The sequence below is a fragment of the Pseudomonas sp. 18175 genome, assembly GCF_050432925.1.
In the GTDB taxonomy this organism is placed as follows: Bacteria; Pseudomonadota; Gammaproteobacteria; order Pseudomonadales; family Pseudomonadaceae; genus Aquipseudomonas.
Map to the genome: position 1 here is coordinate 1 of NZ_JBKFTO010000012.1, position 54,729 is coordinate 54,729.

A 54,729-nucleotide genomic window follows, 5' to 3' on the forward strand; every position below is an offset into this window, starting at 1 on the left:
AAGCTGGCACGGATCGCGTTTTCACTCCTGAAAAATCAGAGTGAGTACAAGTCAAAAGCGGTTTTGGGGACTTCCCCTCAACCATAGAATCTCCCACAGGGATTGGGTTTACATAGCGATATCTGTGTCGTTTGGCTATTTGGTACGCACGGCACCCGTGTGCAGATCCGCCCAGATATGGCCGTTGGCATAACTGAGGAACTGCACATACAACGTGTCATTGCGCAGCAAATCGACAATCACGCGGTACTGAGCCACCGGGTAGGACAAGGTCAGCGTCTTGCTCTTATCGTCAAACGCTGGCTTTTTCAGGCTTTTGCTCTCGGCGTCGAAGTTGAGCACCACCTGAGCGATCGTCGCGCCTTTATTCAGCGACTTGCCCTTGAGGCGGATCATCAACGGCGAGGTCACCGGAATCGGCTGCTGATTGGACTGACGCTGGTTACCCACCACCACCGCGTACTCGGTGACTTGCAGCAGTTGCTGCTGGTCTGGGGTTTCGGCGCGCAGGGTCAGGTCATCTGGGGGCAGGAATTGGCTGTGCATGGGGGCTGCAGCCAGGGGCAAACTGAGGGTCAGCGCCAGGGCGGCGCAGGTGCGGATCAACAGGCTCATGGAAGGCTCCAGACGCAGGGCCAAGCACTCTAGCATGCCGACCCAGCCCCTGGATGTAAGGGGTTTACATGCCTTTGACGGCGTAAATCCCATTGGCATTACGCCAGTAGCCTTTGTAGTCCATGCCATAACCGAAAATGTAGCGGTCGATGCACGGCAGGCCAACGAAATCGGCTTTCAACTCAGGACGCGCCTTGCGGTCGTGGTCTTTGTCGATCAGCACGGCGGTGTGCACTTTGCGCGCGCCGGCGTGTTTGCAGAAGTCGATGATGGCGCCCAGGGTGTGACCTTCATCAAGGATATCGTCGATGATCAGCACGTCACGGTCGATGAACGACACTTCCGGCTTGGCTTTCCAGAACAGGTCGCCGCCGCTGGTTTCGTTGCGATAGCGAGTGGCGTGCAGGTAGGACGCTTCCAAAGGAAATTGCAGATGAGTCAGCAATTTACCGGCGAAGATCAGGCCACCGTTCATCACACAGAAAACCACCGGGTTGGTGTCAGCCATTTCGCGGGTGATGTGTGCGCCTACCTTGGCGATCGCTTCTTCGACTTGCGCTTCGGTGTACAGGCAATCAGCCTCACGCATGATTTGACGGATATGCTCAAGATCAGCGGACATGGCGCTCTCCAAGGGGGTGCTGTGGCAAGAAAAGCGGGCGAAGGTACGCTTCTCGTGCGCTGCGATCAAGCCTTAATGGACTAACGTACTAGATGTCTATAGGACAACACCCTCGGATAGATTAATCTAGGCCGGTTTTTTTGCCCGCCGCCGGAGCCTTTCCCATGCCCACTCGCGAGATCCGCCACCCGCTGATCCAACACAAACTCGGCCTTATGCGCCGCGCCGACATTAGCACGAAGAATTTCCGTGAGCTTGCTCAGGAAGTCGGAGCGTTGCTCACTTACGAAGCCACCAAGGATCTGCCCCTGGAAACCTACGAAATCCCAGGTTGGGCTGGTCCCGTGCAGGTCGAAAAAATCGCCGGCAAGAAGATCACCGTGGTGCCGATTTTGCGCGCCGGTATCGGCATGCTCGAAGGCGTGCTCAGCCTGATCCCGGGCGCCAAAGTCAGCGCCGTGGGCGTGGCCCGCAATGAAGAAACCTTGCAGGCCCATACCTACCTGGAAAAACTCGTCCCGGAAATCGACGAGCGCCTGGCGATGATCATCGACCCGATGCTGGCCACCGGCAGCTCGATGGTTGCCACCATCGACCTGCTGAAAAAAGCCGGCTGCAAAGACATCCGCGCCATGGTGCTGGTGGCGGCTCCCGAAGGCATCGCAGCCGTCGAGAAGGCTCACCCGGATGTGCAGATCTACACCGCATCCATCGATGAGCGCCTGAACGAACACGGCTACATCATCCCAGGCCTGGGCGATGCCGGTGACAAGATCTTCGGCACCAAGCAGAAGGACGCGTGAGCATGCAGGATGAATTCAACGACCCGCTTTGGCGCCAGATCCTGTCTGGCGCACAAATGCTCTTCGTAGCATTTGGCGCGTTGGTGTTGATGCCACTGATCACAGGTCTTGATCCAAACGTCGCCCTGTTCACCGCTGGCCTGGGCACGCTGTTGTTCCAGGTGGTGACCGGGCGGCAGGTGCCGGTGTTCCTGGCATCTAGCTTTGCTTTTATCACCCCGATCATTCTCGCCAAGCAGCAATTCGGCCTGGCGGCGACCATGGGCGGGGTGATGGCAGCCGGTTTCGTGTACACCTTCCTGGGCGCTGCCGTGAAGATCAAGGGCACCGGTTTTATCGACCGGCTGCTGCCTCCCGTGGTGATCGGCCCGGTGATCATCTCCATCGGCCTGGCCATGGCGCCGATTGCCGCGAACATGGCAATGGGCAAATCGGGTGATGGCGCCGAGCTGATCCATTACCAGACCGCAATGATGATCTCGATGCCAGCCCTGCTGACCACCTTGATCGTGGCGGTGTTCGGCAAGGGCATCTTCCGCCTGGTGCCGATCATCTCCGGCGTGCTGGTGGGCTTTGCGATGGCGTTCTACTTTGGCGTGGTCGACACGGCCAAGATCGCCGCAGCACCGTGGTTCGCCCTGCCTCACTTCACCGCGCCGGAATTCAACTGGCAGGCGATCCTGTTTATCGTCCCGGTGGCCCTGGCTCCAGCGATCGAACATATCGGCGGCGTGATTGCGGTGGGTAGCGTGACCGGTCGCGACTACCTGAAGAAGCCTGGCCTGCACCGCACTTTACTAGGTGACGGCATTGCCACCACGGCCGCCGGCCTGTTTGGCGGCCCGCCGAACACCACCTACGCCGAAGTGACGGGCGCGGTGATGCTGACCAAGAACTACAACCCGAAGATCATGACCTGGGCGGCAGTGTTTGCCATCAGCCTGGCGTTTATCGGCAAGTTCGGCGCATTGCTGCAAAGCATTCCGGTGCCGGTGATGGGCGGGATTCTGTGCCTGCTCTTCGGTTCGATTGCTGCGGTGGGGATGAACACGCTGATTCGCCACAAGATCGACCTGGGCGAAGCCCGCAACCTGGTGATTGTGTCGGTGACGTTGGTGTTCGGGATTGGCGGTGTGCTGGTCGGCACCGGCACTGGCCCGGATGACTTTGGCCTCAAGGGCATCGCCTTGTGTGCGGTGGTAGCGATTGGTTTGAACCTGCTGCTGCCGGGCAATGATGGCTGGAAGAACAAGAAGCCTGACGAACCGCTGCTTTAACTGAATGTGGGAGCGGGCTCTTGTGGCGAGGGAGCTTGCTCCCTTGCCACAGCAAGCCCCCTCCCACATTTTATTTCAGTGCCTGTTAGAGTTCGCCAAGCCCATCAATCAGCGCCTGGTTCTGCTCCGGCGTGCCAATGCTGATCCGCAGGAACTGGGCAATCCGCGCCTGCTTGAAGTGCCGCACGATCACACCCTGCTCACGCAACTTGGCCGCCAGGCCGGCAGCGTCGTGCCGTGGGTGACGGGCAAAAATAAAGTTGGCCGCCGAGGGCAACACTTCAAAGCCTTTACCTTCCAGTTGGGCCACCACCTTGTTGCGGCTGTCGATCACCAACTGGCAAGTCTTCTCGAAATACTCACGATCCTCGAACGCCGCCGCCGCGCCGACAATCGCCAAGCGATCCAACGGGTAGGAGTTGAAGCTGTTCTTGACCCGCTCCAGCGCTTCGATCAGGTCCGGGTGGCCCACGGCCAGGCCCACACGCAAACCGGCCAGTGAGCGCGATTTGGAGAGGGTCTGGGTGACCAGCAGGTTCGGGTAGCGGTCCACCAGGCTGATGGCAGTTTCGCCGCCGAAGTCGATATAGGCTTCATCGACCACCACCACCGAGTCCGGGCTGGCCTTGACCAGTTGCTCCACCGCATCCAGCGCCAACACACAGCCGGTGGGCGCGTTCGGGTTGGGGAAGATGATGCCGCCGTTGGGCTTGGCGTAGTCCGCCACGCGGATCTGGAACTGCTCGTCCAGCGGCACTGGGTCGGACTTGATGCCGTACAGGCCGCAGTACACCGGGTAGAAGCTGTAGCTGATGTCCGGGAACAGCAGCGGCAAGTCGTGCTGGAACAGGCCGTGAAAGATGTGCGCCAGGACTTCATCGGAACCGTTGCCGAGGAACACTTTGCCAGCGTCGATCCCGTAGTAATTGGCCACGGCCTGCTTGAGCAGGTCGCTGTTGGGGTCCGGGTACAGGCGCAGGTTGTCGTTCAACTCCGCCTGCATCGCGGCCAACGCCTTGGGCGATGGGCCGTAGGGGTTTTCGTTGGTGTTGAGCTTGACCAGCTTGGTCAGCTTCGGTTGTTCACCCGGCACGTAAGGCACGAGGTCCTTGACGAACGGGCTCCAGAATTTGCTCATGCCTCACTCTCCCTTAACGATGCGATATTCGGCGCTGCGCGCGTGGGCGCTCAGCGACTCACCACGGGCCAATACCGAGGCGGTCTTGCCCAACTCGGAAGCACCCTGCGGGGAGCAAAAGATGATCGACGAACGCTTCTGGAAGTCATACACCCCCAGCGGCGACGAGAACCGTGCGGTGCCGGAGGTCGGCAGCACGTGGTTGGGGCCCGCGCAGTAGTCGCCCAAGGCTTCGCTGGTGTGACGACCCATGAAGATCGCACCAGCATGGCGAATCGACGGCAGCCAGGCCTGTGGGTCGGCGACCGACAGCTCCAAGTGTTCTGGGGCGATACGGTTGGCCACTTCGATGGCCTGCTCCATGTCGCTCACCAGAATCAGTGCGCCACGGCCATTGATCGACTTCTCGATAATCTCGGCGCGGTCCATGGTCGGCAGCAGCTTGTCGATGCTGGCGGCCACTTTGTCGAGGAACTCGGCGTCCGGGCTGACCAGGATCGCCTGGGCGTCTTCGTCGTGCTCGGCCTGGGAGAACAGGTCCATGGCGATCCAGTCCGGATCGGTCTGGCCGTCGCACACCACGAGGATTTCCGAAGGACCGGCGATCATGTCGATACCGACTTGGCCAAATACATGGCGCTTGGCGGTGGCGACGTAGATGTTGCCGGGGCCAACCACTTTATCGACCTTCGGCACGCTTTCGGTACCGTAGGCAAGCGCGGCAACCGCCTGGGCGCCGCCGATGGTGAATACACGGTCGACACCGGCGATGCAGGCGGCGGCCAGCACCAGCTCGTTGATTTCACCGCGCGGGGTCGGCACGACCATGACCACTTCGGTCACGCCAGCCACTTTGGCCGGAATCGCGTTCATCAATACCGACGACGGGTACGAGGCTTTACCGCCCGGCACATAGAGACCGGCGCGGTCCAGCGGCGTGACCTTCTGGCCCAGCACGGTGCCATCGGCCTCGGTGTAGCTCCAGGAGTCTTGCTTCTGCTTCTCGTGATAGCTGCGCACTCGCGCCGCGGCGACTTCCAGGGCTTCGCGCTGGGGCGCAGTGATGCGCGTCAGGGCCAGCTCCAGGCGTTCGCGGGGCAGGATCAGGTCGGACATGGATTTGACGTCCAGGCCATCGAACTGCCGGGTGAAATCCACCAGCGCCGCGTCACCGCGTTCACGTACAGCCTTGATGATGTCGAGTACTCGCCCGTTGACCGATTCGTCGGACACGCTTTCCCAGCTCAGCAGATGATCCAGATGATGGGCGAAATCCGGGTCGGCAGCGTTGAGTCGGGCAATTGCAGTGGACGTGGTCATAGCGAGGGCCTCAATAGAAATGGCAAAAACTCAGGCGCCCTAAACTAGCAGTCGTTTCCGCTTGGGCACCTGAGAATTCTGGCTATGAGGCGGATAGACGGGCGCAGCTTTTCAGCTACGCAGGTAGGTCAACCGCGGTGTCGCGACTCCACTGCCGTGCGCAGGGTGTCGATCAACGCCTGGATACGGGCGTGCTGCATCTTCATCGAGGCCTTGTTGACGATCAGGCGGGAGCTGATGTCGGCAATGAATTCTTGCGGTTCAAGACCGTTGGCACGCAGGGTGTTGCCGGTGTCGACCACATCGATGATCTTGTCGGCCAGACCGATCAGCGGTGCCAGCTCCATGGAGCCGTAAAGCTTGATGATATCGACCTGACGGCCTTGTTCGGCGTAGTAACGCTTGGCGACATTGACGAACTTGGTGGCTACGCGCAGGCGGCCTTTAGGCTCGACATCACCAACACGGCCGGCGGTCATCAGTTTGCACAGGGCGATACGCAAGTCCAAAGGCTCGTACAGGCCCTGGCCGCCGTATTCCATCAGCACGTCTTTACCGGCGACGCCCAGGTCGGCCGCGCCATGTTCAACGTAGGTCGGCACGTCGGTAGCCCGCACGATCAGCAGGCGAACGTCGTCCTGGGTCGTGGGGATGATCAGCTTGCGGCTCTTGTCCGGATTCTCGGTCGGCACGATGCCCGCTTCAGCCAGAAGCGGCAAAGTGTCGTCAAGGATGCGGCCCTTGGACAGTGCGATGGTCAACATGGGAAACGTCAGTCCTTCATCAGGCTATTGCTGTCCGGTCGCAAACGGCGCCAGACACAGATCGAGGCCATGACAGCCTCGATTTGAAACGAATTCACAGCAAGCTTTGTAGTGAGCGGGCTTGCCCCGCGCTGGGTTGCGTAGCGACCCTAGAATCTTTGGAGCGCTGCGCACTCCAGCGCGGGGCAAGCCCGCTCACTACAAACAGCAACTAGCCCGGTACGCGGCGGATTTTAGCGCCGAGCATCTGCAGTTTTTCTTCGATGCACTCGTAACCACGGTCGATGTGGTAGATGCGGTCGATCAAGGTATCACCCTCGGCGATCAACGCCGAGATCACCAGGCTGGCCGAAGCCCGCAGATCGGTAGCCATCACTGGCGCGCCCTTGAGTTTCTCGGTGCCGGTAACAATGGCGGTGTTGCCTTCAACCTGGATCTTCGCGCCCATGCGGTGCAGTTCGTACACGTGCATGAAGCGGTTTTCGAAGATGGTCTCGATCACGGCACCGGTGCCTTCGGCAATGGCGTTCAGGGAGATGAACTGCGCTTGCATGTCGGTCGGGAACGCCGGGTACGGCGCAGTACGCACGTTCACGGCTTTAGGACGCTTGCCGTGCATGTTCAGCTCGATCCAGTCTTCGCCGGTGGTGATTTCGGCACCCGCCTCGCGCAGTTTTTCCAGGACGGCTTCCAGGATGGTCGGATCAGTGTCCTTGACCTTGACGCGGCCACCGGTCACGGCGGCGGCAACCAGGTAGGTGCCGGTCTCGATACGGTCCGGCATCACCTTGTAGGTTGCCGTGTGCAGGCGTTCAACACCGTCGATGGTAATAGTGTCGGTGCCAGCGCCGGAAACCTTGGCGCCCATGGCGTTCAGGAAGTTCGCCAGGTCGACCACTTCCGGCTCGCGCGCGGCGTTCTGCAGCACGCTGCGGCCTTTGGCCAAGGCAGCGGCCATCATGATGTTCTCGGTGCCGGTCACGCTGACGGTGTCGAAGAAGAAGTTGGCACCACGCAAGCCGCCTTCCGGCGCCTTGGCCTTGATGTAGCCGCCTTCGACGTCAATGATTGCACCCATGGCTTCAAGGCCACGGATGTGCAGGTCCACTGGACGCGAGCCAATGGCGCAGCCGCCAGGCAGTGCGACTTCGGCTTCGCCGAAACGGGCAACCATTGGGCCCAGTACCAGGATCGACGCACGCATGGTCTTCACCAGTTCGTACGGAGCGATCAGGGTCTTGATGGTGCGTGGGTCGATTTCGACGGACAGTTTCTCGTCGATCACCGGCTCAATGCCCATGCGACCGAACAGCTCGATCATGGTGGTGATGTCGTGCAGGTGCGGCAGGTTAGCCACGGTAACCGGGCCATCGCACAGCAGGGTCGCTGCCAGGATCGGCAAGGCGGAGTTTTTCGCGCCGGAGATGCGGATCTCGCCATCGAGGCGGGCACCACCGGTAATAATCAATTTATCCATAAGAATCTCGACGCCTTGGGGGCTCAGGTGCGCTCGGCCCAGGCCGCGCGGCTGAAAAATTTCATAGTAACCGCATGGATGCTGCCATCGGTGATCCACGGGTTCAAATGGGCATAGATCTGCTGCTGACGCTTGACCGGGCTCAATGCCGCCAGTTCATCGCTAATCACGTTCAGCTGGAAATTGCAGCCTTCGCCTTCAACTGCAACTTCAGTATCCGGCAGCTTTCCTTCAAGGAAGCTCTTAACTTCTAGGGCCTGCATGCTCAACCTCTATCGGCGCCCAGTGCGCACGGGTCGCACATCATACAAAAAAGCCCCGCGCCTGCGAACCCCGCATAGCAGGACTCTGACGGGGGGCTTCTTCATTAATGTGTATTAAGGATGCGCCAACAGCTCGGTCAGACCGGAAACTTCGGCAATTTCGCGCATGTCTTCGGGCAACGCACGGATGCTGACCGGTTTTTTGGCCGCTTCGGCATCCCGCATGAAGCACAGCAACAACGACAAACCCACGCTGCTGGACTTGGTCACCGCCGAACAATCCAGCACCACCTCGGGCGCAGTGCTGGACTTGATCAGCGCCTGGCCGTGCTTGCGCAAGGCCGGGCCGCTGCGGTAATCCAGCACGCCGCTGATGTACAGTTGGCCAGCGTCGCCGAGACGAACAGCCGACTCGGTCATTGCGCAGGCTTCCCGGCAGCTTTGTCGGTTTCTTCCTTGGCCTTGGCCACTTCACCGGCCCAACCATTGATGGTCTTGTCAAGGTCGTTGCCATTGCGCTGCATGGCGTCGGCGAACTGATCACGGAACAGCTTGCCGATGTTGATGCCGTTGATGATCACGTTGCGCAGTTTCCACTCGCCGTTGATCTTCTCCAGGGTGTACTGCACAGGGTAGACGGCGCCGTTGTTACCCTTGACGCTCATGTTGACGCTGGTGCGGTCACCGGACTCGTCGCCCGCCGGCGCCACGGTAATGCCCTGGTTGTTGTACTCAAGCAAGGCGTTGCCATAGAACTGGAACAGGCCCTTCTTGAAGTTTTCCTGGAAGATCTGCATCTGCGCAGGCGTTGCCTTGCGCGAATACTTGACCGTCATGATGCTGCGGGAAATGCCTTCGGCATCGACCACCGGGCCAACAATGCTGTTCAGCGCATCGTAGAACTTGGTCGGATCTTGCTTGTACTGCGCTTTGTTCGCCGTCAGGTCAGCCAACATCTTGTTGGTGGTGTCTTGTACCAGGGCGTGCGCAGAACCTGCCGCATTGGCCATCAGCGGCAACGCTGCAAGCAGCACCAGCAGACCACGTCGCAAGGTAGAGATCATGAACAGATTCCTCATTTGGCGTCTTTATTGACCGTATTGAGCAAAAATTTTCCGATCAGGTCCTCAAGCACCAGCGACGACTGCGTGTCGTGGATGGTCGAACCATCCTTGAGCAGGGCTGTTTCCCCGCCCACGCTGACACCGATGTACTTCTCGCCCAGCAGACCCGCAGTGAGGATAGATGCAGTGGAGTCGGTCGGCAGGTTATCGACCTTTTTGTCCAGCTGCATTGTCACTCGACCGGTGAAGCTGTCGCGATCCAGATCGATTGCCGTGACCTTGCCGATGGTCACACCGGCCATGGTCACTTTAGCTCTGACAGTCAAACCGGCGATATTGTCGAAGTACGCGTAAAGTTTATAAGTATCGGCGGTGGGGCTGGCCGAAAGGCCACTGACCCGCAGGGCCAGCAACAGTAAAGCCAGGATGCCAGCCAGCAAGAAAAGGCCGACACCGATTTCCACAGTGCGGTTTTGCATCAGAAATCTCCAAACATCAAGGCGGTCAAAATGAAGTCAAGGCCCAGTACCGCCAGCGAGGCGTACACAACGGTCTTGGTGGTGGCGCGACTGATCCCTTCTGAAGTGGGCTCACAGTCGTAGCCTTGGAATACGGCGATCCAGGTCACTACAAAGGCGAAGACAATGCTCTTTATGATGCCGTTGAGCACGTCGCCGCTGAAGGTCACGCTGTTTTGCATGTTGGCCCAGTAGGAGCCGTCGTAGACGCCCAGCCAGTCCACCGCCACCCACGAACCACCCCAGATACCGACCACGCTGAAGATCATCGCCAGCAGTGGCAGGGAAATGAAGCCGGCCCACAAGCGCGGGGCAACAATGTACTTGAGCGGGTCCACGCCGATCATTTCCAGGCTGGAGAGCTGCTCGGTGGACTTCATGTTGCCGATTTCGGCGGTCAAGGCCGACCCCGCACGCCCGGCAAACAGCAAGGCGGTGACCACCGGCCCCAGTTCACGCAACAGGGTCAGGGCGACCATCTGCCCCACCGCCTGCTCCGAACCGTAGCTGGAGAGGATATTGAAGCCCTGCAACGCCAGCACCATGCCGATGAATACCCCGGAGACCACGATGATCACCAGGGACATCACGCCCACAGCGTGCAGTTGCTTGATCAGCAGGCCGAAGCCGCCGCCGATGCCACCGCGACCGAGCAAGGCGTGGAAGAGGAAAATCGTAGAACGGCCCAGCACCTCGACAATGTCGATGCCCGAGCGCCCGAAAAGGCGAACCTTCTCGATGATGGATGTCTTGCGCATCAACGCTTCCCCAGCAGGTCTGAGCGGTAATCCGTTGCCGGAAAGTGAAACGGCACAGGGCCATCGGGATCGCCGGTCATGAATTGGCGAATGCGCGGGTTATCGGCGTTCATCAGTTCCTCAGGCGTACCCTGCCCCAATACCTGACCATCGCCGACTACATAGAGGTAATCGGCAATGCTCGCGGTTTCTGCAAGGTCATGGGACACCACGATGCTGGTAATACCCAGGGCGTCGTTGAGCAAGCGGATCAGCCGTACCAGGACGCCCATGGCAATCGGGTCCTGGCCGACGAAGGGCTCGTCATACATGAGGATTTGCGGGTCGAGGGCAATGGCGCGGGCCAGCGCCACGCGACGTTTCATACCGCCGGAGAGTTCGTCAGGCATCAGGTCGATGGCACCGCGAAGGCCAACGGCCTGCAATTTCAGCAACACAATGTCACGAATCATTTCATCGGACAGCTGGGTATGCACCCGCAGCGGGAAGGCGACGTTCTCGAAAACATCAAGGTCGGTGAACAGCGCACCACTCTGAAACAGCACCCCCATGTGCTTGCGTGCGTCGAACAGGTCACTGCGCGACAGGGTCGGCAGGTTCTGGCCGTTGACCCACACTTCACCGGCGCTGGGACGCAATTGCATGCCCATCAGGCGCAGCAGGGTGGTCTTGCCGCAACCGGAAGGCCCCATGATGCCCGTGACCTTGCCGCGGGGAATGCGGATATCGACGTTATTGAAGATGCTGCGCGTCCCGCGCTTGAAGGTCAGTCCCTTCAGCTCGACCGCGTAGGCGTTATCGGCACTCATCTAAACTCCTTGGGATGCAGCCTCTCACTCAGACACCACGCTTGCGACAAACGTTTGCAATGCTTGTGCAGTAGCTAGCCACATGGGCTGGGCGGACCGGACTGGCGGCGAACTATATCACTGCTGGTACAACGCGCCCAAGGCCGGAACTGCGGTTGTTCAGATCCGGGACAGGGAAATAACGTTGCCAGCTATGTTACCGACTACGGAATCTCACACGCCTGCCGAATAACTCCTGACGAACTTACGTGAGGGAATTGATCATTACCGCTATAATCGCCGACTTTTCGTCAGGCTATACGATTTCAGACATGAGCCAATCCAGCGACCTTATCCAATCCGCACAACGCACCATCCGCCTTGAGCTTGAAGCCGTAGAAGGCTTGTTGGCGCATATCGACGCAGATTTCGTACGCGCCTGCGAGATGATTCTGGCCAGCAAGGGCCGCGTTGTCGTGGTGGGCATGGGCAAGTCAGGCCACGTCGGCAACAAGATCGCCGCCACCCTGGCCAGCACCGGGACCACCGCATTTTTCGTGCACCCGGCCGAAGCCAGCCACGGTGACATGGGCATGATCACCAAGGATGACATCATCCTGGCGCTGTCCAACTCCGGCACCACCAACGAGATCGTGACCCTGCTGCCGCTGATCAAGCGCCTGGGCATCAAGATGATCAGCGTGACCGGCAACCCGGAATCGACCCTGGCCAAGGCTGCCGAGGTGAACCTCAATGTTCACGTGACCCACGAAGCCTGCCCGCTGAACCTGGCGCCGACTTCCTCCACCACCGCGGCCCTGGTCATGGGCGATGCCCTGGCCGTCGCGCTGCTGGAAGCCCGTGGGTTTACCGCGGAAGATTTCGCGTTTTCCCACCCGGGTGGCGCCCTGGGTCGTCGCTTGCTGCTTAAAGTGGAAAACGTCATGCATTCGGGCGAGGAATTGCCCCACGTCCCGCGCGGCACGCTGCTAAAGGACGCGCTGATGGAAATGACCCGCAAGGGCTTGGGCATGACCGTGATCCTGGAAGCCGACGGCACTCTGGCTGGGGTATTCACCGACGGCGACCTGCGTCGCACCCTGGACCGCACCATTGATATCCACACCGCGACCATCGACGCGGTGATGACGCCCCATGGCAAGACTGCGCGCCCTGAAATGCTGGCAGCCGAAGCATTGAAGATCATGGAAGACCACAAAATTGGCGCGCTGGTGGTGGTCGATGCCAATGACCACCCGATTGGCGCCCTGAACATGCACGACTTGCTACGTGCAGGAGTGATGTAAATGACCAGCGACCTTTTGCAACGCGGCAAAAACATCAAGCTGGCGATTTTCGACGTTGACGGCGTGCTGACCGATGGCCGCCTGTACTTCCTCGAAGATGGCAGTGAATTCAAGACGTTCAACACCCTCGACGGCCAGGGCATCAAGATGCTGATGGCGGCGGGCGTGCAAACGGCAATCATCAGCGGCAGAAAAACCCCCGTTGTGGAACGCCGCGCACAAAATCTGGGTATTCCTCACCTGTATCAAGGCCGCGAGGATAAACTGGTGGTTCTGGACGAGCTTCTTGGCCAACTCAACCTAAGCTATGAGCAGGTCGCCTATTTGGGCGATGACCTGCCCGACTTGCCGGTCATCCGTCGAGTGGGCTTGGGCATGGCCGTTGCCAATGCGGCGGCATTTGTTCGCGAGCACGCCCATGGCACTACCACCGCCCGTGGCGGCGAAGGTGCCGCCCGCGAGTTCTGCGAGTTGATCCTGCGCGCCCAAGGCAGCCTTGAAGCGGCCCACGCCGCCTACCTATAGAGCGTTTTATGCTGAGCAAAAAGATTCGCAACTTCCTGCTATTCGGGGTCATCGCCGCGCTATTCCTGGCGGTGGGCTACTGGAATATCAGCCCGGAGCGCTTTCTCGACCAGCCTGCTGCGCAGGTTGATGAGGGCACTATCGACTATTACGCCACCAACGCCAAAAGCGTGCAGTTTCTGCCCGATGGCAAGTTGCAGTACGAGATGACGTCGGACAAGGTCGAGCATTTAAAGGCCACCGAAGTCACCCTACTGACCAACCCGGACATGAACATCTATCGCGGCACCGAGTTCCCGTGGCACGTCACCAGCAAGCGTGGCGAGGTCAACCCGGACGGCACCGAAGTGGAGCTGATCGACTCCGTACGCGTTGCGCGCACTGACGATAAAAACCGCAACACCGTGATTACCACCACCCGCATGACCGTATTCCCGCAGAAGCAATATGCGCAGACCGAGCAAGACGTTAGAATCGACGGCGCTGGCGGTGTATCGACTGGCAAGGGAATGAAAGCGTATTTGAAAGAAAGCAGGATACACCTGCTATCGAACGTAAGAGGACAGTATGAGGCTCGTTAAAACTCTCCCTATTTTGCTCGGCCTGGGCGCAGTACTGGGAAGCGTGAGCGCCTGGGCTCTGCCGAACGATAGCCAGCAGCCAATCCACATCTCAGCTGACGATGCGCAGTTGGATGACAAGCAAGGCGTCGCGACTTATACCGGCGGCGTGATCATCACCCAAGGTTCGATGAAGATCACCGGTAACACGGTCACCCTGACCCGTACGCAGTCCGGCGATATCGACGTGGTGACCTCGGTGGGCAACCTGGCTTACTTCGAACAGAAACAGTCGCCTAACGATACCGGCCCGATGAAGGGCTACGGCAAGACCATCCAGTACCATGCCCAGCAGAACCGTATCGTGCTGATCGACCAGGCTAAAGTACTCAGCCCCGACGGCAACTCCACGGAAGGCGAGAAGATCACCTACGACACCGTGAAACAGATCGCTAACGCCGGTCGTGCCAATGGCAGCAAGGTCACCGCACCGCGCCCACGCATTGACATGGTTATCCAGCCGAAGAAGAAGGCCGAGTAATGGCAACCCTGAAAGCCCAGCATCTGGCCAAGGCCTATAAAAGCCGTCAGGTCGTGCGCGACGTCAGCCTGTCGATCGACAGCGGCCAGATCGTCGGCTTGCTCGGCCCCAATGGCGCCGGCAAGACCACTTGCTTCTATATGATCGTCGGCCTGGTCCAGGCCGACCAGGGTCGTGTATTGATCGACGACCTGGACGTGAGCCATCAGCCGATGCACGGTCGTGCTCGCGCCGGTATTGGCTATCTTCCGCAAGAAGCGTCGATCTTCCGCAAATTGTCGGTTGCCGACAACATCATGGCGATCCTCGAGACCCGCAAGGAACTCGACCGTGATGGCCGTCGCAAGGAGCTGGAAAGCCTGCTGCAGGAATTCCATATCAACCACATTCGCGACAACCTCGGCATGAGCCTGTCTGGTGGCGAACGCCGCCGCGTGGAGATCGCCCGCGCCCTGGCCACTGCGCCCAAGTTCATCCTGCTGGACGAACCGTTTGCCGGCGTCGACCCGATCTCGGTCGGCGACATCAAGCAGATCATCCATCACCTCAAGGCCAAGGGTATCGGTGTACTGATCACCGACCACAACGTGCGTGAGACCCTCGATATCTGCGAAACCGCCTATATCGTCAACGATGGCCAACTGATCGCCGAAGGCGATTCCGCCACTATCTTGGCCAATGAACTGGTCAAGGAAGTGTACCTGGGTCACGAGTTCCGCCTGTAAACACCGTGGTGTCACGGTTGTTTGCCAAGGTGCGCGGGAATCAATAGAAACCTCCGGATTTTTATTGTTACCGCGCTCTAGGCAAAGCCCCCGACATCAGGCATATAATTTGCTTATGTTTGGCGCTCACGCGCCCTGTCGTGGATGGCGCATTGCGCCGGCGAATAAGGTGTTAAGCCCCTGCCATGAAACCATCGCTAGTCCTGAGAATGGGCCAGCAGCTGACGATGACACCGCAGCTGCAACAGGCCATCCGCCTGCTCCAATTGTCGACCCTGGACCTGCAACAGGAAATCCAGGAGGCCCTGGAGTCCAATCCGATGCTCGAACGCCAGGAAGAAGGCGACGACTTCGATAATGCGGACCCGCTTGCCGACAACATCGAGCAAAAACCCAATTCCGACGTGCAGGAACCCTCCTATCAGGAAACCGCCCCGACGGTGGACAACCTTGAGGAAGGCGAATGGAACGAACGTATTCCCAACGAACTTCCCGTCGATACCGCCTGGGAAGACGTCTACCAGACCAGCGCCAGCAGCCTGCCCAGCAATGACGATGACGAGTGGGACTTCACCACCCGCACCTCTGCCGGCGAGAGCCTGCAAAGCCATCTGCTGTGGCAACTGAACCTGGCACCGATGTCGGACACCGATCGCTTGATCGCCGTGACCTTGATCGACTGCATCAACAACCAGGGCTACCTGGACGAGACGCTCGAAGAAATCCTCGAAGCCTTCGACCCGGAACTGGACATCGAACTGGACGAAATCGAAGCCGTCCTGCACCGCATCCAGCAGTTCGAGCCCGCCGGCATCGGAGCCCGCAGCCTCAGCGAGTGCCTGCTGCTGCAATTGCGCCAACTGCCCGCCAAGACACCTTGGCTCGCCGAGGCCCAGCGCCTGGTCACCGACTACATCGACCTGCTGGGCAGCCGCGACTACAGCCAACTGATGCGCCGCATGAAGCTCAAGGAAGACGACCTGCGCCAGGTCATCGAGCTGGTGCAGAGCCTCAACCCGCGCCCAGGCTCCCAGATCGAGTCCAGCGAAGCCGAATACGTGGTGCCTGACGTGATCGTGCGCAAGGACAACGAGCGTTGGCTGGTGGAGCTGAACCAGGAATCGGTACCGCGCCTGCGGGTCAACCCTCAATACGCAGGGTTTGTACGCCGCGCGGACACCAGCGCCGACAACACCTTCATGCGCAACCAGTTGCAGGAAGCCCGCTGGTTTATCAAGAGCCTGCAAAGCCGCAACGAAACCCTGATGAAAGTAGCCACCCAGATCGTCGAGCATCAGCGCGGCTTCCTGGAATACGGCGACGAAGCCATGAAACCGCTGGTTTTGCATGACATCGCCGAGGCGGTCGGTATGCACGAATCGACGATTTCCCGCGTAACCACGCAAAAGTTCATGCACACCCCACGGGGCATATATGAGCTGAAATACTTTTTCTCAAGCCATGTCAGCACCTCCGAAGGCGGCGAATGCTCGTCCACGGCGATTCGCGCGATCATCAAAAAACTGGTTGCCGCGGAAAATCAGAAAAAGCCGTTGAGTGACAGCAAGATCGCTGGTTTACTGGAGGCACAAGGCATTCAGGTCGCCCGTCGAACCGTCGCCAAGTACCGCGAATCCCTTGGGATCGCGCCTTCCAGCGAGCGCAAGCGTTTGATGTGACGGGCGGGCCACAGCGTTCCAGTGGCAGGCGCTTTTGCCTGCCGCTTTATGCACTGGCAACGAAGGAGAAGCTGTATGCAAGTCAACATCAGTGGACACCATGTAGAAGTCACCCCTCCCCTGCGCGAATACGTCGAGCAGAAGCTAAAACGGCTTGAGGGTCATTTTGACAAGATCACCAATGTGCAAGTGATCATGAAGGTCGACAAGCTTCAGCAAAAAATCGAAGCGACCCTACAGATTCCCGGTGGCGAAGTAGTCGCCAATGCCGAGCATGAAGACATGTATGCATCCATCGATGCCTTGACTGACAAGCTTGACCGCCAACTTAAAAAGCATAAGGAAAAGCAGCAGAGCCTTCTCCAGGGCACAGGCCGCTAACACTCCCCACCCATGATTCGACTTGAAACCATCCTGACCCCCGGCCGTTCTCTTGTGAACGTGCCGGGCGGCAGTAAAAAGAAAGCCCTCGAACAAATTGCCAACCTGATCGCGCGCGAAGTGCCGGATCTGGAGATGCAAGATGTGTTCGACGCGCTGATTGCCCGCGAAAAACTCGGCTCAACCGGTTTTGGCAACGGTATCGCCATCCCTCACTGCCGCCTCAAAGGTTGCGAGACGCCCGTCAGTGCGTTGCTACACCTGGAAGCCCCCATCGATTTCGATGCCATCGACGGTGCCCCTGTAGACCTGCTGTTTGTACTGCTGGTCCCGCAGGCCGCCACCGATGCGCACCTGGAACTGCTCCGGCAGATCGCCAGCATGCTCGACCGCAAGGAAGTACGCGACAAACTGCGCAGCGCCAGTAGCAATGAGGCGTTGTACCAGGTTGTCCTGGATGAACAGAACGGGCAGTAATCATGCGTTTGATCATCGTCAGCGGCCGCTCCGGCTCGGGTAAAAGCACCGCCCTCAATGTTCTTGAGGACAATGGTTTCTATTGCATCGACAACCTGCCCGCCGGCCTGTTGCCGGAATTGGCGGAACGCGCGCTGATCCACACCGAACTGGCCCAGCCCCTGGTGGCCGTTTCGATTGATGCCCGTAACCTGCCCAGCCACCTTGAGCGCTTCCCGCAATTGCTCGAGGAAGTGCGTGCCAAGCATATTCACTGTGATGTGCTGTACCTGGACGCCGACGAAGAGACCTTGCTCAAGCGCTTCTCCGAGACCCGTCGACGTCATCCCCTCAGCAGCCCCCATCGCTCCCTGGCCGAAGCCATCGAAGATGAAAGCAAGCTGCTGGGGCCGATCATTGACCTCGCCGACCTCAAGATCAACACCACCAGCCTCAACCTGTACCAGCTTCGCGACGCTATCAAGCTGCGCCTGCTGAACCAGCCGGAGCCTGGCACGGCGTTCCTGGTGGAGTCCTTTGGCTTCAAACGTGGCATGCCGGTGGACGCCGACCTGGTGTTTGATGTGCGTTGCCTGCCCAACCCCTACTGGAAGCCGGAGCTGCGTGACCAGTCCGGGCTGGATCAGCCTGTGGCGGAGTACCTGGCGGCGCAGCCGGATGTGGAGGAGATGTTCCAGGACATTTCTACCTACCTGCTCAAATGGCTACCGCGCTTTGCCGCAAGCAACCGAGCTTATGTCACCATCGCTATTGGCTGCACCGGCGGCCATCACCGCTCTGTCTACCTGACCGAACGCCTGGGCCAGGTGCTGCAACAAACCCTCAAGAACGTCCAGGTCCGCCACCGCGACCTTAGCTGAAAGGAACACCCCCGCGATGCCCGCTCTGGAAATTGAAATCATCAACAAGCTGGGCCTGCATGCCCGCGCCTCGGCCAAATTCGTTGGCGTTGCCGGGAAGTTTCCTTGCCAGATCCGGGCCGGGCGCACACCGGAGTCCATGGTCGATGGCAAGAGCATCATGGCCATGATGATGCTGGCAGCTGGCAAGGGCACCAGGATTCATTTGAAGACCGAAGGCGAGCAAGAGCAGGAGGCGATGGACGCGCTTGTAGCGCTGATCAATAACTTCTTTGATGAGGGTGAGTAAACTCACCCCTTGAGACGGGTGTAAAGTCGCAATGACTTCACCCCAGCGCGGTATCCATCACCATCATCAAACAAAACCCAATGCACAGGCCCAGGCTGGCGAGTTTCTCGTGGCCATTGCGCCGTGATTCGGGGATCACTTCGTGAGTCACCACCAGCAGCATCGCCCCCGCCGCCAAAGCCAACCCCAGGGGTAACAACACCTCGGCCAGGCTTACCAGCCAAGCGCAAAGTACCGCAAATACTGGCTCTACCAGGCCTGAGGCGGCACCGATCAAGAAGGCTTTGACCCGGGACATACCCGCCCCGGCCAATACCAACGCGATTACAAGACCTTCGGGCACGTCCTGCAAGGCAATGCCCATGGCCAGGCTATCTGCGTCGGGCATGCCGCCGCCCGCCGAAACACCCACCGCCATACCTTCCGGAATGTTGTGGGCAATGATGGCGAACACGAACAGCCAGATGCGCGGCGGAATCACCGGATTGTCCGGCGTACCCACCAGCATTTCCGGGCTGGCACCAGAGACCTTGCGATCCACCAGATACAACCCGAACGCACCCGACATGATGCCAAAGCTGATCAGGCCGCTGGCGCCCCAAGGCGACAGCCCCAGGCTCTCGGCTGCGGCAATGCCCGGCACGATCAGCGAAAACGCCGTCGCCGCCAGCATCACCCCTGCACCGAAACCCAGCAAGGTATCGCTCAGCGCCACCGGCATCCGCCGAATCACCAGCACCGGTACTGCGCCCAGCGCCGTGCCGAGCGCGCAAATCGCCCCACCTTGTAGGGCGCGCAGGATACGCGGCTCAAGGTTCAGCCAGTCCAGCCCGTGGGCCACCAGCAATGCAGTACCTGCCATTAGCAACAGCGAGCCAAACGCATAGCGAAACATTCGTCCGCTGCTGATCGCCAGTGTTTCAGTGCCCATAGTCGGCCTTAGATCTTGTTATAGGGTGAATATCAGGCCAACGCGGCCTGGTAGCGCGCGGCGACTTCCGGCCAGTTGACGACACTGTAGAAGGCATTGATGTATTCCGGCCGACGATTCTGGTACAGCAGGTAGTAGGCGTGTTCCCAGACATCCAGGCCAAGAATCGGCGTGTTGCCGCCCATCAGCGGGCTGTCCTGGTTACCGCTGCTTTCGACCACCAGGTTTTTTTGCGGGGTCACGCTCAGCCAAGCCCAACCGCTGCCGAAACGGGTCAACGCAGCCTTGGTGAAAGCTTCCTTGAAACTGTCGAAACCACCCAGTTGCTCGTCGATGGCTTTACCCAACGCACCCTCGGGCTTGCCGCCGCCTTTAGGCGACATCACCGCCCAGAACAACGAATGGTTGGCATGCCCGCCACCTTGGTTGATAACGGCGGCGCGCAGTTTTTCCGGCAGTTGTTGGACGCTGGATACCAACTTTTCCACCGGCCAGCCGGCAAACTCGGTGCCCTCGACCGCAGCATTGAGGTTGTTGATGTAGGTCTGGTGGTGCTTGGTGTAGTGGATTTCCATGGTTTGCGCATCGATGTGCGGTTCCAGGGCATCGTAGGCGTAAGGCAAGGCAGGCAAGGTGTAGGACATATCAATGTGCTCCGTAATGAGGAGTGGTCGGTTGCGGCGCGGCATCGCCCAGCAGGCGATGGGTACGTGGGTACTCGCCGTGATCGCTGATGAAGTTCAATAGTTCGACGTAGGTCTTGCTGCTCTGGCGCAGCGCCGCCTCGCGCAATTGCGGGCTAAGGCGCGGGTCCTGCATGGTCTGCAACAGGCGCTGGTGGATGGCGCAGAGGTATTCCGCGCTTTCTTCAGGCTGGTTCAGGCGCAGGTGCAGGTCCGCCAGGTTGTGATGGGAAATCACGCAAGCCGCCACCGCTTCGTCGGCATCCGCCCAGCGTTCGAACAACACTTGAGCCAGGGCCAGGGCTTGCAAATAGGCCTCGCGAGCGTCTACCAACTCGCCCGCCATAAAGCAGCGATTGGCCCGTTCGATCGTGCGTTTCCAGTGCTCCATGGTGAGCCTCCAAAGCAGGTTCGGTGATTACACGCCGCCAGCCGTGAGCTTTTCCGGGTCCAGCAGGACTTCCAGTTGGCTGCGCGGCAAGTCCGTGTGTTCAAGTGCAACGTCAATTACCGGTCGCCCTTGCTGATAGGCCTTCTTGGCGATTTCAGCGGCGTTTTGGTAGCCAATGATCGGGTTGAGCGCAGTGACCAGGATCGGGTTGCGCGACAGCGCTTCCTTGAGCTTGGCTTCGTTGACCTTGAAGCTGGCGATGGCCTTGTCTGCCAGCAAGCGACTGGAGTTGGCCAGCAACTCCAGGCTGCTGAGCAGGTTCTGGGCGATGATCGGCAGCATCACGTTCAGCTCGAAGTTGCCCGATTGGCCGGCAACGGTGATCACTGTGTCATTGCCAATGACTTGCGCCGCCACCATGGCAGTCGCTTCCGGGATCACCGGGTTGACCTTGCCAGGCATGATCGAGGAGCCCGGCTGCAGGCCTTCCAACTCGATTTCACCCAGGCCAGCCAAGGGACCGGAGTTCATCCAGCGCAGGTCGTTGGCGATTTTCATCAGCGACACGGCAACGGCTTTCAACTGGCCGGAAACCGCGACGGCGGTGTCTTGGGAGCCGATCAGCGCAAACAGGTTCTTGCCCGGCGTGAATTTCACGTCCGTCAGGCTGCTCAGTTGTTGGCTGAAACGTGCAGCGAATTCAGGATGCGCATTGATCCCGGTACCGACCGCAGTCCCGCCCTGGGCCAGGGACTGCAAGCTCGGCAGCAGGTCCTGCAGGTGACTGATGTTGGCCTTGAGTTGCTCGGCCCAACCGTTGAGGACCTGGCTCATGCGTACCGGCATGGCGTCCATCAGGTGCGTGCGGCCGGTCTTGATGAACGGGTGGACTTCTACGGCTTTGCGCTCGATCACCGACACCAGGTGCAGCAGGGCCGGCAGCGTTTGTTCGTGCAACACCAGCGCAGCGCTGACATGGATGGTGGTCGGGATGATGTCGTTGCTGCTCTGACCACAGTTCACGTGGTCATTAGGGTTGACCGCCTCGCCCAGCAATCGGCTGGCCAGGGTTGCAATCACTTCGTTGGCGTTCATGTTGGAACTGGTGCCGGAGCCGGTCTGGAAGATATCCACCGGGAAGTGCTGCATGAAGTCACCGTCCAGCAGGCCTTGGGCCGCATCGACAATGGCCTTGCCCTGCCCTTCGCTGATCTGTTTGAGGTCGACGTTGACCTTGGCCGCAGCGGCCTTGGCCAGGATCAGGGCGCGAATGAATTGCGCGGGCATGCGTTGGTGGCTGATCGGGAAGTTGTTCACCGCGCGCTGGGTTTGTGCGCCGTACAGGGCCTCGGCCGGTACTTGCAGTTCGCCCATGCTGTCGCGTTCGATACGGGTGTTACTCATCAGAAGATCCTTGCACCAGGTCAGAAACAGAGATTGAAGGGAGCAATTCGCAGGTCGCCAATCGCCACGCAAAGGACTGCCACCGTTTGAGGCGGCAGGCGCAGTGGGAGAGTTTTTCCAGGTCACGCAGGGGGCGCCAGGCTTGGTCCAGGCACATGGAGCGCCAATGCCAGGGCAGTGCGATATCGCTGGCGGTGTCGAGCAGCAGACGGAATGAGGTTTCAGCGATCGTCCACGGATGGGTCGCGGTGCAGCACGCCAAGTATCGGCCCTCATTGAGGTAATGTTCGATCAGGCGCGGCTCGTTGGGGTTGAGGCCGCACCGTATCTGGCGACTCATCCAGCGCCAGCTCTCCAGATAAGGATCCTCGTGCAGGACAGAACTCATGATCCACACTCATTCGGTAATGATATTTATTATTAAATGATATTGAGAATCAACGCAACGCCAAAAGGTTAATTCCCCTGCGACACAGCCATAAAAAAAGGCGCGCCATCTGTGAGATAGCGCGCCTTTATTGGTGAAGCGGTGGGGGATCAGCTGCCCGCGACAGTCATTCGCTCGATCAGTACCGAACCTGTGCGAATGTTGCTGCGCAGCTCCAGGTCATTACCCACTGCAACGATCTGCTTGAACATATCGCGCATGTTGCCGGCGATGGTCACTTCCTGGACGGCGAATTGGATCTCGCCATTTTCTACCCAGAAACCCGCCGCACCACGGGAGTAGTCACCGGTGACCATATTCAGGCCATGGCCCATCAATTCGGTCACCAACAGCCCGCGCCCCATGCGACGCAGCAATGCAGCCTGGTCTTCATCGCCATGGGTCACGAATAAGTTGTGCACACCACCCGAGTTGGCCGTGCTCGGCAGGCCGAGTTTACGGCCGGAGTAAGTACCCAGGACGTAGGACACCAATTCACCATTTTCGACAAACGGTTTGGCGTAGGTCGCCAGGCCATCCCCGTCGAACGCCGAACTGCCCATGGCGCGCATCAGGTGCGGGCGCTCGTCGAGGGTCAGCCACTCGGGGAACAGTTTCTGGCCAATCGCACCTTCGAGGAACGATGATTTGCGGTACAAATTACCGCCGGAAATCGCCCCCAGGAAACTACCGAACAAACCGCCAGCCAGCTCCGCCGAAAACAGTACCGGCACTTCGCAGGTCGGCACCGGGCGCGCGCCCAAACGGCTCGCGGCACGTTGCGCAGCGCGCTGGCCGATGCTGGCCGGGTCCGCGAGCAACTCGCCCTGGCGGTTTACGTCGTACCAGTAATCGCGCTGCATCTGGCCATTGGCTTCAGCGATCATCACGCAGCTCAAGCTGTGGCGCGTGGACGCATAACCGCCGATAAACCCATGGCTGTTGCCATACACACGACACCCCTGATGTGTGCTCAACGTGGTGCCATCTGCATTCTTGATGCGGGTATCGGCGTCGAACGCAGCCGCTTCACAGAGCAGCGCCTTTTCGATGGCTTGTTCGGGCGTGATGTCCCACGCGTGGAACAGATCAAAATCTTTCAAGTCCTTGGCCATCAGCGCCTTGTCGGCCAAACCCGAGCTTTCGTCTTCGGAGGTGTGCTTGGCAATCGCCAGCGCGGCGGCGACCGTCTCGCGGATCGCCTCCGGGCCGCTGGCCGAGGTGCTGGCCGAACCTTTGCGCTGGCCCACGTACAACGTGATGCCAAAGCCCTGGTCGCGGTTGAATTCGACGGTTTCCACTTCCCGCTGACGCACCGAAGTCGACAGCCCTTGCTCCAGCGACACCGCTACTTCACAGGCGCTGGCCCCCTGGCGCTTGGCCTCGGCAAGGATCTGCTCGACTTGTTCCTGCAGTGCCGGTAACGCTTGCGGACCGACGCTTTGGGCTGCACTCATGGTTTTCTCCACTCAAATTCTGCTTTCGGTTAAGGCCATCGAGCGACCGGGCCGGACAAGCGGCCCCCGACTGGTTATCATGGCGGCGTTTCTTTGCGGACTGCCACCATGGTTGATTCTTACGACGACTCCCTCGATGGGGAGAAAAGCAAAACCCAGGTCAAACGTGAGCTGCATGCTCTGGTTGACCTCGGCGAGCGCCTTACAACGCTCAAAAAAGATTTGATTGCAAAACTGCCGTTGACCGACGAAATGCGCCGGGCCTTGGCAGATGCGCCCAAGCACACGGCGAATATCGCGCGTAAGCGGCACATCTCGTTTATCGGCAAACTGATGCGCGACCAAGACATTGACGCCATTCTGACCTTGCTCGATCAAACCGATGCCTCCACTCGCCAGTACAACGAACGCTTCCATAACCTGGAGCGTTGGCGTGACCGCCTGATCGCGGGCGATGACGCCGTGCTGGAGAAATTCGTGATGGACTACCCGGACGCGGACCGCCAACAACTGCGCTCCCTGATCCGTCAGGCCCAGCACGAGCTGGCCCATAACAAGGCGCCAGCCACCAGCCGTAAAATCTTCAAGTACATCCGTGAGCTGGACGAGACTCAACGCGGCCTGCGCTGATCCTCTTCCCCGGGTGGCGATCTTCGCCACCCGAAGCTCCACATTTCTTACGAACCCGTGCCTCCCACGGTGATCGCATCAATCTTCAGCGTTGGCTGGCCGACACCCACCGGCACCGACTGCCCGTCTTTCCCGCACGTGCCCACGCCGCTGTCCAGCGACAGGTCGTTACCGACCATCGACACCTTGCTCATGGCCTCCGGCCCGTTGCCGATCAACGTCGCCCCTTTGACCGGCGCGGTAATCTTGCCGTCTTCGATCAAGTACGCCTCGCTGGTGGAGAACACGAACTTGCCGCTGGTGATATCCACCTGACCGCCGCCGAGGTTGGCGCAGTAGATCCCGCGTTTTACCGAGGCGATGATTTCCGCCGGGTCACTTTCACCACCGAGCATGTAGGTGTTGGTCATGCGCGGCATCGGCAGGTGTGCGTAGGATTCACGGCGACCGTTGCCGGTACGTGCCACGCCCATCAGGCGCGCATTGAGCTTGTCCTGCATGTAGCCCTTGAGCACGCCGTTTTCGATCAGGGTGGTGCACTCGGTCGGTGTGCCTTCGTCATCCACACTCAGCGAGCCACGGCGACCGGCCAGGGTGCCGTCATCGACAATGGTGCACAGCTTGGACGCAACCATCTCGCCCATGCGCCCGCTATAGGCCGAGCTGCCCTTGCGGTTGAAATCGCCTTCCAGGCCATGGCCCACCGCTTCGTGCAGCAACACCCCGGACCAGCCCGAGCCCAACACCACCGGCAAGGTACCAGCAGGCGCCGGGATAGCCTCCAAGTTGACCAACGCCTGGCGCAGCGCCTCGCGGGCATAGCCCATGGCGCGGTCTTCGGCGAGGAAATAGCGGTAGTCGGTACGCCCGCCACCACCATGGCCACCGCGCTCGCGACGGCCGTTCTGCTCAACGATCACACTGACGTTGAAGCGCACCAGTGGCCGCACATCGGCCGCAAGGCCGCCATCGGTGGACGCCACCAGAATGCGCTCCCACACACCGGCCATGCTCACGGTGACCTGCTGGATACGCGGGTCAAGGGCGCGGGTAGCGGCGTCGACACGCTTGAGCAACTCGACCTTCTCAGCGCGGCTGATCACTTCCAGTGGGTTATCCGGCGCGTACAACTGCGCGACATCCTGGGTGCTGAACGCCTGCACTGTGCCGTTCTGGCCGGCGCGGGAGATCGAACGCGCAGCACGTGCCGCCAGGCCCAAGGCTTCCAGCGTGATTGCATTGCTGTAGGCAAAACCAGTTTTTTCACCGGACTGCGCACGCACGCCCACACCCTGGTCAAGGTTGAAACTGCCTTCCTTGACGATGCCGTCTTCCAGCGCCCAGGACTCGGAAATCTGCCCCTGGAAATACAGGTCGGCCGCGTCGATGCCTGGCCCGGCGAGATCGCCCAGCACGGTTTGCAAACTTTCGATGGTCACGCCACCGGGTGCCAGGAGGTGTTCACTGACTGAGGACAACAACTCGCTCATAGGTTTGGCCTTAAATTCATCGTTCTGAAGCAGGCCGCTGTGCGCCCTGCGAGAAAAAGCGCCGATGGTTGACCACCGGCATGCGCGCCCTTATCGACGCTTGTTCACTGCTATCGCGTTCGGCCAACAACACCGCTTCGCCTTGATCCTGTTGTGCCAGCACACGCCCCCACGGGTCGACAATCGCCGCATGGCCATGGGTTTCCCGTGGTCCCGGATGCACGCCACCCTGGGCGGCCGCCAGCAGGTAGCACTGGGTTTCGATAGCACGGGCGCGAATCAGTACGTCCCAATGGGCTGCACCGGTCACCGCCGTAAAGGCCGAGGGTGCGGTAATCAGCTCAGCGCCCGCTGCGCGCAGCTCGCTGTACAACTCAGGGAAGCGCAGGTCGTAACACACCGTCAGGCCCAATCGCCCCACTGGCGTGTCCGCCACCACCACGTTGCCCCCGAAAGCATAGTCGTCGGATTCGCGATAACGACCGCGCGTGTCAGCTACATCGACGTCGAACAGGTGCAGCTTGTCGTAACGGGCAACGATCTCACCGCGATCATCAACCAGCAACGAACAGGCATTGGACTTGGCGTGCGGTTGGCCCTCTGGCGGCAGCGGCAACGTGCCGGCCACTATCCATAAGGTGAGGTCGCGGGCGGTCTGTTTCAACCATGGCAGGATCGGGCCTTCGCCCAGCGCTTCGGCACGGCCTATATCGGCTACGTCGCGACGACCCATGGCGGCGAAGTTTTCCGGTAATACGGCAAGTCGTGCGCCACCCGCTGCCGCTTCCTCCAGCAGACGCCGGGCCTGGGCCAGGTTGGCCAGCACATCGCTCTGGCTGACCATTTGAATTACCGCAAAGGACATGGGCCTACACTCCGTAAAGGGCATGGGGCCATGCTACTCCACAGGCTATCAGTTTGGTTTTTCAAATGGCTTGTCGAACGTGATTTTCGGGTCCTTCCAGGGGCCTTCCACCTTGTACTGCACGCTGGCGAAACGCGCGATACGGTCCCCGATCAGCTTGTCGATCAGGAACAACGCACCGCCAATCGCCGGCGCCCCGACGATCAGCGCGGCAATCGGCAGGTTGTTGGTGACCGGCAGCGTCACCAGCAATTTGGCGTCCACGCGGTCAGCCACCATATCCAGGGTACCGTTAAGCTCCAGGTTGGTCGAAGGCCCGGTCATGGTGATCGGCTCACGGGTGACAAACACGCCATTACTGGCCGCCAACACCCCTTTGACCCGGTCATAGCTCAGACCCTTGCCGAGCAAGTCCGAGAAGTCCAGACGCAAACGACGCCCGATGGAATTGAAGTTCAGCAAACCGAATACGCGCAAGGCCTGCGCACCGCCCTCCACTTCGACAAACTGACCATTACGGAACGCGGCATCCAGGCTGCCGGAAAAACGCTTCGGCCCGACATAGGCCGGCGAGCCAGGCCAGCGGCCGTCCACATCCAAGTGGAAGTCCTGGCTGGTGACGGTGGGCGCATACCCCCATCCCTTGAGCACATCGCCAATATTTTTGCCGTCCAGGCGGCCCTTGTACCAACTGCTGGTGTCACCCGCCGCACCTTCCCAACCGCCGGCACCCTTGAGCTGCATGCCCTTGAGCCCCAGATCCAGGTCGTTGAAGGCCAGGCCCTTGGCGGTTGGCCGCAGTTTCAGCGACCATGCGCCCACCAGGTCCGGGCCTTGGAACAGCTGATTGATAGCGATATCCAGCGCCGGTATATCCTTGGGGTCGATGTTGGCCAATGGGTCCGGCGCGTTTTCATCGGCCTGTACGGTCGGGTCCACTGCCGGCAACTTCACGTATTGCAGGCTGACCACAATCGGCGCGCCCTTGGCGTCCGGCAGGTTGACCGAGCCTTTGGCTTGCTGGCTGTCGAGTTGCAGCCCCCAGGCCGCAGGCTTGCGGTCCAGTTGCAGGTTGACCTGATCGAACTGGGTGCCAAAACCGGTCAGCTTGCCCACCTTGAAGTCGGCGCCGCTGAGCAACTGCTTGGCGCTGCCACCCGGGTCATTACCGGCGTAACGGTCCACCAGTTTCTTCCAGGGGTCGATATCCAGCTCCGACAACACCCCGCGAATGCGCAAGCCCTTACCGGTCGGCAGCAACGCGTCGCCATCACCGAGGAACAGCTCGCCACGCCCGTCATTGAACTTGTCCGGCGGCGCGGCAAAGGTGAAGTTGGCCAGCTCGCCATAATCGAACCAGTAACGACGCTCGGCGCCCTGCAGGGTCATGCGGAACACACTGTCACGCCCCTGGCTGGCCGGCATGCCGAACGGCGCGGGCAAGTCTACCGCCACGCCCTTGAGGTTGGAGCTGACCATCAATTGGCTGTCGGCGCCGTCCAGGTTCAGCTGCAACTGGTACGGAATATCACCGGACACCGGCAACGGCTGAGTAATTTTCAACCAATCCGTGAGCCGCTTGACCGTCACCTGACCCTTGGCTGTCACCCGGGTGCTGATCTTGCCCGGCTTGCCATCGGCAGCAATCTGCGCAGTGATCGGCCGATCAAACGCCTGGGCCGTGATGTTCTGGCCGCTGAGCCCCTTGGCGCTGTCAAAGCGGAAGTCGCCTTTCAGCTGGGTCAGGTCCAGTGTCGGCTCGGCCAGTTGCAGGCGCGATTTGTCGGTCTTGAAGTCCACGACGATTTTCGGCTCGGTCCCCTTGGCCAACGGAATATCCAGGTCCAGGCTGCCTTGCAGGTCGCCCTCGCCTTTCCAGCCAGCAAAGGTCGATGCCGTACCAATCGGCGCTTCCTGCAGGATTTTCAAGCCATCACCCAAGCCGCCGACAAAACCACCGGTCAGCAGCAAGTGACTGTCCTTGCCCGCCGGCGCATGGGGAATGTTGACGTAGATGTCCTTGACCTTGGTATCGAGCAACTGGCCCTTGCTGGCCAGGATGCGCACACCGCTCTCCTCGACGAACACCTCGCCCTTGACCTTGCTGACATGGGGCCAGCCCGGCTGGAACGCCAACTCAGCGTCATGCACCTTGAAGAACAGGCTGATATTGCGCGAAGCCGGCAGCGCATCGTGGTTCAGCGAGCCTTGGTACTGGAAAAACCCCTGATCCACCGCGCCTTTAAGAATCGCGGTGCGAAGCCATTCGTCCAATGCCGGGCTCAGCACCGCCGGCAGGTATTTGGGTGTGAAACGCCCATCGCCATCAACCATGCCGACCCGCAGGTCCATATAGTCTTCCTGGGCATGATCAAAATGCAGGCGGATCAAGAAGTCGGCAGCCACCTTGCCTTCTTCACCCAGCACCTTGATATACGGGGCGATCAGGGTGAAGCCTTCTTTGTCGAGCTTCCACGTCAGGCGCGCATTGGCCTGGATGTACTGCCACGGCTTGGCGAAGATCGGGTCCAGATGCAGGGAGAAATCCTTGCTGTCCATGCGCAACTCGCCCTGGCCCAGGTCACCGCTAATGCTGCCAGAGACATTACGCGCCGCCGGTGCGCCAAAGTAGGCGTCAAAGCCGATACGCTCCAGGTTGGCGGCGAAACTGACCTTCTGGTCGGTGGTGTCTTGTGGGCGAAAATCCACCAACACATTGCGCAGCACACCGGTGGCCTTGAGGTGTTCGACGGTCTTGGCAAAACCTTCCGGCAAAGGCGCCAGCGCATTGAGCAGCGGCGTGATCGGCGTCAGGTCCAGGCGGTCGGCCTGTAGTTTCCAGATTTCCAGGTCCTTGTCGGTGGCCAGGGTTTGCTGCAATTGCAGGTGCGATTCCCAGCGGGTCTCCCCGAGGTTCATGGCCAATGAATCAAACAAGACCTTGAGGCCCGTCTCACTGCGTTGCAGGTAGGCGGTAAGTGCAAGGTTTTCAATATGGACCGGCTTGCGCTCGGCGTAACTGCCCTTTACTTGCGGCGCGTTAAGGCGCACCACTGCGCTTTGCACGGTACCCTTGGCCCAGGTCAGCCAGAATTCGCCGCCGGCCTTGAATTGAGTCAGTTTCCACTGCTGGGTCAGCTTAGCCGGAACCCACTTGGCCCAATCGCTCTGTGGCAGGCTCAGGTAGGCCTGGACTTCACCGTCTTTCCATTGATTGGCCCGAATGCGGGTGCGCAAGCTCACGGCCAGGGGTTGGCCATCGGGCAGGGTCAGGCGTGCGTCCAGGCGCTGGCGGGTTAAGCCCGTGTGCAGGCTCAGGCCCACATAGGTCAGGGTCTTCGGCGCCTGGTCGAAAGGCTGCAAGGTAATCTGACTGTCGAGCAGCGACACGCGCTTGACCATCTGCATACGCTTGAGCACCTGCTCCGGGTCCAACGGCTGGTCGTCCTGCGCCGGCAAGCCTTGCAGTGCCCAGTGGCCGTCCTTGTCTTCCTTGACACTCAGTTGCAGGCCGCTGACTTCCAGATGGGCGATACGCACTTCGCGCGCCATCAGGCTGGCCCACATATCTGGCACCACTTGAACCTGGTCCAGGCGCAGTGCGCTGCTGCCCTCGCCGACCATCACGTCATGGGCCATCAACACCGGGGCAAAGCCAGTCCAGCGGCCTTCAAGGCTGCCGATCTGCAGGGGCATGTCCACCGCAGCCTGAGCTTTGGCTTCGATTTCGGCGCGGTATTCGGCCACCAGCGGGGTCAATTCGCGACCGAGGCTCACGTACACCGCCGCCAACACCAACGCCAGGGCGCACAAGCCCAGGCCCCACCGGGTCAAAGCGGCAAAAAAGCGTATCAGACGCTCCATGTCAGGCGACCCTCAAGGCAGTAAAAAGTAAGCGAATGGGGATCAGAGCAGCACCACGTCGTATTGTTCCTGGGAATACATGGTTTCGACCTGGAAGCGAATCGTGCGCCCGATAAAACCCTCCAGTTCGGCAACGTTGCCGGACTCTTCGTCCAGCAGGCGGTCGACCACTTTCTGGTTGGCGAGCACTCTATAACCTTCGGCCTGGTAGGCTCGCGCCTCTCGTAAGATTTCCCGAAAAATCTCGTAGCAAACCGTTTCCGGGGTCTTCAACTTGCCGCGCCCCTGGCAACTGCTGCACGGCTCGCACAGCACTTGTTCAAGACTTTCGCGGGTACGCTTGCGGGTCATCTGCACCAGGCCCAATTCGGTGATGCCGATGATATTGGTCTTGGCGTGATCACGCTCCAGCTGCTTCTCCAGGGTACGCAGCACCTGGCGCTGGTGTTCTTCATCTTCCATGTCGATGAAGTCGATGATGATGATGCCGCCCAGGTTGCGCAGGCGCAGTTGGCGGGCGATCGCGGTGGCCGCTTCGAGGTTGGTCTTGAAGATGGTCTCTTCAAGGTTGCGATGGCCCACGAACGCGCCGGTGTTGACGTCGATGGTGGTCATGGCTTCCGCCGGGTCCACCACCAGGTAGCCGCCGGACTTGAGCGGCACCTTGCGCTCCAAGGCTTTCTGGATTTCGTCTTCAACGCCGTACAGGTCGAAGATCGGCCGCTCGCCGGGGTAGTGCTCCAGGCGGTCGGCAATTTCCGGCATCAGTTCGGCCACAAATTGCGTGGTGCGCTGGAAGGTTTCCCGCGAGTCGATGCGAATTTTCTCAATCTTCGGGCTGACCAGGTCGCGCAGGGTGCGCAGGGCCAGGCCGAGGTCTTCGTAGATCACGCTGGGCGCGCCGATGGTTTTGATCTGGGCGCCGATCTGGTCCCACAGGCGCCGCAGGTAGCGGATGTCCATGAGGATCTCGTCCGCACCGGCACCTTCGGCGGCGGTACGCAGGATAAACCCTCCGGCTTCTTTGATGCCTTCGGCGGCCACGCAGTCGCTGACGACTTTTTTCAGGCGCTCACGCTCGCCCTCATCCTCGATCTTCAAGGAAATACCAACGTGAGCAGTGCGCGGCATGTACACCAGATAACGCGACGGAATCGACAGCTGTGTGGTCAGGCGCGCGCCTTTGGAGCCGATGGGGTCCTTGGTGACTTGCACCACCAGGCTCTGCCCTTCGTGCACCAGGGCGCTGATGCTTTCTACCGCCGGCCCTTCACGCAGGGAAATTTCCGAAGCATGGATAAACGCCGCACGGTCCAGGCCGATGTCGACAAATGCCGCCTGCATCCCCGGCAGCACGCGCACCACTTTGCCTTTGTAGATGTTGCCAACAATCCCACGCTTCTGGGTGCGCTCGACATGGACTTCTTGCAGAACACCGTTCTCTACCACCGCCACGCGTGATTCCATCGGCGTGATGTTGATCAGAATCTCTTCACTCATGGCTGGGTCTCGTTCAGGCGTTTTCACAATAGTGACCGATCGCTTAAGGCTGGGCGCGCAGGTAATGCGGTCAGCGCGCGGTAAGGTTTTGCCAACAGGGTATGCCGAATTGGCCGAGCAGTTGCGCGGTTTCGCACACCGGCAGGCCTACCACGGCGGAATAACTGCCATTGAGCCCGGCGACAAACACCGAGCCCAACCCTTGGATAGCATAGCCGCCCGCCTTGTCCTGCGGTTCGCCACTGTGCCAGTAGGTTGTAGCTTCCTCGATAGAAATGCCGCGAAACCGTACACGACTGCTTACACAAACAGTTTCACAACGCTGGCCATCGGTGAGGGCAATGGCGGTCAACACTTCATGCTCGCGCCCCGCCAATGCCATCAACATCGCCAGCGCGTCGGCCTGGTCGACCGGTTTGCCGAGAATATTTCCATCCACAATCACAGCAGTGTCAGCACCCAGCACACACGCTTCGGCGGTGTTTTCGAGCACAGCAAAACCCGCCGTTGCCTTGCCGCGCGCTAGGCGCTCGACGTAGGACACAGCGGGTTCTTTTGTAAGAGGGGTTTCATCAATAGCGGCGCTGACCACGGTGAAGGGCACACCGATCTGGGTCAGCAGTTCACGCCGCCTCGGAGAGCCCGAGGCCAGGTAAAGCGAATTCATTGCAGACTCTCCCTGTGGGGTTCGATAACCAGGCAGAGCCTCGCAATCCATTCAATTGATTTTATAGCGACGACGTAACCCACGCAGGCCGAAACTGATCCAAGGCCACAGCAGCGCGCTGACCAAGGCCGGTAGTACCAACGCCAAGGTTGGCTGACGGTTGCCGGTCAAGGCGCTGAGCCATAGCTGTACAAGCTGCGCCAGGCCGAATATCACCAGGATCACCAGGCACTGCTGCCACATCGGGAACATGCGCAGACGCTGCTGCAACGACAGCACCAGGAAGGTGATCAGGGTCAGGATCAACGCGTTCTGGCCCAGCAAGGTGCCGTAGAGCACATCCTCCGCCAAGCCCAGGAACATCGCTGTGACCATGCCCACTTTATGCGGCAGGTTCAGCGACCAGAAGGCCAGCAGCAACGCCAGCCAGAGCGGACGCAGGATTTCCATGAACTGCGGCAGCGGCGAAACGCTGAGCAGCAAGCCGATGGCGAAGGTCAGCCAGACGATCCAACCATTGCGCGAATGAGTACCGGCCATTATTCCTCCCTCTGCCGTGTGGTGGCCGGGGCTGCAGCCGGTGGCTTCGCAGCAGGCGTCGTGGTGGCAGGCGTGGCGGCTGGCGGTTTGGCGGCAGCCGGTTTGGCCGGATGCGCAGTGTGGGCCGCAGGCTTGACCGGTGTAGCCACCGGCGCTGTCGCAGGCGTTGGCGCCGGAGCAGCCGGCGTCGTTGCGGCGGGCTTGGGGACGGTCGCAGGAATAACCGGCGTGGTGCCGTTTTTCTTGTCTTCCGCTTCCTGGGCCTGGGCCGCTTCGTTGGCGCGTTCTTCCGGGGTGCGGTTATCGCTGAATACCAGCAGCAGGTAGCGGCTGCGGTTCAAGGCGGCAGTCGGCACGGCACGCACAATGGCGAACGGCTGGCCGGAGTCGTGGATTACTTCCTTGACCGTCGCCACCGGATAACCGGCCGGGAAACGCTGGCCGAGGCCGGAGCTGACCAGCAGGTCGCCTTCCTTGATATCAGCCGTGTCAGCCACGTGACGCAATTCCAGGCGCTCGGGGTTACCGGTGCCGCTGGCAATCGCCCGTAAGCCGTTACGGTTCACCTGCACCGGGATGCTGTGGGTGGTGTCCGTCAGCAGCAATACCCGCGAGGTGTAGGGCATAAGCTCCACCACCTGGCCCATCAGGCCACGGGCATCGAGCACTGGCTGGCCAAGGACCACGCCGTCGCGCTCACCTTTATTGATGATGATGCGATGGGTAAACGGGTTCGGGTCCATGCCGATCAACTCGGCCACTTCGACCTTTTCGTTGACCAACGCAGAAGAGTTGAGCAACTCGCGCAGCCGAACGTTCTGCTCGGTGAGGGCCGCCAGCTTTTGCATGCGCCCCTGCAACAGCAGGTTTTCGGTCTTGAGTTTTTCGTTCTCGGCGACCAGTTCGGTGCGGCTGCCAAATTGGCTGGCCACGCCCTGGTAGAGACGTTGCGGCAGGTCGGTGATCCAGTAAGTCTGCATCAACACCAGCGACATCTGGCTACGCACCGGTTTAAGCAGCGCAAAGCGGGCATCGACCACCATCAGCGCGACCGAAAGCACGACCAGCACCAACAGGCGCACGCCCAATGAGGGGCCTTTGGCAAAAAGCGGTTTAATAAGCCGCTCCTCCCAGGCAAATGTTTTCTTTATTCATACGGCTTCTAACCGGCCTGGATGCAGATTGAAGAAGATAAACGCCAACAGGCAGCACTGCAAAGTGCTGCCTGTTGGCCAAGCATGAACCGTTCAACCAGGCTTATTCGCTGGAGAGCAGGTCCATGGTGTGTTTATCCATCATTTCCAGTGCACGACCACCGCCACGGGCAACGCAGGTCAGCGGGTCTTCGGCGACGATCACCGGCAGGCCGGTTTCCTGGGCCAGCAGCTTGTCGAGGTCGCGCAGCAAGGCGCCACCACCGGTCAGCACCAGGCCACGCTCGGCGATGTCGGAAGCCAATTCCGGCGGCGATTGCTCCAAGGCACTCTTCACAGCCTGAACGATAGTGGCCAGGGACTCTTGCAGAGCCTCCAGCACTTCATTGGAGTTCAGGGTAAAGGCACGTGGAACGCCTTCGGCCAGGTTGCGACCGCGCACATCAACTTCGCGCACTTCGCCGCCAGGGTAGGCAGTACCGATTTCCTGCTTGATGCGCTCTGCGGTGGACTCACCAATCAGGCTGCCGTAGTTACGGCGCACATAAGTGATGATCGCTTCATCGAAACGGTCGCCGCCTACACGTACGGATTCGGCATACACCACACCGTTCAGGGAGATCAGGGCGATTTCAGTGGTACCACCACCGATATCTACCACCATCGAACCGCGGGCTTCTTCAACCGGCAGGCCGGCACCGATCGCAGCAGCCATTGGCTCTTCGATCAGGAACACTTCACGGGCACCGGCGCCAAGGGCCGATTCACGGATGGCACGACGCTCAACCTGGGTGGACTTGCACGGAACGCAGATCAGCACACGAGGGCTGGGCTGCAGGAAACTGTTTTCGTGAACCTTGTTGATGAAGTACTGCAGCATCTTCTCGCAGACACTGAAGTCGGCGATCACGCCGTCTTTCATCGGACGAATGGCAGCAATATTGCCTGGTGTACGGCCGAGCATGCGCTTGGCCTCGGTGCCAACGGCAACGACACTTTTCTGATTACCGTGGGTCCGAATGGCCACAACCGATGGCTCATTCAGGACGATACCGCGCTCGCGCACGTAAATAAGGGTGTTGGCAGTGCCCAGGTCAATGGAGAGATCGCTGGAAAACATGCCACGCAGTTTCTTGAACATGGGGAAAGGACCCTAGGCAACGCGTGGGTAAAAAAGTGCGGCAAACTCTAACAACGACAGGGATTTTGGGCAAGGCGCCAATGTGCTAAATTGGCCGACTTTCTGTGCACCAACCCCCACAATCGCGGCCATATGACCGTAGAAATGCGGTAGTGTTCCGACAATCTAACACACGGACGCCCTCCGTTCTGTTTTCCACTGGAGAATCCCATGGCGCTTGAACGCTCCGACGTGGAAAAAATCGCTCACCTGGCCCACCTGGGCCTGGCTGAAGCCGATCTTCCACCGATTACCGCAGCCCTGAACAGCATTCTCGGGCTGGTTGACCAAATGCAGGCCGTGAACACCGACGGCATCGAGCCCCTGGCTCACCCGCTGGAAGCCAGTCAGCGCCTGCGTGCCGACGTCGTGACCGAGCGCAATAACCGCGAGGCCTACCAGTCCATCGCGCCAGCGGTCGAAAACGGCCTGTACCTGGTTCCGAAAGTCATCGACTAAAGGGAAAGAGCCTTTCATGCATCACATGACTCTGGCCGAGATCGCCCGCGGTCTCGCCGACAAAAAGTTTTCTTCAGAAGAGCTGACCAAGACCCTGCTTGCGCGCATCGCCGAGCACGATCCTAAGGTCAACAGCTTCATCAGCCTCACCGAAGAACTGGCCCTTAGCCAGGCCAAGGCCGCCGACGTACGTCGCGCCAACGGTGAAAATGGCGCGCTGTTGGGTGCGCCTATCGCCCACAAAGACCTGTTCTGCACCCAGGGCATTCGCACCAGTTGCGGCTCGAAGATGCTCGACAACTTCAAGGCGCCCTACGACGCCACCGTGGTGTCCAAGCTGGCTGCCGCCGGGGCCGTGACCCTGGGCAAGACCAACATGGACGAATTCGCCATGGGTTCGGCCAACGAGTCGAGCTACTACGGCGCGGTGAAAAACCCGTGGAACCTGGAGCACGTACCGGGCGGTTCGTCCGGCGGTTCGGCAGCCGCCGTTGCCGCACGCTTCCTGCCCGCGGCCACCGCTACCGACACCGGCGGTTCGATCCGCCAGCCAGCGGCGTTCACCAACCTCACCGGTTTGAAGCCGACCTACGGTCGCGTTTCCCGTTGGGGCATGATCGCCTACGCGTCCAGTCTCGATCAGGGCGGCCCATTGGCCCGCACCGCCGAGGACTGCGCGATCTTGTTACAAGGTATGGCAGGGTTCGATCAACAGGACTCCACCAGCATCGACGAGCCGGTGCCGGACTACAGCGCCAGCCTGAACACCTCGATCAAGGGCCTGCGCATTGGCGTGCCGAAGGAATACTTCAGCGCCGGTCTCGACCCACGCATCGCGGAGCTGGTGCACAACAGCGTCAAGGAGCTGGAAAAGCTCGGCGCCGTGATCAAGGAAATCAGCCTGCCGAACAACCAGCACGCGATTCCTGCGTACTACGTGATCGCGCCGGCAGAGGCCTCCTCCAACCTGTCGCGTTTCGACGGTGTGCGTTTCGGCTACCGCTGCGAAAACCCCAAAGACCTCACCGACCTGTACAAACGCTCCCGTGGCGAAGGCTTCGGCGTGGAAGTACAGCGCCGCATCATGGTCGGCGCCTACGCCCTGTCGGCCGGCTACTACGACGCGTACTACCTCAAGGCACAAAAAATCCGTCGCTTGGTGAAGAACGACTTCATGGCTGCCTTTGAAGAAGTCGACGTGATCCTCGGCCCAACCACACCAAACCCGGCCTGGAAGCTCGGCGCCAAGAACGGCGACCCAGTGGCTGCATACCTCGAAGACCTGTACACCATCACCGCCAACCTCGCGGGCCTGCCGGGCTTGTCCATGCCTGCCGGTTTCGTCGATGGCCTGCCGGTCGGCGTGCAATTGCTCGCCCCGTATTTCCAGGAAGGCCGCCTGCTCAATGTGGCGCACCAGTACCAGTTGCACACCGACTGGCACACCCGCACCCCTACCGGCTTCTGAGGAGAACACTATGCAATGGGAAGTTGTGATCGGGCTGGAGATTCATACCCAGCTCGCCACCCAATCGAAGATTTTCTCCGGTAGCGCCACCACGTTCGGCTCCGAGCCCAACACCCAGGCCAGCCTGGTAGACCTGGGCATGCCCGGCGTGCTGCCGGTGCTGAACCAGGAAGCGGTGCGCATGGCGGTGATGTTCGGCCTGGCGATTGACGCCGAGATCGGCCAGCACAACGTGTTTGCGCGCAAGAACTACTTCTACCCGGACCTGCCCAAGGGCTACCAGATCAGCCAGATGGAACTGCCAATCGTCGGCAAGGGCCACCTGGACATCCCCCTGGAAGACGGCACCATCAAGCGTGTCGGCGTCACCCGCGCGCACCTGGAAGAAGACGCCGGCAAGAGCCTGCACGAAGAATTCCCCGGCGCCACCGGTATCGACCTGAACCGTGCCGGCACGCCGCTGCTGGAGATCGTTTCCGAGCCGGACATGCGCAGCGCCAAGGAAGCCGTGGCCTACGTCAAGACCATCCACGCGCTGGTGCGTTACCTGGGCATCTGCGACGGCAACATGGCCGAAGGCTCGCTGCGTTGCGACTGCAACGTGTCGATCCGTCCCAAGGGCCAGGCCGAGTACGGCACCCGCTGCGAGATCAAGAACGTCAACTCGTTCCGCTTCATCGAGAAGGCGATCAACAGCGAAGTACGTCGCCAGATCGAGCTGATCGAAGACGGCGGCAAGGTCATCCAGCAAACCCGCCTGTACGACCCGAACAAAGACGAAACCCGCGCCATGCGCAGCAAAGAGGAAGCCAACGACTACCGTTACTTCCCCGACCCGGACCTGCTGCCGGTGGTGATCGAGGACTCGTTCCTCAATGACGTGCGCGCCACCCTGCCGGAGCTGCCGCAGCAAAAACGCGAGCGCTTCCAGGAGCAGTTCGGCCTGTCGGTCTACGATGCCAGCGTGCTGGCCTCCAGCCGTGAGCAAGCCAACTACTTCGAACAGGTCGTGAGCATCGCCGGTGACGCTAAGCTGGCGGCCAACTGGGTGATGGTTGAGCTGGGCAGCCTGTTGAACAAGCAGGGCCTGGAAATCGACGAAGCGCCGGTGACTGCCGAGCAGTTGGGCGGCATGCTGCTGCGCATCAAGGACAACACCATCTCCGGCAAAATCGCCAAGACCGTGTTCGAAGCCATGGCCAGCGGTGAAGGCAGTGCCGATGAAATCATCGAGAAGCGCGGCCTCAAGCAAGTTACCGACAGCGGCGCCATCTCGGCCGTTCTCGATGAAATGCTCGCGGCCAACGCCGAACAGGTCGAGCAATACCGTGCGGCAGACGAAGCCAAGCGCGGCAAGATGTTCGGCTTCTTTGTGGGCCAGGCGATGAAAGCCTCCAAAGGCAAGGCCAACCCGCAACAGGTGAACGAATTACTTAAAAGCAAGCTCGAAGGCTGATAGTGATGAATGGTCCGGGTGGATTTTCACATCCAACCCGGACCCCTTGTGGGAGCGGGCTTGCTCGCGAATGCGGTGGATCAGTAAATCAATGCTGAGCTGACACACCGCATTCGCGAGCAAGCCCGCTCCCACATTTGAAAGGGGGATAACCTGGAAATGAAGCGTCTATTAGGCCTCCTGGCCCTGTTCTCCCTACTAGCCGGCTGCGCCAGCGGCCTCGTCAACCCCAACGGCTACGACGAAACCGGCACCGCCTCCTATTACGGCGCCAAACACCACGGCAAAAAAACTGCCAGCGGTGAACCCTTCAACCAGAACGCCCTGACCGCCGCCCACCGGCAATTGCCGTTCGGCACCCAGGTCAAGGTGACCAATCTCGACAACGACAAATCCGTGGTGGTGCGCATCAATGATCGCGGCCCGCATACCCGTGGGCGCCTGATTGATCTTTCACGCAAGGCCGCCGAGCAGTTGGGCATGATCAGCAGCGGCACCGCGCGGGTACGCGTGCAAGCCTTGAGCAACTGACCAGGGAGCCCCGGCCATTTTCGGATTAACCGCCCTCTCGCCCTGGAGCCTGCTGGAACTGGTCAGCGGCCTGATGCTGCTGATCGTCGGCGCCGAAATCCTGGTGCGCGCCGCCGTGCGTCTGGCCGCCAGCCTCAAGGTGCGGCCGTTGATCATCGGCCTGAGCATCGTCGCCTTCGGCAGCAGTGCGCCGCAGATGACCGTCAGCCTGCAGGCCACCCTCGCCGGCAATACCGATATCGCCGTGGGCAGCGTGATCGGCAGCAGCATCTTCAACATTCTGGTGACCCTGGGCCTGTCGGCGCTGATCATTCCCCTGCGGGTCTCGCGCCAGCTGGTGCGCCTGGACATTCCAGTGATGATCCTGGCCGGACTGCTGGTGTTTACCCTCGCCGCCAATGAAGAACTCACCCCCACTGACGGCCTGCTATTGCTGGTCGCCCTGCTCGCCTACCTTGGCGTGCTGCATTACCAGACGCGCCATTCCCGCCGTCCGCGCACGCTGGACACCGTGACCAGGGCGCCATGGCTGAGCAGTGTGCTGCTGATGTTGGGCGGATTGTTGATACTGGTACTGGCCGGGCACTTGCTGCTGGGCGCAGCGGTGGATGTGGCCAGCGACCTGGGCCTGTCGGAACGGGTCATCGGCCTGACCCTGATCGGCGTCGGCACCTCGCTGCCGTGCCTGGCCACTTCGCTGATTGCGGCCCTGCGCGGTGAGCGGGAAATCGCCGTGGGCAACGTGATCGGCAGCAACCTGTTCAACCTGCTGGGGGTGCTGGGCTTTACCGCTTTGGTGGCGCCGTCGCCGCTGTCGGTGTCGCCCAATGCCCTGGACTTTGACCTGCCGGTGATGCTCGCCGCCGTGGTGCTGTGCCTGCCGGTGTTCTACACCGGCTACCGCGTGACCCGCGCCGAAGGTCTGGTGCTGCTGGGGCTTTACCTGGCCTATGGGCTGCACGTGATGGCCTTCACCACCGGCATGCCCCTGGCCACCCAGCTTGAACACCTGATGCTGTATTACGTCCTGCCAGTGCTGGTGGCTGTCCTGCTGTTCAGCACGCTGCGAGCCTGGCGCCGCCAACATAAGAGGGAATCGCAATGACCGATCAGAAAAAGCCCGGGGTTGAAATGCGTCGCCAAGTGATGGGGGATGTCTTCGTCGACCGTGCCTTGGGCAATGCCACTGAGTTCACCCAACCCCTGCAGGATTTCGTCAACGAACATGCCTGGGGCAGCGTGTGGAACCGCGAAGGCTTGCCGCTCAAGACCCGCAGCCTGATCACCCTGGCCGCCCTCACCGCCCTCAAGTGCCCACAGGAACTCAAGGGCCACGTGCGCGGCGCGCTGAACAATGGCTGCACGGTGGAAGAGATTCGTGAGGCGTTGCTGCATTGCGCGGTGTATGCGGGTGTGCCGGCGGCGATTGATGCGTTTCGGGCGGCGCAGGAAGTGATTGAGGTGTATCAGGCTGATCAGCAGTGACTGTTAGATAGCCTTCGCGAGCAAGCCCGCTCCCACATTTGAAGGTATTCACAAATCAAACTGTGGGAGCGGGCTTGCTCGCGAATGGCCCTAACAAACACCTGAAAATTCAGATCCACCCCCCCGCCTGCAACACAAAAATCCCAATATTGGTGGTCACCGCCGCCATCAACGTGGTGATCACAATAATCGCCGCCGCCAACTCATGATTGCCCTCGGCCGCCCTGGCCATCACAAAACTGGCCGCCGCCGTTGGCGCACCGAAGTACAGGAACAGAATCCCCAATTCCGGCCCGCGAAACCCCAGCAGCCAGGCGCCTAGCGTGGCCACCAGCGGCAACCCGATCATCTTCACCAGGCTCGCACTCAGGGCCATGCTCCCGCTTTTGCGCAGCGCCGCCAGTGACAAGGTGCCACCGATGCAGATCAGTGCTAGGGGCAAGGTCATGTCCGCCAGGTAGCGGCCAGAAGATTCCAGCCAACCGGGCAAGCCAATCTGGAACACCGCAAACGGCGTGGCGACGATCACGCTGATGATCAACGGGTTGGCCACCACACTTTTGCAGATGCTCCACGGGTCGGACTTGATCACCGGGCTGTACACCGCCAGCACAATGGTCGACAGGGTGTTGTAGAACAGGATCACCAGCGCCGCGAGGACCGCACCGAGGGAGATGCCGTAGTCGCCGTACATACTGGCGGCCAGCGCCAGGCCGATCACCCCGTTATTGCCGCGAAATGCGCCCTGGGTGTAGATGCCCCGGTCTTCACGCTTGCAACGGAAAATCGCCCAACCCCAGGCCAAGGCAAAGCTCAACAACGTGGCGACGGCGAAATAGATCAGCAACTTCGGCTTGAGGGCCGAGTGCAGGTCGGCATGCAGGATGCCCAGGAACAACAGCGCCGGCATGGTGACGTTGAACACCAGCGAGGAAGCGGTGTGGATAAAGTTGTCGTTGATCCAGTTGATGCGTTTGAGCAGCACACCCAAAAACAGCATGGCAAACACCGGCGCGGTGATGGTGAGGGTGGTGAGGAAGATAGCCAGCATGCCGGGGAGAACCTTGGTGAGCGTCGTTAGGGGGCTAATGATAAGCCATGCAGCCCTCTGGCGTCTGGCCTTGATCCTGTGGTGAGCGGGCTTGCCCCGCGCTGGGTGGCGAAGCCGCCCCAAACTAGAACGCCGCGGTGTTTCAGTAAAACCGAGGTGACTGGATTTGGGGCGGCTTCGCCACCCAGCGCGGGGCAAGCCCGCTCACTACAAAGGCAGGCGACGCGGTCTCAGGTAATGGGCGCCGGGTTGAACAACGTAATGTCGTTATGCAGCTTATGCCGCTCCGCCCACGTCTGCTTCTTGCCACTGGCCACATCCAAGTAGAAGTGGAACAACTCCCACCCCAATTCCTCGATGCTCGCACGCCCGGTAGCGATGCGCCCCGCGTCGATATCGATCAGGTCCGGCCAACGCTGCGCCAACTCCGTACGCGTCGACACCTTAACCACCGGCGCCATCGCCAGCCCGTAAGGCGTGCCCCGCCCGGTGGTGAACACATGCAGGTTCATCCCGGCCGCCAGTTGCAAGGTGCCGCACACAAAGTCACTGGCTGGCGTGGCGCAAAAGATCAAACCCTTGCCCTTGAAGCGTTCGCCAGGCCCGAGCACGCCATTGATCGCGCTGCTGCCGGACTTGACGATGGAGCCCAAGGACTTCTCGACAATATTCGACAAACCGCCCTTCTTATTGCCCGGCGTGGTGTTGGCGCTACGGTCCGCCTCGCCCTTGGCCAGGTAACGGTCGTACCAGTCCATTTCCCGCACCAGTTCCTGGGCAACGGCCTCGCTTTCGGCGCGGGACGTCAGCAGGTAGATGGCATCGCGCACTTCGGTCACTTCGGAAAACATCACCGTCGCACCGGCGCGCAGCAGTAAGTCCGAGGCATAGCCCAGCGCCGGGTTGGCGGTGATGCCGGAAAACGCATCGCTGCCGCCGCACTGCATACCCAGGATCAACTCCGCAGCCGGCACGGTTTCACGGCGACGCTGGTCGAGTTTCTTTAGGCGCGTTTCGGCCAGCGCCATGATCTGCTCGATCATCTCGGTAAAGCCGTGGCTGGAATCCTGCAACCGATACAACCACGGCTCGCTCAGGTCGACGGAGCTGTCGTTGTCGTGCATCACCTGCCCGGCCTGCAATTTCTCGCAGCCCAGGCTGATCACCAGGGCTTCGCCCCCCAGGTTCGGGTTGCGCGCCAGGTTGCGCACGGTGCGGATCGGGATGTAGGCATCCGTCGCGGTAATGGCTACGCCGCAGCCATAGCTGTGGGTCAGCGCCACCACGTCATCGACGTGGGGGTACTTGGGCAGCAATTCATCCTTGATGCGCTTGACCGCATGGTCCAACACCCCCGTCACGCACTGCACCGTGGTGGTGATACCGAGGATATTGCGCGTGCCCACGGTGCCGTCGGCGTTGCGGTAACCCTCAAACGTAAACCCCTCCAACGGTGCCTGGGTTTCAGGCACCTCGGTGGACAGCGGCAAGCTGTCCAGCGGCGGCGCGGTGGGCATGCGCAGCTGATCTTCCTGCACCCAACTGCCGCGCGGGATCGGCGCCAGGGCGTAACCGATGGTCTGGCCGTAGCGAATAATCTGACCGCCCTCGGGGATATCTTCCAGGGTCACCTTGTGGCTCTGGGGGATGAAATCCACGGTGACCAGGCCGTCCGGAAACTCGGTCCCGGCCGGTACGCCCTGGTCATTGACCACGATCACCACGTTGTCGCGCTCGTGCAAACGAATGGAGCGCGGCGAGTCGGCATGTTCAATCAACTGCATTACATCGCCCCTCAGGAATGCGCTTCGGTTAGGTTGGTCAACTCAGGGCCCTTGGCTGGCGGCTCTTTGAGGACTACACGCTTGATCGGGCCAACGATGACCAGGTAGCTGAACACCGCCACCAGCGCATTGGCGCCGACGAACACCAACGCCCACTTGAACGAGCCGGTGGTGCTGATGATGTAGCCGATGACGATTGGCGTCGTGATCGACGCCAGGTTACCGAAGGTGTTGAACAAGCCGCCACTGAGGCCGGCGATTTGTTTCGGCGAAGTGTCGGATACCACCGCCCAGCCCAGTGCGCCAACGCCTTTACCGAAGAAGGCCAGGGCCATGAAGCCCACCACCATCCATTCGATATCCACATAGTTACAGGCCACGATGCTGCTGGAAATCAGCAGGCCACCAATGATCGGCGCCTTGCGTGCAAAGGTCAGCGAATGGCCCTTGCGCAGCAGGTAATCGGAAATCACCCCACCGAGCACGCCACCGATAAAGCCGCAGATGGCCGGCAACGAGGCAATAAAACCGGCCTTGAGGATGGTCATGCCACGGTCCTGCACCAGGTACACCGGGAACCAGGTCAGGAAGAAGTAGGTGATGCCGTTGATGCAGTACTGGCCCAGGTACACGCCGAGCATCATGCGATTGGTCAGCAACTGCCGGATGTAATCCCACTTCGGACCGTCGGTTTTCTTACCCTTGCCCTTGTCCTGGTCCATATCGACCATCGCGCCATTGGCGGCGATGTGGTTGAACTCGGCTTCGTTGATCATCGGGTGCTGGCGCGGGCTGTGGATAACTTTCAGCCAGATCAGCGAGAAGATAATGCCGATCACGCCCATCACGATAAACACGTGCTGCCAGCCAAAGCTGTAGACGATCCAGCCCATCAACGGCGCAAACAGCACCGTGGCGAAATACTGCGCCGAGTTGAAGATCGCCGAGGCAGTGCCGCGTTCAGCCGTAGGAAACCACGCTGCCACAATACGGGCGTTTCCGGGAAACGAAGGCGCTTCGGCCAGGCCCACCATAAAGCGCAGCATAAACAGCGCAACCACAGCGGTGGAGACACCGAACTCACCGACATAGCCTTGCAGCACGGTGAACAGTGACCAGGTGAAGATGCTCAGGGCATAGACTTTTTTCGAGCCGAAGCGGTCCAGCAGCCAGCCGCCGGGGATTTGCCCGGCCACGTAGGCCCAACCGAATGCAGAGAAGATATAACCGAGGGTGACCGCGTCGATGCCGAGGTCTTTTTGCAGGCTGGAGCCCGCGATGGCGATGGTGGCCCGGTCGGCGTAGTTGATGGTGGTCACCAGGAACAGCATGAGCAATATCAAATAGCGGACGTGGGTCGGCTTGGTCGCTTGCATGTAGAAGTACTCCCACTAATTATTTTTTTTGCGGGTAATGGTTTTCTGTTTTTTAGTGTGGGGACCGGCAGGCATCCGGCCCCCACAGGGTGTTGCGTGTTACGAACCGATGTAGCTGGTTTTCACCACTGTGTAGAACTCTTGCGCATAGCGACCTTGCTCACGCGAACCGTAGGATGAGCCTTTACGGCCACCGAATGGAACGTGGTAGTCCACGCCGGCAGTCGGCAAGTTGACCATCACCATCCCGGCCTGGGAGTGGCGCTTGAAGTGGTTGGCGTACTTAAGCGAGGTGGTGGCGATGCCTGCCGACAAACCAAACTCGGTGTCGTTGGCCATGGCCAGCGCCGCCTCGTAGTCCGCCACGCGTACCACGTTAGCCACTGGGCCAAAGATCTCTTCGCGGCTGATGCGCATGGCCGCTTCGCTGTCGGCAAACAGCGTCGGTGCCAGGTAGTAGCCTTCGGTGTCGCAGGTCACCAAGCCGCCACCGCTCACCAGCCGCGCGCCTTCGCTTTGGCCGATGTCGATGTACTTCAAGTCCTGGTCCAACTGGGCCTGGGAAACCACCGGGCCGATGTCGGTGCCGCTTTTCAACGCGTGGCCGACCTTGATCGACTTCATGCGCTCAGCCATGGCCGCAACAAACTGGTCGTGAATACCGGCGGTAACGATCAGGCGGCTGGAGGCCGTGCAACGCTGGCCGGTGGAGTAGAACGCGCTCTGTACCGACAACTCGACGGCCTGCTTGAGGTCAGCATCGTCGAGGATGATCTGCGGGTTTTTGCCGCCCATTTCCAATTGCACTTTGGCCTGGCGCGACACGCAGCTGACGGCGATCTGACGGCCCACACCCACGGAGCCGGTGAAGCTGATGCCATCGACTTTCGGGCTGTTGACCAACACGTCGCCGACAACACGACCACTGCCCATCACCAGGTTGAACACACCGGCCGGGAAACCGGCGCGGGAGATTATTTCAGCCAAGGCCCAGGCGCAGCCCGGCACCAACTCGGCAGGCTTGATCACCACGCAGTTGCCGTAGGCCAGGGCCGGGGCGACTTTCCAGGCGGGGATGGCGATCGGGAAGTTCCACGGCGTGATCAGGCCAACCACACCAAGGGCTTCGCGGGTCACTTCGACGTTGACGCCCGGGCGTACCGACGGCACGTAGTCGCCGGACAAACGCAGGCATTCACCGGCGAAGAACTTGAAGATGTTACCGGCGCGGGTCACTTCACCGATGGCTTCGGGCAGGGTCTTGCCCTCTTCACGGGCCAGCAGGGTGCCGAGTTCTTCACGGCGGGCGAGGATTTCGCTGCCGACTTTATCCAGGGAATCATGACGCGCCTGGATCCCGGAAGTGGACCAGGCCGGGAACGCGGCACGGGCGGCATCGATGGCGGCGTTGACTTGGGCGACGTCCGCCTTGGCGTATTCGCCAATGACATCAGACAACTCCGACGGGTTGAGGTTGACGCAATAGTCGGCGCCGGCCACCCATTGGCCATTAATGTAGTTTTCATAACGCTGGGCTTGGGACACGAATTCTCTCCTGACGCAAAAGGCCGCTGATTGCTCAGCGGCCTTGTAGATAAGTTATTGCGCGCCTTGCTTGTCGATCAGCGCGGCGAGGGCTTCGTATTCTTCCGGCAGCAGGTCGGTCAGCGGGGTGCGCACCGGGCCTGCGTCATGGCCGACGATTTTTGCGCCTGCCTTGACGATGCTCACGGCGTAGCCAGCCTTGCGGTTGCGGATATCCAGGTATGGCAGGAAGAAGTCGTCGATGATCTTGGCGACGGTGGCGTGATCGTCCTTGGCGATGGCGTGGTAGAAATCCATCGCCGTTTTCGGGATGAAGTTGAACACCGCCGAGGAGTACACCGGCACGCCCAAAGCCTTGTAGGCAGCGGCGTAAACCTCTGCGGTCGGCAAGCCGCCGAGATAGCTGAAACGATCACCGAGGCGACGGCGAATCGAGACCATCAGTTCGATATCGCCCAGGCCATCTTTATAGCCGATCAGGTTCGGGCAGCGCTCGGCCAGGCGTTCCAGCAGCGGCGCGGTCAGGCGGCAGACGTTACGGTTGTACACCACCACGCCGATTTTTACCGATTTGCACACCGCTTCAACGTGGGCGGCAACCCCGTCCTGGCTGGCTTCGGTGAGGTAGTGCGGCAGCAGCAGCAGGCCTTTGGCACCCAGGCGCTCGGCCTCTTGAGCGTACTCGATGGCCTGGCGGGTCGAACCGCCCACACCGGCGAGGATCGGCACGCTGGTGGCGCAGGTATCAACGGCGGTCTTGACCACCTGGGAATATTCGCTGGCGGCGAGGGAGAAAAACTCACCGGTGCCGCCTGCCGCGAACAAAGCAGTGGCGCCATACGGGGCCAGCCATTCCAGACGCTTGATGTAACCCGCCTGGTGGAAGTCACCCTGGGCGTTGAAATCGGTCACCGGGAAAGACAGCAGACCGTGGGAGAGGATGGACTTCAGTTCTTGTGGATTCATTATTCGAACACCCTGGGCGAAGACTTTCTGTCGAAAGATTATTGTTGGTTTGTTGATGTCGTACGTCATCGTACAACTATAAATAATTTCGTCAACAGCAATTCGTCGATGTCGTGCAATTGGGTGGGAGGGGTGGCGGAAATGGCGCACGGCGAGCGACTGCGCGCGGCGGTTCTGGATGGCGAAACGGGCAAGCCCTGATGCCAACACGACCCTGTAGTGAGCGGGCTTGCCCTAATGCCAGTCAGTTAAGGGTAAACACCGTCAGTGTGGCGAGGGAGCTTGCTCCCGCTGGGCCGCGTAGCGGCCCCAAAGATGGGACTGCTGCGCAGTCCAGCGGGAGCAAGCTCCCTCGCCACAGGTTAGCTTTTACTCTTTCTAACCCTTAACTGACTGGCATTGGGGCTTGCCCGTTCACTACAGGAGTCTGGGCGAGGCCGATTCTACGGTTGACCGTGTTTCACGGGGTTTGAAGCTGGGACTTTTCCTTCAACCGCGCTGCGCTTCTGCCTCTTCATGGGCATGGCGCAGCCGTTCACGGCTGTTGGTCAGGTGCAAACGCATGGCCGCCCGTGCCGCGTCCGAATCCTTACGGGCGATTGCCTCGTAGATCTCTTCGTGCTCACGGCTCAGGCGGCTCATGTAGTGCTGCTGATCGTCGTGGGCCAGGCGTGCCGAGTTCAAACGGGTACGCGGGATAATGCTGGTGCCCAGGTGGGTCATGATGTCAGTGAAGTAACGGTTGCCGGTGGACAAGGCAATTTCCAGGTGGAACGCAAAGTCGGACGCCACCGCATCGCCGGCGTGTGCCGCGCTTTCATTCAGAGCGTCAAGGGCGGCGCGCATGGTCGCCAGCTGTTCGTCGGTGCGGCGTAGTGCAGCCAAGCCGGCGGACTCGACTTCCAGGCTGATCCGCAACTCCAGGATCGCCAGCACATCACGCAACGTGACCACAGTGGCCGGGTCGATACGGAAGCCGCTCGGGCTCGGCGTATCCAACACAAAGGTGCCGATGCCGTGGCGGGTTTCAACCTGCCCTGCCGCCTGCAAACGCGAGATGGCTTCACGCACCACGGTGCGGCTGACGCCATGGGCATCCATGATCGCCGACTCGGTGGGCAATTTGTCGCCACGCTTGAGTTCGCCGTCGCGGATCTGCTCGGACAACACCGTGACCAATTCCTGGGCAAGGCTGCGGCGCTTGCGGGGGAGACGAGGGGCGGTGTTGGTGTTTTCCATGATGAATCATCTTTCTCGGTGAGCTTGAGGAGGCATCATAGCCCATGGCGGTTGTACGATCACCGTCCAGGCGCGACTTTCATCTATATCCTGCGCGCAAAAAAATGCCCCGGCACAGGCCGAGGCATTTTTCAGGCTGGCCCGAAGGCGATAGCCGCTTACTTCACCACTTTCAGGCTCGGCCGGCCGCTAGGGCGCGGTGGCTCGGCATCCGGTGGCGGCAAGTCATCGCCGTCTTCGTTTTCGATCGCTTCGTCATCCTCGAAAGGCGACTCCAGATCAAACACCATGCCTTGGCCATTCTCCCGGGCGTAGATCCCGAGGATGGCGCCAATCGGCACGAACAGCGTATGGGGCACACCGCCAAAACGCCCTTCGAAGCTGACCGCTTCGTTGTCCATGTGCAGGTGGCGCACGGCGCTGGGCGATACGTTAAGCACAATCTGCCCGTCACTGGCAAAACCCTGCGGTACCTGAACCGCAGGAAATTCGGAATTGACCAGCATGTGCGGGGTGCAATCGTTGTCCACAATCCACTCATAGAGCGCGCGGACCAGGTAGGGTCGACTGGAGTTCATCAGCGGCTCCTTAAGCCTTAGCGCATATCGCGTTCGACGCCAGACAGACTCGCCTGGAAAGCCTCACGCGCAAACTGGCGCTCCATGTAATCAAGCAGCGGCTTGGCAGGCCGCGGCAGTTCAATACCAAGAATCGGCAAACGCCAGAGTATCGGTAATAGGCAGCAATCCACCAAGCTTTGTTCCTCACTGAGGAAAAAAGGTTTATCGGCGAACAACGGCGAAACGCCGGTCAGGCTCTCGCGCAATTCCTTACGCGCCTGTACGCGAACAGCTTCTTTGCTACGCGAATCCAGAATCACATCCACCAGCCCGCACCAGTCACGCTGGATCCGATGGATCAGCAGGCGGCTGTTGGCACGCGCTACCGGATACACCGGCAGCAAAGGCGGATGGGGGTAACGCTCATCCAGGTATTCCATCACCACGGTCGACTCCCACAACGCCAAGTCACGATCGACCAGGGTGGGCAAGCTGCCGTAAGGGTTCACTTCGATCAGCTTTGGCGGCTGACGGCCCGCCTCCACACTGATGATCTCGGCGCTGACACCCTTCTCTGCGAGCACGATACGTACTCGATGGGAATAGTGGTCGGCGGGGTCGGAGTAACAGGCCAACCGATTGGTCACGCCCATGGCGGTCCTCCTCGCTTGTTGAAATTATCGAAAGCTCAAAAACGAGCGCGCCCAGAGAGCATCTCTGTAACGTCCGGTTCAACCAGTCGCTACGTATTCAGAGATGCCGCTGGGCGCGCAAGATTAACAGCAATTGCTTACGGTTGGATCAATGCACATCCTTCCAGTATTCGCGTTTGAGCAGATAGGCGAATACGAAGAAGAAAGCCAGGTACAGCAACACATAGGTACCGATGCGCTGGTGCTGCAATTTGACCGGGTTGGCCGAGTAGGCCAGGAAGGTCACGAGATTCTTGACCTTCTCGTCAAACTGCTCGTCAGTCAGCGCGCCGGGGGTGTCGATTTTCAGTTGGTCGCACGCTTCATGGGTCAACGGCGTGCCGGTCAACGGATCGTATTGCTTCTTGCCGTCTTCAACGACCTGAATCTGCTTGCATCCTACCACTTGCTTGCCCTGCAGGCCGACCAGAACGTTAGGCATGCCGACGTTCGGGAACACGCGGTTGTTCACGCCGTACGGGCGCGCCGGGTCTTCGTAGAACGACTTGAGGTAGCCGTAGAGCCAGTCAGTGCCACGTACGCGGGCCACCAGGGTCAGGTCGGGCGGTGCAGCCCCGAACCAAGCCTTGGCGTCGGCAGGCTGCATGCCGATGTTCATGTGGTCGCCAATCTTGGCACCGGTGAACACCGAGTGGCTGAGCATCACCTCATGAGGGATGCCCAAGTCATCGGCAACCCGCTCGTAACGCTGGAACTTGGCGCTGTGGCAGCCCATGCAGTAGTTGGTGAACGTGCGCAGACCGTCTTGCATGGCCGCCTTGTCGGAAACGTCGATATCAACTTTTTCCAACTCCGGGCCACCGTGCTCGGCGGCGAAGGACAGTAGCGGCAGCGCCGCAAGCATCAATGCAACGAATAATTTTTTCATCAGCCAGTCACCCTTTCCGGAACCGGTTTGGTCTTCTCTAGCCGGGTGTAGAACGGCATCAGAATGAAGTAGGCGAAGTACAGGAAGGTGCAGACCTGCGACAGCAATGTGCGCTCAGGGGTCGGCGCGAGTACGCCCAATACACCCAGGATCACGAAGGCGATACAGAACACCCACAGCCAGATTTTACTCAGCCAGCCTTTGTAGCGCATGGATTTGACCGGGCTTCGGTCGAGCCAAGGCAACACGAACAGCACCGCGATGGCCGCGCCCATGGCGATCACGCCCATGAGTTTGTCGGGGATCGCGCGCAAGATCGCGTAGAACGGCGTGAAGTACCAGACCGGGGCAATGTGCTCAGGGGTCTTGAAGGCGTTGGCTTGCTCGAAGTTAGGCTTCTCCAGGAAATAACCGCCCATCTCCGGGAAAAAGAACACGATTGAGCAGAACACGAACAGGAACACGACGACGCCGACAATGTCTTTCACGGTGTAGTACGGGTGGAACGGTATGCCATCCAGTGGGATGCCGTTCTCGTCCTTGTGCTTCTTGATGTCCACGCCATCGGGGTTGTTGGAACCCACTTCGTGCAGCGCCAGGATGTGCAATACCACCAGACCCAGGATCACGATCGGCAAGGCCACCACGTGCAAGGCAAAGAAGCGGTTCAGGGTGATGCCAGAGATCAGGTAGTCACCACGGATCCACTGGGTCAGGTCGTTGCCGATCACCGGGATGGCGCCAAACAGCGAGATGATCACCTGGGCGCCCCAATACGACATCTGGCCCCACGGCAGCAGGTAGCCCATGAAGGCTTCGGCCATCAAGGCCAGGTAGATCAGCATGCCGAACACCCACACCAGTTCACGCGGTTTCTGGTACGAACCGTAGAGCAGGCCGCGGAACATGTGCATGTACACGACGATAAAGAACGCCGAAGCACCGGTGGAGTGCAGCAGGCGCAAGATCGAGCCGTACTCGACGTCACGCATGATGTATTCGACGGAGGCGAATGCCTCTTCGGCCGACGGGGTGTAGCTCATCGTCAGCCAGACACCGGTCACGATCTGGTTGACCAACACCAGCAGCGCCAGGGAGCCGAAGAAGTAGAAGAAGTTGAAGTTTTTGGGCGCGTAGTACTTGCTGAGGTGGTCTTCCCACATTTTAGTGGCGGGAAAACGCGCATCCACCCAATCCATGAACTTGCTCATCAGGCCTTCTCCCCCTGGTCGACACCAATGATAACGATACTGTCAGTCTCGTATTGATGCGGCGGAACTGGCAGGTTCAAAGGCGCGGGTTGTGACTTGTAGACGCGGCCGGCCAGGTCGTAGTGCGAACCGTGGCAGGGGCAGAAGTAACCACCGACCCAGTCTTTGCCAAGGTCGGCAGGCGCGACTTCCGGACGGAAAGTAGGCGAACAGCCCAGGTGGGTGCAGATACCGATCAGCAGCAGAATCTCCGGCTTGATCGAACGAACTTCCTTATCGACGTAGGCGGGTTGGTCGGAATTCTTAGAGTCGGGATCAGACAGCTGACCCTCGATTTTCTTCAGATTCCCCAGGATCTCCTCGGTACGACGAACAATGAAGACCGGCTGGCCGCGCCACTCAGCAATCATCTGCTGGCCTGGCTCGATCTTGCTGATATTCACCTTCACCGGTGCACCTGCGGCTTTCGCCTTGGCACTGGGAAACCATGACCCCACGAACGGGACCGCAGCCCCCACCGCTCCTGCAGCACCCACCACGGATGTGGCTGCTACCAAGAAGCGACGCCGGCCTGCATTCACGCCGTCATTGCTCATTCAGTCCTCTCCCATCAGCTTTTTGGCCTGTTAAATCAGGCGTCTACTAAGTGTTGAATCTTTGCTTATAAAAATTTTGCCGAATGGTAATGAAAAGCCCACACTCTGACAAGGGAATTACCCGGAGGTGGGGTTCCAGACCTTGTAGTATAGGGGCTGTACGGATGTGGCAAGTTGTCACGGAGATTTTTCTGCATAAATTGCAGGCAATAAAAAACGCCCAACTCCGTGAGGAGCTGGGCGTTTTTGTGGAACGTAAAGCGAATTAACGCTTCGAGTACTGCGGACGCTTACGCGCTTTACGCAGACCGACTTTCTTACGTTCAACTTCACGAGCATCGCGAGTAACGAAGCCAGCTTTGCGCAGAGCGCCACGCAGGGTTTCGTCGTACTGCATCAGAGCGCGAGTGATACCGTGGCGGATTGCGCCAGCTTGACCACTTACACCGCCACCGATAACGGTGACGTAGATGTCGAACTTTTCAACGGTCTCGGTCAGTTCCAGCGGCTGACGAACTACCATGCGGGCAGTTTCGCGGCCGAAGAAGTTGTCCAGGGAGCGGTTGTTGATCGAGATGTTACCAGTACCCGGACGCAGGAAAACGCGAGCGGTTGCGGTTTTGCGACGGCCAGTGCCGTAATTTTGAGTCGCCGACATAATGAACTATTCCGTTAAAACTTCAGTTCTTGGGGCTGCTGAGCAGCATGAGGGTGTACAGCGCCCGCATAGACTTTCAGCTTGCGAAACATATCGCGACCCAGTGGGCCCTTAGGCAGCATACCTTTGACCGCGATTTCGATCGGGGCTTCAGGCTTCTTGGCAATCAGGCCTTCGAAGTTGGAAGACTTGATACCGCCTGGGAAACCGGAGTGACGGTAGTACATTTTGTCGCTTGCTTTGTTGCCGGTTACACGAACCTGCTCAGCGTTGATGATGACAATGTAGTCACCGGTGTCAACGTGAGGGGTGTACTCAGGCTTGTGCTTGCCACGCAGACGGCTGGCGACTTCAGTGGCCAGACGACCCAGGGTCTGACCAGCGGCGTCGACGACAAACCAGTCGCGCTGAACTGTTTCCGGTTTTGCAGTAAAAGTTGTCATTCTTTAATAGCCTCAGGGGCCGCCCTGTAAATTAGACGGCGGATCTTACTGAATAGTGCGTACTTTGACAAGTCAAAGGCAGCCGGATACAGACGCTATCGGGGGCTCGGGTCGGCGCGTCCGTTCAACGGCAAGATTCTTCGGCAGGCGGCGCATCACTTCCACTGCAGAAAGAGGTGGGCAATTATGCAGATTGCGAAAAAAAATTCAACCTGCTTTTATGATTGTTTTCCCCGAAGGAGTACCCGATGGATTATCGACAGCTGGGCCGTACGGATCTGAACGTGAGCGCGATAGCCTTGGGCACCATGACCTGGGGCGAGCAGAACAGCGAGGCAGAGGCCTTCGCACAGATCGAGCGGGCCAAGGCCGCAGGGATCAACTTC

At 60.0% G+C, this 54,729-nt stretch carries 59 protein-coding genes (1 of these 59 only partly in view); 20 read left to right on the forward strand and 39 right to left on the reverse strand.

What is annotated here, in order from left to right; genetic code table 11:
- Positions 1–135 precede the first annotated feature (135 nt).
- Together ACLD1Y_RS17265 and ACLD1Y_RS17270 are read right to left on the reverse strand one after the other, a co-directional pair.
- On the reverse strand, positions 136–615 hold the full coding sequence (locus ACLD1Y_RS17265) for a hypothetical protein (protein WP_429479104.1): 480 nt from the start codon (positions 613–615) through the stop codon (positions 136–138).
- Between the two features lie 64 nt (positions 616–679).
- Positions 680–1,237: a hypoxanthine-guanine phosphoribosyltransferase gene (locus tag ACLD1Y_RS17270; protein WP_012722254.1), complete on the reverse strand. Its 558-nt coding sequence runs from the start codon at positions 1,235–1,237 to the stop codon at positions 680–682.
- A 164-nt stretch (positions 1,238–1,401) separates the two neighbouring features.
- Between ACLD1Y_RS17270 and upp the strand changes: the two genes are divergently transcribed.
- Positions 1,402–2,040 (forward strand): uracil phosphoribosyltransferase, encoded by a 639-nt coding sequence (gene upp, locus ACLD1Y_RS17275; protein ID WP_004372055.1) that lies wholly within the window; start codon positions 1,402–1,404, stop codon positions 2,038–2,040.
- 2 nt (positions 2,041–2,042) lie between these two features.
- The gene (locus tag ACLD1Y_RS17280; RefSeq protein ID WP_049709967.1) at positions 2,043–3,317 is read left to right on the forward strand and encodes a uracil-xanthine permease family protein; all 1,275 of its coding nucleotides are present in this window, start codon (positions 2,043–2,045) and stop codon (positions 3,315–3,317) included.
- A gap of 85 nt (positions 3,318–3,402) precedes the next feature.
- On the opposite strand, the gene hisC is transcribed toward ACLD1Y_RS17280, so the two are convergent.
- The 10 genes from hisC to ACLD1Y_RS17330 all read right to left on the reverse strand — a co-directional run bounded on the left by hisC (position 3,403) and on the right by ACLD1Y_RS17330 (position 11,428).
- Positions 3,403–4,455: a histidinol-phosphate transaminase gene (gene hisC / locus ACLD1Y_RS17285; protein ID WP_429479105.1), complete on the reverse strand. Its 1,053-nt coding sequence runs from the start codon at positions 4,453–4,455 to the stop codon at positions 3,403–3,405.
- A gap of 3 nt (positions 4,456–4,458) precedes the next feature.
- Positions 4,459–5,775, reverse strand: a complete 1,317-nt coding sequence (gene hisD / locus ACLD1Y_RS17290; RefSeq protein WP_429479106.1) for a histidinol dehydrogenase — start codon at positions 5,773–5,775, stop codon at positions 4,459–4,461.
- Positions 5,776–5,903: 128 nt separating this feature from the next.
- Positions 5,904–6,539 (reverse strand): ATP phosphoribosyltransferase, encoded by a 636-nt coding sequence (hisG, locus tag ACLD1Y_RS17295; RefSeq protein ID WP_071494135.1) that lies wholly within the window; start codon positions 6,537–6,539, stop codon positions 5,904–5,906.
- Between the two features lie 211 nt (positions 6,540–6,750).
- Complete coding sequence (murA, locus tag ACLD1Y_RS17300; protein ID WP_429479107.1) at positions 6,751–8,016, reverse strand: UDP-N-acetylglucosamine 1-carboxyvinyltransferase; 1,266 nt, start codon at positions 8,014–8,016, stop codon at positions 6,751–6,753.
- 23 nt (positions 8,017–8,039) lie between these two features.
- Positions 8,040–8,279, reverse strand: a complete 240-nt coding sequence (locus ACLD1Y_RS17305) for a BolA family protein (protein ID WP_105520873.1) — start codon at positions 8,277–8,279, stop codon at positions 8,040–8,042.
- A 114-nt stretch (positions 8,280–8,393) separates the two neighbouring features.
- Entirely contained in the window at positions 8,394–8,699 is a 306-nt protein-coding gene (locus tag ACLD1Y_RS17310; protein ID WP_429479108.1) for an STAS domain-containing protein, read from the reverse strand.
- The gene (locus ACLD1Y_RS17315; RefSeq protein ID WP_429479109.1) at positions 8,696–9,343 is read right to left on the reverse strand and encodes an MlaC/ttg2D family ABC transporter substrate-binding protein; all 648 of its coding nucleotides are present in this window, start codon (positions 9,341–9,343) and stop codon (positions 8,696–8,698) included. The genes ACLD1Y_RS17310 and ACLD1Y_RS17315 overlap by 4 nt, the downstream gene beginning before the upstream one ends.
- Positions 9,344–9,354: 11 nt before the next feature.
- Complete coding sequence (gene mlaD / locus ACLD1Y_RS17320) at positions 9,355–9,822, reverse strand: outer membrane lipid asymmetry maintenance protein MlaD (RefSeq protein ID WP_003171814.1); 468 nt, start codon at positions 9,820–9,822, stop codon at positions 9,355–9,357.
- Positions 9,822–10,619: a lipid asymmetry maintenance ABC transporter permease subunit MlaE gene (mlaE, locus tag ACLD1Y_RS17325; RefSeq protein WP_105696159.1), complete on the reverse strand. Its 798-nt coding sequence runs from the start codon at positions 10,617–10,619 to the stop codon at positions 9,822–9,824. Before mlaE ends, mlaD begins: the two co-directional genes overlap by 1 nt.
- Complete coding sequence (locus ACLD1Y_RS17330) at positions 10,619–11,428, reverse strand: ATP-binding cassette domain-containing protein (RefSeq protein WP_122487546.1); 810 nt, start codon at positions 11,426–11,428, stop codon at positions 10,619–10,621. Before ACLD1Y_RS17330 ends, mlaE begins: the two co-directional genes overlap by 1 nt.
- 311 nt (positions 11,429–11,739) lie before the next feature.
- On the opposite strand from ACLD1Y_RS17330, the gene ACLD1Y_RS17335 reads away from it, so the two are divergent.
- The 10 genes from ACLD1Y_RS17335 to ACLD1Y_RS17380 all read left to right on the forward strand — a co-directional run bounded on the left by ACLD1Y_RS17335 (position 11,740) and on the right by ACLD1Y_RS17380 (position 18,751).
- Entirely contained in the window at positions 11,740–12,714 is a 975-nt protein-coding gene (locus ACLD1Y_RS17335) for a KpsF/GutQ family sugar-phosphate isomerase (protein ID WP_429479110.1), read from the forward strand.
- On the forward strand, positions 12,715–13,239 hold the full coding sequence (locus tag ACLD1Y_RS17340; protein WP_122487544.1) for a KdsC family phosphatase: 525 nt from the start codon (positions 12,715–12,717) through the stop codon (positions 13,237–13,239).
- 8 nt (positions 13,240–13,247) lie between these two features.
- Complete coding sequence (gene lptC, locus ACLD1Y_RS17345; protein ID WP_429479111.1) at positions 13,248–13,820, forward strand: LPS export ABC transporter periplasmic protein LptC; 573 nt, start codon at positions 13,248–13,250, stop codon at positions 13,818–13,820.
- The gene (gene lptA, locus ACLD1Y_RS17350; protein WP_429479112.1) at positions 13,807–14,340 is read left to right on the forward strand and encodes a lipopolysaccharide transport periplasmic protein LptA; all 534 of its coding nucleotides are present in this window, start codon (positions 13,807–13,809) and stop codon (positions 14,338–14,340) included. The genes lptC and lptA overlap by 14 nt, the downstream gene beginning before the upstream one ends.
- The gene (gene lptB, locus ACLD1Y_RS17355; protein ID WP_003171806.1) at positions 14,340–15,065 is read left to right on the forward strand and encodes an LPS export ABC transporter ATP-binding protein; all 726 of its coding nucleotides are present in this window, start codon (positions 14,340–14,342) and stop codon (positions 15,063–15,065) included. Before lptA ends, lptB begins: the two co-directional genes overlap by 1 nt.
- A gap of 185 nt (positions 15,066–15,250) precedes the next feature.
- The gene (locus tag ACLD1Y_RS17360) at positions 15,251–16,744 is read left to right on the forward strand and encodes an RNA polymerase factor sigma-54 (RefSeq protein ID WP_194936762.1); all 1,494 of its coding nucleotides are present in this window, start codon (positions 15,251–15,253) and stop codon (positions 16,742–16,744) included.
- Between the two features lie 75 nt (positions 16,745–16,819).
- Positions 16,820–17,125, forward strand: a complete 306-nt coding sequence (gene hpf, locus ACLD1Y_RS17365) for a ribosome hibernation-promoting factor, HPF/YfiA family (protein ID WP_017138237.1) — start codon at positions 16,820–16,822, stop codon at positions 17,123–17,125.
- A gap of 12 nt (positions 17,126–17,137) precedes the next feature.
- Positions 17,138–17,602, forward strand: coding sequence for a PTS IIA-like nitrogen regulatory protein PtsN (gene ptsN, locus ACLD1Y_RS17370; protein ID WP_061435337.1), 465 nt, complete (start codon positions 17,138–17,140; stop codon positions 17,600–17,602).
- Positions 17,603–17,604: 2 nt separating this feature from the next.
- Positions 17,605–18,462, forward strand: a complete 858-nt coding sequence (rapZ, locus tag ACLD1Y_RS17375; RefSeq protein ID WP_429479113.1) for an RNase adapter RapZ — start codon at positions 17,605–17,607, stop codon at positions 18,460–18,462.
- Positions 18,463–18,478: 16 nt separating this feature from the next.
- Positions 18,479–18,751 carry an HPr family phosphocarrier protein gene (locus ACLD1Y_RS17380; RefSeq protein WP_429479114.1) on the forward strand — a complete coding sequence of 91 codons (273 nt, stop codon included), beginning with the start codon at positions 18,479–18,481 and terminating at the stop codon, positions 18,749–18,751.
- 37 nt (positions 18,752–18,788) lie between these two features.
- Here the strand turns inward: ACLD1Y_RS17380 and ACLD1Y_RS17385 are convergent, their stop codons facing one another.
- The 6 genes from ACLD1Y_RS17385 to pmbA all read right to left on the reverse strand — a co-directional run bounded on the left by ACLD1Y_RS17385 (position 18,789) and on the right by pmbA (position 24,044).
- Positions 18,789–19,682 (reverse strand): ZIP family metal transporter, encoded by an 894-nt coding sequence (locus tag ACLD1Y_RS17385; protein WP_429479115.1) that lies wholly within the window; start codon positions 19,680–19,682, stop codon positions 18,789–18,791.
- 32 nt (positions 19,683–19,714) lie between these two features.
- The gene (locus ACLD1Y_RS17390) at positions 19,715–20,326 is read right to left on the reverse strand and encodes a superoxide dismutase (RefSeq protein WP_429479116.1); all 612 of its coding nucleotides are present in this window, start codon (positions 20,324–20,326) and stop codon (positions 19,715–19,717) included.
- Between the two features lies 1 nt (position 20,327).
- Positions 20,328–20,756: a hypothetical protein gene (locus ACLD1Y_RS17395; RefSeq protein ID WP_429479117.1), complete on the reverse strand. Its 429-nt coding sequence runs from the start codon at positions 20,754–20,756 to the stop codon at positions 20,328–20,330.
- Between the two features lie 27 nt (positions 20,757–20,783).
- Positions 20,784–22,160, reverse strand: coding sequence for a class II fumarate hydratase (locus ACLD1Y_RS17400; RefSeq protein WP_429479118.1), 1,377 nt, complete (start codon positions 22,158–22,160; stop codon positions 20,784–20,786).
- Positions 22,153–22,548: a FagA protein gene (locus ACLD1Y_RS17405; RefSeq protein ID WP_429479119.1), complete on the reverse strand. Its 396-nt coding sequence runs from the start codon at positions 22,546–22,548 to the stop codon at positions 22,153–22,155. Before ACLD1Y_RS17405 ends, ACLD1Y_RS17400 begins: the two co-directional genes overlap by 8 nt.
- A gap of 149 nt (positions 22,549–22,697) precedes the next feature.
- Positions 22,698–24,044: a metalloprotease PmbA gene (gene pmbA / locus ACLD1Y_RS17410; RefSeq protein ID WP_429479120.1), complete on the reverse strand. Its 1,347-nt coding sequence runs from the start codon at positions 24,042–24,044 to the stop codon at positions 22,698–22,700.
- Between the two features lie 108 nt (positions 24,045–24,152).
- On the opposite strand from pmbA, the gene yjgA reads away from it, so the two are divergent.
- Positions 24,153–24,674 (forward strand): ribosome biogenesis factor YjgA, encoded by a 522-nt coding sequence (yjgA, locus tag ACLD1Y_RS17415; protein WP_105520889.1) that lies wholly within the window; start codon positions 24,153–24,155, stop codon positions 24,672–24,674.
- A 47-nt stretch (positions 24,675–24,721) separates the two neighbouring features.
- Here yjgA and tldD read toward each other — a convergent pair whose 3' ends face one another.
- The 8 genes from tldD to mreB form a co-directional block, all read right to left on the reverse strand.
- A complete protein-coding gene (tldD, locus tag ACLD1Y_RS17420) occupies positions 24,722–26,164 on the reverse strand; it encodes a metalloprotease TldD (RefSeq protein WP_017529090.1) in 1,443 nt (480 codons plus the stop codon).
- Between the two features lie 16 nt (positions 26,165–26,180).
- On the reverse strand, positions 26,181–27,029 hold the full coding sequence (locus ACLD1Y_RS17425) for a carbon-nitrogen hydrolase family protein (RefSeq protein WP_429479121.1): 849 nt from the start codon (positions 27,027–27,029) through the stop codon (positions 26,181–26,183).
- 48 nt (positions 27,030–27,077) lie between these two features.
- The gene (locus ACLD1Y_RS17430; protein WP_429479122.1) at positions 27,078–30,893 is read right to left on the reverse strand and encodes a YhdP family protein; all 3,816 of its coding nucleotides are present in this window, start codon (positions 30,891–30,893) and stop codon (positions 27,078–27,080) included.
- A 42-nt stretch (positions 30,894–30,935) separates the two neighbouring features.
- The gene (gene rng / locus ACLD1Y_RS17435; RefSeq protein ID WP_003171790.1) at positions 30,936–32,393 is read right to left on the reverse strand and encodes a ribonuclease G; all 1,458 of its coding nucleotides are present in this window, start codon (positions 32,391–32,393) and stop codon (positions 30,936–30,938) included.
- 70 nt (positions 32,394–32,463) lie between these two features.
- Positions 32,464–33,060, reverse strand: a complete 597-nt coding sequence (locus ACLD1Y_RS17440) for a Maf family protein (RefSeq protein WP_429479123.1) — start codon at positions 33,058–33,060, stop codon at positions 32,464–32,466.
- A gap of 51 nt (positions 33,061–33,111) precedes the next feature.
- The gene (gene mreD, locus ACLD1Y_RS17445; protein ID WP_003171788.1) at positions 33,112–33,600 is read right to left on the reverse strand and encodes a rod shape-determining protein MreD; all 489 of its coding nucleotides are present in this window, start codon (positions 33,598–33,600) and stop codon (positions 33,112–33,114) included.
- Entirely contained in the window at positions 33,600–34,718 is a 1,119-nt protein-coding gene (gene mreC / locus ACLD1Y_RS17450) for a rod shape-determining protein MreC (RefSeq protein WP_429479270.1), read from the reverse strand. Before mreC ends, mreD begins: the two co-directional genes overlap by 1 nt.
- A 139-nt stretch (positions 34,719–34,857) precedes the next feature.
- A complete protein-coding gene (mreB, locus tag ACLD1Y_RS17455) occupies positions 34,858–35,895 on the reverse strand; it encodes a rod shape-determining protein MreB (RefSeq protein WP_002555108.1) in 1,038 nt (345 codons plus the stop codon).
- 210 nt (positions 35,896–36,105) lie between these two features.
- Here mreB and gatC point away from each other — a divergent pair, with 210 nt between their 5' ends.
- From gatC to ACLD1Y_RS17485, 6 genes are all read left to right on the forward strand, one after another.
- Positions 36,106–36,393, forward strand: coding sequence for an Asp-tRNA(Asn)/Glu-tRNA(Gln) amidotransferase subunit GatC (gene gatC / locus ACLD1Y_RS17460; RefSeq protein ID WP_429479124.1), 288 nt, complete (start codon positions 36,106–36,108; stop codon positions 36,391–36,393).
- Positions 36,394–36,409: 16 nt separating this feature from the next.
- Positions 36,410–37,861 carry an Asp-tRNA(Asn)/Glu-tRNA(Gln) amidotransferase subunit GatA gene (gatA, locus tag ACLD1Y_RS17465; protein ID WP_429479125.1) on the forward strand — a complete coding sequence of 484 codons (1,452 nt, stop codon included), beginning with the start codon at positions 36,410–36,412 and terminating at the stop codon, positions 37,859–37,861.
- Between the two features lie 10 nt (positions 37,862–37,871).
- Positions 37,872–39,317, forward strand: coding sequence for an Asp-tRNA(Asn)/Glu-tRNA(Gln) amidotransferase subunit GatB (gene gatB / locus ACLD1Y_RS17470; protein WP_429479126.1), 1,446 nt, complete (start codon positions 37,872–37,874; stop codon positions 39,315–39,317).
- A 159-nt stretch (positions 39,318–39,476) separates the two neighbouring features.
- Positions 39,477–39,848 (forward strand): septal ring lytic transglycosylase RlpA family protein, encoded by a 372-nt coding sequence (locus ACLD1Y_RS17475; protein WP_429479127.1) that lies wholly within the window; start codon positions 39,477–39,479, stop codon positions 39,846–39,848.
- A gap of 58 nt (positions 39,849–39,906) precedes the next feature.
- Positions 39,907–40,953 (forward strand): calcium/sodium antiporter, encoded by a 1,047-nt coding sequence (locus ACLD1Y_RS17480; RefSeq protein ID WP_429479271.1) that lies wholly within the window; start codon positions 39,907–39,909, stop codon positions 40,951–40,953.
- The gene (locus ACLD1Y_RS17485) at positions 40,950–41,333 is read left to right on the forward strand and encodes a carboxymuconolactone decarboxylase family protein (RefSeq protein ID WP_429479128.1); all 384 of its coding nucleotides are present in this window, start codon (positions 40,950–40,952) and stop codon (positions 41,331–41,333) included. The genes ACLD1Y_RS17480 and ACLD1Y_RS17485 overlap by 4 nt, the downstream gene beginning before the upstream one ends.
- Before the next feature lie 109 nt (positions 41,334–41,442).
- On the opposite strand, the gene ACLD1Y_RS17490 is transcribed toward ACLD1Y_RS17485, so the two are convergent.
- The 13 genes from ACLD1Y_RS17490 to rplM form a co-directional block, all read right to left on the reverse strand.
- The gene (locus ACLD1Y_RS17490) at positions 41,443–42,384 is read right to left on the reverse strand and encodes an AEC family transporter (RefSeq protein WP_429479129.1); all 942 of its coding nucleotides are present in this window, start codon (positions 42,382–42,384) and stop codon (positions 41,443–41,445) included.
- A gap of 230 nt (positions 42,385–42,614) precedes the next feature.
- Positions 42,615–44,168 (reverse strand): galactarate dehydratase, encoded by a 1,554-nt coding sequence (gene garD, locus ACLD1Y_RS17495; protein WP_429479130.1) that lies wholly within the window; start codon positions 44,166–44,168, stop codon positions 42,615–42,617.
- Between the two features lie 11 nt (positions 44,169–44,179).
- Entirely contained in the window at positions 44,180–45,544 is a 1,365-nt protein-coding gene (locus tag ACLD1Y_RS17500) for an MFS transporter (protein WP_028618838.1), read from the reverse strand.
- Between the two features lie 99 nt (positions 45,545–45,643).
- On the reverse strand, positions 45,644–47,089 hold the full coding sequence (locus ACLD1Y_RS17505; RefSeq protein WP_429479131.1) for an aldehyde dehydrogenase family protein: 1,446 nt from the start codon (positions 47,087–47,089) through the stop codon (positions 45,644–45,646).
- 54 nt (positions 47,090–47,143) lie between these two features.
- Positions 47,144–48,055 carry a 5-dehydro-4-deoxyglucarate dehydratase gene (kdgD, locus tag ACLD1Y_RS17510; protein ID WP_135287404.1) on the reverse strand — a complete coding sequence of 304 codons (912 nt, stop codon included), beginning with the start codon at positions 48,053–48,055 and terminating at the stop codon, positions 47,144–47,146.
- Positions 48,056–48,544: 489 nt separating this feature from the next.
- Positions 48,545–49,294: a FadR/GntR family transcriptional regulator gene (locus ACLD1Y_RS17515; protein ID WP_429479132.1), complete on the reverse strand. Its 750-nt coding sequence runs from the start codon at positions 49,292–49,294 to the stop codon at positions 48,545–48,547.
- A gap of 158 nt (positions 49,295–49,452) precedes the next feature.
- The gene (locus tag ACLD1Y_RS17520; protein ID WP_122487516.1) at positions 49,453–49,872 is read right to left on the reverse strand and encodes a ClpXP protease specificity-enhancing factor; all 420 of its coding nucleotides are present in this window, start codon (positions 49,870–49,872) and stop codon (positions 49,453–49,455) included.
- Positions 49,873–49,889: 17 nt separating this feature from the next.
- The gene (locus ACLD1Y_RS17525) at positions 49,890–50,507 is read right to left on the reverse strand and encodes a glutathione S-transferase N-terminal domain-containing protein (RefSeq protein WP_057701613.1); all 618 of its coding nucleotides are present in this window, start codon (positions 50,505–50,507) and stop codon (positions 49,890–49,892) included.
- Between the two features lie 148 nt (positions 50,508–50,655).
- Positions 50,656–51,435: a cytochrome c1 gene (locus ACLD1Y_RS17530; protein WP_429479133.1), complete on the reverse strand. Its 780-nt coding sequence runs from the start codon at positions 51,433–51,435 to the stop codon at positions 50,656–50,658.
- Positions 51,435–52,646, reverse strand: a complete 1,212-nt coding sequence (locus ACLD1Y_RS17535) for a cytochrome b (RefSeq protein WP_017734511.1) — start codon at positions 52,644–52,646, stop codon at positions 51,435–51,437. Before ACLD1Y_RS17535 ends, ACLD1Y_RS17530 begins: the two co-directional genes overlap by 1 nt.
- Positions 52,646–53,242: a ubiquinol-cytochrome c reductase iron-sulfur subunit gene (gene petA, locus ACLD1Y_RS17540; RefSeq protein WP_101266502.1), complete on the reverse strand. Its 597-nt coding sequence runs from the start codon at positions 53,240–53,242 to the stop codon at positions 52,646–52,648. Before petA ends, ACLD1Y_RS17535 begins: the two co-directional genes overlap by 1 nt.
- A 265-nt stretch (positions 53,243–53,507) precedes the next feature.
- Positions 53,508–53,900, reverse strand: coding sequence for a 30S ribosomal protein S9 (rpsI, locus tag ACLD1Y_RS17545; RefSeq protein ID WP_002555064.1), 393 nt, complete (start codon positions 53,898–53,900; stop codon positions 53,508–53,510).
- A 14-nt stretch (positions 53,901–53,914) separates the two neighbouring features.
- On the reverse strand, positions 53,915–54,343 hold the full coding sequence (gene rplM / locus ACLD1Y_RS17550; RefSeq protein ID WP_003188508.1) for a 50S ribosomal protein L13: 429 nt from the start codon (positions 54,341–54,343) through the stop codon (positions 53,915–53,917).
- A 248-nt stretch (positions 54,344–54,591) separates the two neighbouring features.
- Here rplM and ACLD1Y_RS17555 point away from each other — a divergent pair, with 248 nt between their 5' ends.
- On the forward strand, positions 54,592–54,729 hold the beginning of the coding sequence (locus tag ACLD1Y_RS17555) for an NADP(H)-dependent aldo-keto reductase (RefSeq protein WP_106805156.1). It continues 903 nt past the right edge of the window; the window shows 138 of its 1,041 coding nt (coding positions 1–138); it begins with the start codon at positions 54,592–54,594; its stop codon lies beyond the right edge, outside the window.

What these genes read in the sequence shown, in the direction of transcription:
- ACLD1Y_RS17265 (WP_429479104.1), bottom strand. Translation starts at nt 615, where the DNA reads ATGAGCCTGTTGATCCGCACCTGCGCCGCCCTGGCGCTGACCCTCAGT.
- ACLD1Y_RS17270 (WP_012722254.1), bottom strand. Translation starts at nt 1,237, where the DNA reads ATGTCCGCTGATCTTGAGCATATCCGTCAAATCATGCGTGAGGCTGAT.
- upp (WP_004372055.1), top strand. Translation starts at nt 1,402, where the DNA reads ATGCCCACTCGCGAGATCCGCCACCCGCTGATCCAACACAAACTCGGC.
- ACLD1Y_RS17280 (WP_049709967.1), top strand. Translation starts at nt 2,043, where the DNA reads ATGCAGGATGAATTCAACGACCCGCTTTGGCGCCAGATCCTGTCTGGC.
- hisC (WP_429479105.1), bottom strand. Translation starts at nt 4,455, where the DNA reads ATGAGCAAATTCTGGAGCCCGTTCGTCAAGGACCTCGTGCCTTACGTG.
- hisD (WP_429479106.1), bottom strand. Translation starts at nt 5,775, where the DNA reads ATGACCACGTCCACTGCAATTGCCCGACTCAACGCTGCCGACCCGGAT.
- hisG (WP_071494135.1), bottom strand. Translation starts at nt 6,539, where the DNA reads ATGTTGACCATCGCACTGTCCAAGGGCCGCATCCTTGACGACACTTTG.
- murA (WP_429479107.1), bottom strand. Translation starts at nt 8,016, where the DNA reads ATGGATAAATTGATTATTACCGGTGGTGCCCGCCTCGATGGCGAGATC.
- ACLD1Y_RS17305 (WP_105520873.1), bottom strand. Translation starts at nt 8,279, where the DNA reads ATGCAGGCCCTAGAAGTTAAGAGCTTCCTTGAAGGAAAGCTGCCGGAT.
- ACLD1Y_RS17310 (WP_429479108.1), bottom strand. Translation starts at nt 8,699, where the DNA reads ATGACCGAGTCGGCTGTTCGTCTCGGCGACGCTGGCCAACTGTACATC.
- ACLD1Y_RS17315 (WP_429479109.1), bottom strand. Translation starts at nt 9,343, where the DNA reads ATGATCTCTACCTTGCGACGTGGTCTGCTGGTGCTGCTTGCAGCGTTG.
- mlaD (WP_003171814.1), bottom strand. Translation starts at nt 9,822, where the DNA reads ATGCAAAACCGCACTGTGGAAATCGGTGTCGGCCTTTTCTTGCTGGCT.
- mlaE (WP_105696159.1), bottom strand. Translation starts at nt 10,619, where the DNA reads ATGCGCAAGACATCCATCATCGAGAAGGTTCGCCTTTTCGGGCGCTCG.
- ACLD1Y_RS17330 (WP_122487546.1), bottom strand. Translation starts at nt 11,428, where the DNA reads ATGAGTGCCGATAACGCCTACGCGGTCGAGCTGAAGGGACTGACCTTC.
- ACLD1Y_RS17335 (WP_429479110.1), top strand. Translation starts at nt 11,740, where the DNA reads ATGAGCCAATCCAGCGACCTTATCCAATCCGCACAACGCACCATCCGC.
- ACLD1Y_RS17340 (WP_122487544.1), top strand. Translation starts at nt 12,715, where the DNA reads ATGACCAGCGACCTTTTGCAACGCGGCAAAAACATCAAGCTGGCGATT.
- lptC (WP_429479111.1), top strand. Translation starts at nt 13,248, where the DNA reads ATGCTGAGCAAAAAGATTCGCAACTTCCTGCTATTCGGGGTCATCGCC.
- lptA (WP_429479112.1), top strand. Translation starts at nt 13,807, where the DNA reads ATGAGGCTCGTTAAAACTCTCCCTATTTTGCTCGGCCTGGGCGCAGTA.
- lptB (WP_003171806.1), top strand. Translation starts at nt 14,340, where the DNA reads ATGGCAACCCTGAAAGCCCAGCATCTGGCCAAGGCCTATAAAAGCCGT.
- ACLD1Y_RS17360 (WP_194936762.1), top strand. Translation starts at nt 15,251, where the DNA reads ATGAAACCATCGCTAGTCCTGAGAATGGGCCAGCAGCTGACGATGACA.
- hpf (WP_017138237.1), top strand. Translation starts at nt 16,820, where the DNA reads ATGCAAGTCAACATCAGTGGACACCATGTAGAAGTCACCCCTCCCCTG.
- ptsN (WP_061435337.1), top strand. Translation starts at nt 17,138, where the DNA reads ATGATTCGACTTGAAACCATCCTGACCCCCGGCCGTTCTCTTGTGAAC.
- rapZ (WP_429479113.1), top strand. Translation starts at nt 17,605, where the DNA reads ATGCGTTTGATCATCGTCAGCGGCCGCTCCGGCTCGGGTAAAAGCACC.
- ACLD1Y_RS17380 (WP_429479114.1), top strand. Translation starts at nt 18,479, where the DNA reads ATGCCCGCTCTGGAAATTGAAATCATCAACAAGCTGGGCCTGCATGCC.
- ACLD1Y_RS17385 (WP_429479115.1), bottom strand. Translation starts at nt 19,682, where the DNA reads ATGGGCACTGAAACACTGGCGATCAGCAGCGGACGAATGTTTCGCTAT.
- ACLD1Y_RS17390 (WP_429479116.1), bottom strand. Translation starts at nt 20,326, where the DNA reads ATGTCCTACACCTTGCCTGCCTTGCCTTACGCCTACGATGCCCTGGAA.
- ACLD1Y_RS17395 (WP_429479117.1), bottom strand. Translation starts at nt 20,756, where the DNA reads ATGGAGCACTGGAAACGCACGATCGAACGGGCCAATCGCTGCTTTATG.
- ACLD1Y_RS17400 (WP_429479118.1), bottom strand. Translation starts at nt 22,160, where the DNA reads ATGAGTAACACCCGTATCGAACGCGACAGCATGGGCGAACTGCAAGTA.
- ACLD1Y_RS17405 (WP_429479119.1), bottom strand. Translation starts at nt 22,548, where the DNA reads ATGAGTTCTGTCCTGCACGAGGATCCTTATCTGGAGAGCTGGCGCTGG.
- pmbA (WP_429479120.1), bottom strand. Translation starts at nt 24,044, where the DNA reads ATGAGTGCAGCCCAAAGCGTCGGTCCGCAAGCGTTACCGGCACTGCAG.
- yjgA (WP_105520889.1), top strand. Translation starts at nt 24,153, where the DNA reads ATGGTTGATTCTTACGACGACTCCCTCGATGGGGAGAAAAGCAAAACC.
- tldD (WP_017529090.1), bottom strand. Translation starts at nt 26,164, where the DNA reads ATGAGCGAGTTGTTGTCCTCAGTCAGTGAACACCTCCTGGCACCCGGT.
- ACLD1Y_RS17425 (WP_429479121.1), bottom strand. Translation starts at nt 27,029, where the DNA reads ATGTCCTTTGCGGTAATTCAAATGGTCAGCCAGAGCGATGTGCTGGCC.
- ACLD1Y_RS17430 (WP_429479122.1), bottom strand. Translation starts at nt 30,893, where the DNA reads ATGGAGCGTCTGATACGCTTTTTTGCCGCTTTGACCCGGTGGGGCCTG.
- rng (WP_003171790.1), bottom strand. Translation starts at nt 32,393, where the DNA reads ATGAGTGAAGAGATTCTGATCAACATCACGCCGATGGAATCACGCGTG.
- ACLD1Y_RS17440 (WP_429479123.1), bottom strand. Translation starts at nt 33,060, where the DNA reads ATGAATTCGCTTTACCTGGCCTCGGGCTCTCCGAGGCGGCGTGAACTG.
- mreD (WP_003171788.1), bottom strand. Translation starts at nt 33,600, where the DNA reads ATGGCCGGTACTCATTCGCGCAATGGTTGGATCGTCTGGCTGACCTTC.
- mreB (WP_002555108.1), bottom strand. Translation starts at nt 35,895, where the DNA reads ATGTTCAAGAAACTGCGTGGCATGTTTTCCAGCGATCTCTCCATTGAC.
- gatC (WP_429479124.1), top strand. Translation starts at nt 36,106, where the DNA reads ATGGCGCTTGAACGCTCCGACGTGGAAAAAATCGCTCACCTGGCCCAC.
- gatA (WP_429479125.1), top strand. Translation starts at nt 36,410, where the DNA reads ATGCATCACATGACTCTGGCCGAGATCGCCCGCGGTCTCGCCGACAAA.
- gatB (WP_429479126.1), top strand. Translation starts at nt 37,872, where the DNA reads ATGCAATGGGAAGTTGTGATCGGGCTGGAGATTCATACCCAGCTCGCC.
- ACLD1Y_RS17475 (WP_429479127.1), top strand. Translation starts at nt 39,477, where the DNA reads ATGAAGCGTCTATTAGGCCTCCTGGCCCTGTTCTCCCTACTAGCCGGC.
- ACLD1Y_RS17485 (WP_429479128.1), top strand. Translation starts at nt 40,950, where the DNA reads ATGACCGATCAGAAAAAGCCCGGGGTTGAAATGCGTCGCCAAGTGATG.
- ACLD1Y_RS17490 (WP_429479129.1), bottom strand. Translation starts at nt 42,384, where the DNA reads ATGCTGGCTATCTTCCTCACCACCCTCACCATCACCGCGCCGGTGTTT.
- garD (WP_429479130.1), bottom strand. Translation starts at nt 44,168, where the DNA reads ATGCAGTTGATTGAACATGCCGACTCGCCGCGCTCCATTCGTTTGCAC.
- ACLD1Y_RS17500 (WP_028618838.1), bottom strand. Translation starts at nt 45,544, where the DNA reads ATGCAAGCGACCAAGCCGACCCACGTCCGCTATTTGATATTGCTCATG.
- kdgD (WP_135287404.1), bottom strand. Translation starts at nt 48,055, where the DNA reads ATGAATCCACAAGAACTGAAGTCCATCCTCTCCCACGGTCTGCTGTCT.
- ACLD1Y_RS17515 (WP_429479132.1), bottom strand. Translation starts at nt 49,294, where the DNA reads ATGGAAAACACCAACACCGCCCCTCGTCTCCCCCGCAAGCGCCGCAGC.
- ACLD1Y_RS17520 (WP_122487516.1), bottom strand. Translation starts at nt 49,872, where the DNA reads ATGAACTCCAGTCGACCCTACCTGGTCCGCGCGCTCTATGAGTGGATT.
- ACLD1Y_RS17525 (WP_057701613.1), bottom strand. Translation starts at nt 50,507, where the DNA reads ATGGGCGTGACCAATCGGTTGGCCTGTTACTCCGACCCCGCCGACCAC.
- ACLD1Y_RS17530 (WP_429479133.1), bottom strand. Translation starts at nt 51,435, where the DNA reads ATGAAAAAATTATTCGTTGCATTGATGCTTGCGGCGCTGCCGCTACTG.
- ACLD1Y_RS17535 (WP_017734511.1), bottom strand. Translation starts at nt 52,646, where the DNA reads ATGAGCAAGTTCATGGATTGGGTGGATGCGCGTTTTCCCGCCACTAAA.
- petA (WP_101266502.1), bottom strand. Translation starts at nt 53,242, where the DNA reads ATGAGCAATGACGGCGTGAATGCAGGCCGGCGTCGCTTCTTGGTAGCA.
- rpsI (WP_002555064.1), bottom strand. Translation starts at nt 53,900, where the DNA reads ATGTCGGCGACTCAAAATTACGGCACTGGCCGTCGCAAAACCGCAACC.
- rplM (WP_003188508.1), bottom strand. Translation starts at nt 54,343, where the DNA reads ATGACAACTTTTACTGCAAAACCGGAAACAGTTCAGCGCGACTGGTTT.